The sequence below is a fragment of the Pseudomonas sp. Larv2_ips genome (assembly GCF_963879675.1).
Classification (GTDB): domain Bacteria; phylum Pseudomonadota; class Gammaproteobacteria; order Pseudomonadales; family Pseudomonadaceae; genus Aquipseudomonas.
Genome location: NZ_CAWOAW010000027.1, coordinates 551,435 through 605,282 on the forward strand (window position 1 = coordinate 551,435; position 53,848 = coordinate 605,282).

Here is a 53,848-nt window from a genome sequence, read left to right on the forward strand (position 1 = left end):
CCCATTGCGGCGTGACCTCATGAGTGGCAATGCAGGCCAGGCTCATCAGCGCTTCGTGCATTTCGTCCACGCCATTGGGCGCCGGCCAGGCTTCCTCGCGCACGCCGGCGATGGCCTCGGCATCCAGTGCGCCGAGGTCGTCGGTGCTGTGCGGGTCGCTCCAGCGCCGGTTGAGCACCGCTTGGGTACGGCGTTCTTCCAAGGGTGCGTCGTCGAGAAAGGTGTAGGGGCGCGCGCTGAGAATTTCCGCGGCCATGGGCGAGGGCGCCGGCAGGTCGCGGCTGATCAGCCGCACTTCGCCGCTTTCCATGCGCCGCAGCAGCGCCAGCCAGGCGTTGCTGTCCATGGCGTCGTGCAGGCAGTCGTCGAGGGTCTGTTCCACCAAGGGGTGCTCGGGCACTTCGCGCTCGCCGGCGAGGTTTTCCAGGCAGGCGATCTGGTCGGGAAACACATTGGCGATCAGGTCTTCGCTTTTCATCCGCTGGATCTGCGGCGCCACTTTGCGTCCGCCGGTATAACGCGGCAACGCCAGTGCCACACCGGCGTTCCAGCGCCAGCGCACGCCGAACAGCGGCGCGTCCAGCACGGCCTGGATCAGGACGTGCTCGGCACTGTTGCTGTTCAGATACCGCCACACATCATCCAGCTCGAAACTGTGGCTGGTCGACAGCGACAGCACGATTGCATTTTCACTGGCCGCCGCCTGCAATTCGACATTGAACGTGCGGCAAAAACGCTTGCGCAACGCCAGGCCCCAGGCGCGATTGATACGGCTGCCGAACGGCGTGTGAATGATCAGTTGGGTGCCGCCGGACTCGTCGAAAAACCGCTCCATGATCAACGTGTCCTGGGACGGCAGCGCGCTCAAGGCCAGGCGTGCGCGGGCCAGGTAATCGAGGATCTGCTCGGCGCTGGCGTGGTTCAGGCCAAGGGTGCCGGTGAGCCAGTCGAGGGCCGCTTGCAAGTCGCCGGGCGTGGCGCTGAGCAGCGCGTCGAGCTGGCCTTGGAACCGCGCCACCGCCGCCGACAATTCGTTGCTGCGCCCTGGCGCTTCGCCCAGCCAGAACGGAATGGTCGGCGGCTGGCCATGGGCGTCCTCAACCCGGACCTTGCCGGCTTCGACCCGCAAGATTCTGTAGGACGTATTACCGAGCTGGAAGATATCCCCGGCGATGCTTTCCACCGCGAAGTCTTCGTTGACGCTGCCGATGTTCAGGCTCTGGGGCTCCAGCAGCACACTGTAGTCGGCGTTGTCGGGGATGGTTCCGCCGCTGGTCACGGCCGTCAGCTTGGCGCCACGACGCCCGCGCAGGGTGTGGGTCACGGCGTCGCGGTGCAGGTAGGCGCTACGGATGCCCTGGCGGCCGTTATAGCCCTCGGCGAGCATCTGCAACAGCGCCTGGTAATGGCGCTGATCCAGTGCGGCGTAGGGCGAGGCGCGGCGAATGAGATCGAGCAATGCGGGTTCCGACCATTCCTGGGCGCTCACCTCGGCGATGATCTGCTGGGCCAGTACATCCAGCGGCGCGACCGGGATCTGCAAGGTGTCCAGCTCACCCCGGCGCACGCAGTCGAGCAGGGCGGCGCACTCGATCAGGTCATCGCGGGTGGTGGCGAACAAGCGCCCCTTGGGCGTGCCGCCGACCTGGTGCCCGGAACGGCCGACGCGTTGCAGAAAACCATTGATGGAGCCGGGTGAGCCGATCTGACACACCAGGTCGACGTCACCGATATCAATCCCCAGCTCCAGGGACGCAGTGGCGATCAGCACTTGCAGCTCGCCGGCCTTGAGCCGTTGTTCGGCGTCCAGGCGCAGCTCTTTGGCCAGGCTGCCATGGTGCGCGGCCACGGCGGTTTTGCCCAGGCGCTCGCTCAAGTGCCGCGCCAGGCGTTCGGCCAGGCGCCGGGTGTTGACGAAAATCAGCGTGGTGCGGTGTTCGCGCGCCAGGTCGGCGAGGCGGTTGTAGACCAGTTCCCACACATCGTTGGCCATGACCGCCGAGAGCGGCACCGGCGGCACCTCAATATCCAGGTCACGCGGGCGGGCGTGGCCGATATCGACAATTGCGCAGGGGCGGTCGGTGCCGACCAAAAAGCGCGACACCGCCTCGATGGGCTTTTGCGTGGCAGACAGGCCAATGCGGGTCAGCGGTTCGGCGCACAGGCCTTGCAGGCGTTCCAGGCTCAGGGCCATATGGCTGCCGCGCTTGCTGGCGGCGATGGCATGGATTTCGTCGACGATCACCGTGCGCGTGCTGGCGAGCATGTGCCGGCCAGAGTCGGATCCCAGCAGCACGTAGAGCGATTCCGGGGTGGTCACCAGGATATGCGGCGGGCGCTTGCGCATCTGCGCACGGTCTTTTTGCGGGGTGTCGCCGGTGCGCACGGCGGTGCGGATCACCAAGGGCGGCAAGCCCATCGCCTGCAGCTGCTCGGTGATGCCGGTGAGCGGGTTTTGCAGGTTGATCTGGATGTCGTTGGACAGTGCCTTGAGCGGCGAGACATACACCACCAGCGTCTCATCCGGCAGTTGCCCGCCATTCGCCAGGCCCTGGTGCACCAGGTCATCCAGCACGGCGAGGAACGCCGTCAGGGTCTTGCCCGAACCGGTGGGCGCGGCGATCAGGGTGGAGCGGCGCTGGCGAATCAGCGGCCACGCCTGGGCCTGGGCGCTGGTGACCGAAGGGAAAGAGCTGCGGAACCAGGCGCTGACAGCGGGGTGAAAGCCGTTCAAGACCGTGTCCGTGGTTTCAGGAAGGTTCATACCCCTTATATGCAACCGGCGGTGCCAAGTTGCAACCCCGCACTTTATCCGTGACGGTTGCGCTACAAACCCGCAAAATGCAACGATTCTGGAATAAACCTACGGCCGGCTTCATCCGCCTGCCGACAATAACCATCGTTCCAAACAGACCGGGCCTGCACACTCTATGCGAATGCGCCTTATGTTACTGGGCGGCGGGAATGCCCTCGGGCAAGCGCTGATTCGCCTCGGTGCAGAGGAAGACATCGGTTTCCTCGCACCCAAACCGCCCCAAGACGGCTGGGATGCCGCGAGCCTGACCCAATTGCTCGACGACACCCGTCCCGATGCGTTGATCAACCTCGCCTACTATTTCGACTGGTTTCAGGCCGAAGCGGTCAGCGAAAGCCGTTTGGCCGCTCAGGAATTCGCCATCGAGCGCCTGGCCGAGCTGTGCCAGCACCACAACATCACCTTGCTGCAACCGTCCAGCTACCGCGTGTTCGATGGCTCCCGCGCCACCGCCTACAGCGAGAAGGACGAGCCGGTGCCCCTGGGCCTGCGCGGCCAGGCGTTGTGGCGCATCGAACAAAGCGTGCGCGCCACCTGCCCGCAGCATGTGCTGCTGCGTTTTGGTTGGCTGCTGGATGACAGCGTCGACGGCACGCTCGGGCGCTTTTTGGCGCGGGCCGAGAAGCCGGACGAGTTGCTGATGGCCGATGATCGCCGGGGTAACCCGACGCCCGTGGACGATGCCGCGCGGGTGATCATCTCGGTGCTCAAGCAACTTGATTGCGCGGCACCGCTGTGGGGCACGTATCACTACGCCGGGCACGAGGCGACCACACCGTTGGCGCTGGGCCAGGCGATCCTTACCGAAGCGCGCAATTTCCACCCGCTGGCGATCGAGTCGCCTACCGCCCAGGCTCACGCGGCACGCCCGGATGCGGCAGATGAACCGCAACACGCGGTGCTGGCCTGCAAGAAAATCCTGCACACCTTTGGCATCAAGCCTCGGGCGTGGCGGGCCGGGTTACCGGCGTTGCTGGACCGGTTCTACCGCCACAGCTGACACCACACAAAACCGGAATGTGGGAGCCGGTTTTGTGTGGGAGCGGGCTTGCCTACGATGCCCGACAGGTTCTACCGCCACAGCTGACACGCTATAAAACCAAATGTGGGAGCGGGCTTGCTCGCGAATGCGCAAGGTCAGTCAACACATCAGTCGACTGACCCTGCACTTTCGCGAGCAAGCCCGCTCCCACATGGGTTATGCCGTGTGACTTAGAACTTGTAGCCGATACCCACCATGTAAACCATCGGGTCGACGTCCACATTGACCTTGGCGCGTGTGCCTTGGCCCAGCGCGTTGTTATCGACGGTGGCCTTGGTGCTGATGTCGATGTAGCGCGCCTGGGCGTTGATCATCCACTTGTCATTGATCATGTAGTCGGCGCCGATCTGTGCGGCCCAGCCCCAGGAGTTTTCGGCCTTGAAGTTGCTGAAACCGGCTTGTTCGGCGCGGCTGCCGACGTGCTCGTCGTAGATCCAGGTGTAGTTGATGCCGGCGCCCACGTACGGCTGAAAGGCAGATTTGCTATCCAGCGGGTAGTACACGACGCTCAAGGTTGGCGGCAAGTGCTTGAGGGTGCCGAGCTTGCCATTGGCGGCGCCGAGGGCGGTGTTCTTGATCTTCACATCGTGCTCGAACGGCGTGGCCGCCAGCAGCTCGATACCGACGTGGTTGGTCAGCATGTAGGCGAAGTTCAAACCCAGTTGGGTGTCGCTGCTCATGGTCGCCTTGCCGCCCAGGTTGGTGCCCGCCAATGGGCCCTGATCAACCTTCACATGGCCGCTGTCAGCTTTCGGATTCACGGTAATTGCACCGGCGCGAATCAGAATGTCGCCCGCTTCGTGAGCGTGGACGGCAGGGGCGGCGAGGGCGAGCGCGAAGAGGGACGCGCCGAGCAGAGACTTGTTCATGGGAGCTCCAAAAGGACGTTAAAAGTTGTACGTCCAATGGTAAAGATCGTTCCGTTCGATCCTTTGACTCAGCTCAATGAAAGGGCGATCAGCCCCTATTCCTGCAGCTCGTAGACATAAATCTTGTCGGCATCCATTTGATAACCGGCGTCGGCCAGTTCGCTGGATGACGGCTTGACCTGCATCGCGCCTTCGATCCAGTACGGCTGATACAACTCATCGAGTTTCACCCCGACTTCGCTTTTCACATGCACGATCTGGTTCGAGGGCGGCGGCGGTACGTGGATGCACGCGCCGAAATACGGCACCAGCAAAAACTCGGTGGTGCGGCCTTCTTCGCTGACTTCCAACGGCACGATGTAACCCGGCAAACGGATGTGCTTGCCGTCCAGGCTTTGCACCACCGGCGCATTGGGCAAATCCTGCTTGGCGGCCGGCGCCGACTCGACCGACAGCGCGTCGGCCATGTTCGACAGGTCGTGCAGCGGTTTCATGTTGGGGATTTCCGGCGGCGCGTCCGGGGGGATCATCTCCTGCCATGACAGATCCTTGGGCTGGTCTTCGGCCCAGACGGGCACTGCCACCAACAGCAACATTGCAAACAGGGCGCGACGCATCGAAGCCTTCCTCATAAACGTATGGACAGGCCATCGGCCAGTGATTGTCGATAGGCGCGCCACGCGGGCACGCTGCCCATTAACAGCGCCGCCGCGAGGATGCCGGCGAGCAAGGTCCATTCATATTCGCTCGGCCATGACATCGGCAGGTCCAGGCCGTAATTGGCCTGCAAATACCCGCGCGAGGCGGCGATGCACACGTACAACAAGCCGACGCCAGCGACCACGCCGGACAAGGCCAGGGCGAAGGCTTCAAAGATCAGCAGCGTTGCGATGTGCCACGGCCGCGCGCCCACCGAGCGCAAAATTGCCATTTCACGGCGGCGCTCGTTGAGGCTGGTGAGGATCGCCGTGAGCATGCCGATCAAACCGGTCAGCACCACGAACAGCGAGATCACGAACAGCGCTTTTTCGGCGGTGCCCATCATGCTCCACAACTCTTGCAGGGCCACGCCCGGCAATATCGCCAGCATCGGCTCGCCACGGAATTCATTGATTTCGCGTTGCAGGGCGAAGGTGGAAATCTTGTTGTTCAGGCCGAGCATAAACGCGGTGATGGCCTGTGGCGTGAGGTCCATGTTGCGCGCCTGATCGGCACTGATGCGGCCTTTGCCCTGGGCCGGCACGCCGTTGTGCCAGTCGATGTGAATGGCTTCCATGCCGCCCAGGCTGATGTGCAGCGTGCGGTCCACCGGCGTGCCGGTGCGTTTCAAAATACCGACCACGGTGAACGGTTTGTCATCGTGCTTGACCAGGCTGACCACCGCGACACCGTGGGCCAGCACCAGCTTGTCGCCCAGCGTGTAATGCAGCGCCTCGGCGACTTCGGCACCGAGCACCACTTCAAACGGGTCGGTGGCAAAGGCGCGGCCGCTGGCCAGTTCGAGGTTCTGTTTGCGACCGTATTGGTAATGCTCGAAGTAGGATTGGTTGGTGCCCATCACCCGATAGCCGCGGTGCGAGTCGCCGAGGGAAATCGGGATCGCCCATTTCACCTGCGGGCTGGCGGCGAAGTGCTCGTAGCTGTCCCAACGGATGTTGTTGGTGGCATTGCCGATACGGAACACCGAGTACAGCAGCAAGTTGACCGAGCCCGAACGCGCGCCGACGATCAGGTCGGTGCCGCTGATGGTGCTGGCAAAACTGTTGCGCGCCTCAACCCGCACGCGCTCCACCGCGAGCAACAAACAGACTGACAGCGCGATGGCAAAGGCGGTGAGGATCGCGGTAAAGCGGCGGTTAGCCAGGCTGGCCATGGCTAGACGAAACAAATACATCTCAAACCTCTGCGGGCGTGGCGGCGCGATTGAGTTCGGCCAGCGACAGGTGGCGGTCGAACAGCGGCGCGAGGCTCTGGTCATGGCTGACAAACAGCAGGCTGGCGCCAGCGTCGCGGCATTCGGCGAACAGCAATTGAATGAAAGCCTCGCGGGCGTCGTAGTCCAGCGCCGAGGTGGGTTCGTCGGCGATCACCAGTTCCGGTTGGCCGATCAGCGCGCGGGCGGCGGCGACGCGTTGTTGTTGGCCGATGGACAGTGAGTCGGCGCGGCGTTCCAGCAGGTCTTTGTCCTTCAAGCCCAAATGCGCCAGCAAGGTCGCAGCGGCTTGGTCGACACTGCCGTGGCGCTGAACCGCGCGTTGCGCGCGCAGCTTGGAAAAGTGGCAAGGCAACTCGACGTTCTCGCGCACCGACAGAAACGGCAGCAGGTTGAACTGCTGGAAGATGTAGCCGGTGTGGTCCACGCGAAAGCGGTCGCGGGCGCCGGCCGAGAGTTCGGTCAGCTCCTGGCCGAGCAGGCGGATGCTGCCCCGGCTGGGTTTCTGCACGCCGCCAAGCAGGCCGAGCAACGTGGTTTTGCCGCTGCCGCTCGGGCCTTTGAGAAACAGGGTTTCGCCTGCTTGCAGGCTAAACGCGGGGATGTCCAATAACTGTGGGTGACCGGGCCAGTTGAAGCCCAGGTCAGACAGTTCGATCAGTGCTTGGGTCATGTGAAATCAATATTGCCTGGTTGTGGAGCGTGGCGCCGATCCAATGTGGGAGCTGGCTTGCCTGCGATGGCATCAACGCGGTGCATCTGACTGACCGAGTCGTCTGCATCGCAGGCAAGCCAGCTCCCACAGTGATTGGGTTTTCAAATCAGAACTTCAGGGTGGCTGCGGTGGCCGTCGCTTCAACACCTTGCTGGCCGCTTGGGCCGATCAGTTGTACCTGAATCTTCTGAGTGGCGGGGAAGGTCTTGAACACCTGGGTCAGGTCGAGGTTGCTCAAGGCCGTCGGCGTGGCGCAGGTGAACTGGTAGTGGGCGTGGATTTCGCTGTGGTCATGATGATGTTCGTGGGCGGCTGCGCCTTTGCCGTCGGTGGCATGGTCATCATCGTCGTCGTCGTCATGGTCGGCTTCCGGCTTGTCGCCGAACAGCGGGCTGTTGAGTTCCTGGGTGCTGATCACGCAACCGGCGGCCTTTGGCACATTGAACAGGGCCAGTGGGTTTTCCAGTGACTTGCGGGCTGCGGCAACCTTGGCTTTGTCGGCGGGCGTGCTGGCCTGGTGTTCAAAACCCACGAGGTTCATGGCCGGGCTGTCAAATTCCAGCTCAAGTGCCTGACCGTCGAGTACCGCATTGAGACGCCCAACGCCATGCTCGTGGGCGCCGAGGCTGCCGTGCTCATGTTCGTGATCATCGTGAGCATGGGCAACTGCCAGTGGCAGCAGGGCAAACGGCAAAGCAAGCAGCAGACGGCGCATGAGAAGGCTCCAGAACATGAAAGTTTTGTTATGTGATCTTATAACAATAGTGCCAGAGTTTGACCGCCCGCTTGGCGTTGCGCAAGCCGCGTGGGAGCATGCCCGTCAGAAAAGTGCAGGAGTAAGGACGATGTTGCGAATTCGTGGAACTGTCGGCGACATGCCGGTGGACTTGACCCTGGAGCTGGACGACGGCGATTGGGCGCGATTGGGCGCTCAGTTGCAGGCCGCGCCCACGCCGAGCGCGCCCGCTGTCGCGCCGGTCAAACACACTGATGATCTGTGGCAGAGCGCCCAGGACCTGTTGCGCAAGGCCGGGCAACTCAACGGGCTGGAATTGCTCGATCAGCTGGAAGGCTTGGCCGGTGACGCCGCATCAGGCAAGCGCCTGCTGGTGCGTTTGCGCCATAGCGCCCGCGTGAAAGTGACCAGCGGCGGGGACACGCCGCTGTACAGCTGGATCGGCGATTAGTACAGCGCAGCAAACAATTTGCGGCGGTACGCGGTGACCAGCGGGTGGTCATTGCCGAGCAGTTCGAACACCTGCAGCAAAGTCTTGTGCGGCAAGCCCTCGCTGTAGCTGCGGTTGCGGATAAACAGCTTGAGCAGGCCTTCCAGCGCCGCGTCGTATTGCTGGCGTGCCAATTGCTGAATTGCCAGCTGATAGGCCGCCTCATCATCCTGCGGGTTTTGCGCCAGGCGGCTTTTCAAGTCGGCGGCGTCCGGCAGCTCGGCGGCTTGGCGCAGGAACGTGATTTGCGCCTTGGCGCCGGCGAGGGCGGCCTTGTGGTCGTCGCTTTTCACGGCGTCGAGCACGGCCTGGGCTTCGCTCAGTTCACCGCGCTCGGCCAGGCAGCGCGCGTACAGGATCAGCGCGCCGGCGTTGGTGTTGTCTTCACCCAGCAGCGTCACCAGCACCGCTTCGGCATCGCTGATGCGGCCTTCGGCAAACAGCGCCTGGGCCTGCTCCAGCGGATCAGCCGCCGCTGGTGGTGGCATCTGCACGTGCGGCTCCAGCATCGCGCGCACCGCCGACTCCGGCTGCGCGCCGGCAAACCCGTCCACCGGTTGGCCGTCCTTGAACAGCACCACGGTGGGCAGGCTCTGAATGCCAAAGCGCGCGACGATATCCTGCTCAGCCTCGCAATCGACCTTGGCCAGCAGCAACTCACCCTGATAACTCTCGGCAATTTTCGCCAACATTGGCATTAACGCCTTGCACGGCGCGCACCACTCCGCCCAGAAATCCACCAGCACGGGTTTCTCGAAGGAGTTCTGGATCACTGCCTGGTCGAAGGTGGCGGTGGTGACGTCGAAGATGTACGGCGTGGGCTCACTCATGGGGCGTCTCGAATAAAGCGGGAATGGGGCAACTATAAGGTGATGGAGTCCAGATCGCTATCGCGGGCAAGCCCGCTTCCACACTTGATCGCATTCCCTTGTGGGCGCGGCTTGCCCGCGATGGCCTCAAGCGCGCCGCGAATGGTACAGGCTCACCTTGCGAAACTCCCAAGGCTCGGCCAGGTCTGGCAGGGTCAGGGCATCAAGGACTTCCAGGCGCTGATAAGCCGGGTGCTGGAAGTCGCGCACGCGCGAGTCTGCTACCAGTGCTTCACGGCCGCGCGTCAGGAATTGATCAAGCAGCGGCAGGTTGGCGCGGTCGTAAAGCACGTCGGCCACCAGGATCAGGTCAAAGCGATCGGCTTCGGCGAAAAAGTCGGCTGAATAACGCAGTTCCACGCCGTTGAGTTCGGCATTCGCCCTGCAGGATGCCAACGCCAGCGGGTCTAAATCACACGCGACCACTTCCAGCGCACCCGCCTTGACGGCGGCAATTGCGGCCACGCCAGAGCCTGCGCCAAAATCCAGCACGCGCTTGCCGGCAACCCACTCGGGGTTCGCCGCCAGGTAACGCGCCAGCGCCAGGCCGCTGGCCCAGCAAAAACTCCAGTAGGGCGGTTCATGCAGGATGCGCCGGGTTTCTTCCTGGCTGAAGGCGCGGTCCATATTGTCCGCGTCCAGCAGCCACAACGACAGCGCGGTGCCCGGCAGCGGGCAGGGCACCAGTTGCGCGTCGCCGATCAGCGCGCTCAGGGCGCGTTGCAGGTCCAGCGGTGGCGTCATGGCGCCGGGACGAGCTGCAGCGGGCCAGTGGCCTGGGTAATCGCCTGGGTGATACGCACGGCGGGCAGGTGCAGGATCAACTGGCCGGACTGGCTGGCGCGACCGCGCAATTCAACCCGTGCACCGGCCGGGAACGCTTCCGGGTTAAAGCGCAGGCGGAAGGCCAGGGGCTTGCCGTTACCGGTCAATACGCTGCTGGCGAGCAGTTGTTGCGGGCGGTTGCGCTCGTCAATCACCAGCAGGGCCAGTTCGACTTCGGCGTTGGCCGGCACGCCGTTGAGGGTGCCGTTGATTTCGCGCTGGTAAGCCGGCAGCGGGCCGAGGTCTTCAATGCCGGGCACTTTTTTCTCTTGGGCAGGCGTCGGTTGAGGCACCGAAGGCTTGGGGGCTTCGCTGCTGCAGGCGACCAGAAAACTGAACAGGGTGAGTAAAACAAGTGGTCGTAACTGCATGTACGGCTCCAGAAAGGGCAAAATCCGTGGCTTTAAAATAAAGAAACATATAAGCCTGCCTATATACCGTAAAGGCTATGGCTTGTCTTGCCACAGGGATGCGCTACCATGGCCCTCCCTTTTTTTGTTGCCTGCCACCATGCACTGTCCCTTCTGCGGTGCCAACGACACCAAGGTCATTGACTCGCGTCTGGTCGCCGAGGGCGATCAAGTACGTCGCCGGCGCGAATGCCTGGCCTCTGGCTGCGGTGAACGTTTCACCACCTTCGAAACCGCCGAACTGGTATTGCCACGTCTGATCAAGTCCGACGGCAGCCGCCAGCCTTTCGACGAAGACAAATTGCGCGCCGGTATGCAGCGCGCCCTGGAAAAACGCCCGGTGAGTGTCGAGCGGCTGGAGGCGGCGCTGGTGCACATCAAGCACAAGCTGCGTGCGACCGGCGAGCGCGAGGTCAAGAGCCTGGTGGTTGGAGAGCTGGTGATGGGCGAGCTGCAAAAGCTCGACGAAGTCGCCTATATCCGTTTCGCCTCGGTGTATCGACGCTTCCAGGACCTCAATGAGTTCCGCGAAGAAATCGACCGCCTGGCCCGTGAGCCTGCCAAAAAATGAACCCTCCGTCTGCCGAACAAGCTGTCCTCGACGCCCATTACATGGCCCGCGCCCTCGAATTGGCGCGCAAGGGCGTGTACACCACCCACCCCAACCCGCGTGTGGGCTGCGTGATTGTGCGTGACGGGCAGATTGTCGGCGAAGGCTGGCACGAGCGCACCGGCGAACCGCATGCCGAGCCCAATGCCCTGCGCGCCGCCGGTGCCAAGGCGCGTGGCGCCACGGTGTATGTCACGCTGGAGCCGTGCAGCCACCACGGACGCACGCCGCCGTGTGCCGATGCACTGGTGACTGCCGGTGTAGCGCGCGTGGTGGCCGGGATGCAGGACCCGAACCCGGAAGTGGCCGGGCGTGGCATGCAGCGCTTGGCGCAAGCCGGTATCCAAACCCGCAGCGGCGTGCTGGAAAGCGAAGCGCGCGCGCTGAACCCGGGCTTTCTCAAGCGCATGGAGCACGGTCTGCCGTTTGTGCGGGTCAAGCTGGCGATGAGCCTGGACGGCCGTACCGCGATGGCCAGTGGCGAAAGCCAATGGATCACCGGCCCGGCCGCCCGCGCCGCCGTACAGCGCCTGCGTGCCGAGGCCAGTGTGGTGCTGACCGGCGCTGACACGGTGCTGGCCGACGGCGCGCGTCTGACTGTACGCGCCGCCGAGTTGGGCCTGGACGATGAAACCACCGCACTTGCCATGTCCCGCCCGCCCTTGCGCGTGCTGATCGACGGGCGCCTGCGGGTGCCGCTCAACGCGCCGTTCTTCAAGGCTGGCCCGGCGTTGGTCATCACCTGCGTGACGGCGGAAAACCAGTTCCCCCGTGGCCCCGAATGCCTGGTGGTGCCGGGCGTTGATGGTCAGGTCGACCTGCGCTCGGCCCTGGTGGCCCTGGCCGCCCGTGGCGTCAACGAAGTGCTGGTGGAAGCCGGCCCGAGCCTGGCCGGTGCGTTTGCCCAGCAAGGGCTGGTGGACGAGTACGTGATATTCGTCGCCGGCAAGTTCCTCGGCTCCGCCGCCCGGCCTTTGCTGGACTGGCCGCTTGAGAAACTGGCCGACGCCCCCCAACTCAAGATCACTGACATGCGCGCTGTAGGCGACGACTGGCGAGTCACTGCCATCCCTATGCCAGCAGCGAGCGTATAATTCCCGGCCCGCGCTTGAGCGACAGCCCCCCGTTTTCAGGAGAACGAAATGTTCACCGGCATTATCGAATCCATCGGCAGCATCCGTGCAATGACTCCCAAAGGCGGCGACGTACGCCTGCTGGTTGAAACCGGCAAGCTGGACCTGGGCGACGTCAAGCTGGGCGACAGCATCGCCGTCAGCGGCGTGTGCCTGACCGTCATCGAGCTGCCTGGCAACGGCTTTGCTGCCGATGTCAGCCGGGAAACCCTGGACTGCACCGCGATGAACGACCTCAAGGCCGGCAGCCCGGTCAACCTGGAAAAAGCCCTGACCCCGACCACGCGCCTGGGCGGCCACCTGGTCAGCGGCCATGTTGATGGCGTCGGCGAAGTGGTGTCCCGCAGCGAAAACGCACGGGCCGTGGAATTTCGCATCCGCGCACCCAAAGAGCTGGCCAAGTACATTGCCCACAAAGGCTCGATCACCGTCGATGGCACCAGCCTGACCGTGAACGCCGTCAATGGCGCCGAATTCGAACTGACCATCATTCCCCACACCCTGAGCGAAACCATCATGGCCTCGTACCAGCCAGGTCGCCGGGTGAATCTGGAAGTCGACTTGCTTGCCCGTTACCTGGAGCGCCTGCTGTTGGGCGATAAGGCCGCAGAGCCTACTGCCGGGAACATCACTGAAAGTTTTTTAGCCGCTAACGGCTACCTTAAATCCTGACCAAGGGGGTGCCGCGTGGCGCTCAATAGCATCGAAGAACTGGTTGAAGACATCCGCCAAGGCAAGATGGTCATCCTGATGGATGACGAAGACCGCGAGAACGAAGGCGACATCATCATGGCCGCCGAGGCCTGCAAGGCTGAGCACATCAACTTCATGGCCAAGCACGCTCGCGGGCTGATCTGCATGCCCATGAGCCGCGAACGCTGCGAGCTGCTCAAGCTGCCCTTGATGGCGCCGCGCAATGGGTCGGGTTTTGGCACCAAGTTCACCGTATCGATTGAAGCGACCACCGGCGTGACCACCGGTATTTCTGCGGCCGACCGTGCGCGCACCGTGCAAGCCGCCGCCGCCAAAGACGCCAAGGCCGAAGACATCGTCAGCCCCGGCCATATCTTCCCGCTGATGGCCCAGCCGGGCGGCACCCTCGCGCGTGCCGGCCACACCGAAGCCGCCTGCGACCTGGCTCGCATGGCCGGTTTCGAGCCGAGCGGGGTGATCTGCGAAGTGATGAACGACGACGGCACCATGGCCCGTCGCACTGAACTTGAAGCGTTTGCCGCCGAACACGGCATCAAGATCGGCACCATTGCCGACCTGATTCATTACCGCATGATCCACGAACGTACCGTTCAGCGGATTGCCGAGCAGCCGCTGGACAGCGAACTGGGCCAATTCAATTTGGTGACCTACCGTGATTCAGTGGAGGGCGACGTGCACATGGCCCTGACCCTGGGCAAAATCTGTGCTGAAGAACCGACCCTGGTGCGTGTGCACAACATGGACCCGTTGCGCGACCTGTTGATGGTCAAGCAGCCTGGCCGCTGGAGCCTGCGCGCCGCCATGGCTGCGGTCTCCGAGGCAGGCAGCGGTGTGGTGCTGTTGCTCGGTCACCCGTTGGACGGCGATGTATTGCTGGCGCATATCCGCGAAACCGCCGACCACGTGCCGGTGAAAAAACCGACCACCTACAGCATCGTCGGTGCCGGTTCGCAGATCCTGCGTGACTTGGGCGTACGCAAAATGCGCCTGATGAGCGCGCCAATGAAATTTAATGCGATATCCGGTTTCGACCTGGAAGTTGTAGAATACGTGCCCTCCGAATAAAGGCTGGCGATTTTTGCCCCTTGTTCGCGGTTAAATCATCACTGAGGGACGCACTTTTCGCGTCCCGGCTCTTTAAGAGATTTGTCGAATGACCCTGAAGACCATCGAAGGTACCTTCATCGCCCCCAAAGGCCGCTATGCCCTGGTGGTTGGCCGCTTCAACAGCTTCGTGGTTGAAAGCCTGGTAAGCGGTGCCGTTGACGCCCTGGTTCGCCACGGTGTGAGCGAGAGCGACATCACTCTCATCCGTGCCCCTGGCGCCTTCGAAATTCCACTGGTTGCGCAAAAAGTTGCTCAGCAGGGTGAATACGCGGCGATCATCGCCCTGGGCGCGGTCATTCGTGGCGGCACTCCGCACTTCGAATACGTGGCCGGCGAATGCACCAAGGGCCTGGCCCAAGTGTCCATGGAGTTCGGCGTGCCCGTCGCTTTCGGCGTGCTGACCGTAGATTCCATCGAGCAAGCCATCGAGCGTTCCGGCACCAAGGCCGGTAACAAAGGCGCTGAAGCTGCCCTGTCCGCGCTGGAAATGGTCAGCCTGCTGTCGCAGTTGGAGGCCAAGTGATTTCCGACGAGAGCGATCAGTTCAACCCTCAAGACCCGCGCCCTGCGGATGCCGGCAAGCCGTCCAAAAGCGAGAAGCGCCGTAAAGCGCGTCAACTCGCGACTCAGGCGCTGTACCAGCGTTTGATGGCCGGCGCTTCGTTGAACGAAATCGAAGCGCAGTTCCGCGTCGACAACGACTTCACGTTTGCCGACCAGAGCTACTTCCACGACATCCTGCACGGTGTGCATGCCAACCTGACCGAGATCGACACGGCGCTGGCGCCTTGCCTGGACCTGACGATCGAAGAGCTGGACCCGGTTGAACTGTGCGTTATGCGCCTGTCCACCTGGGAACTGCTCAAGCGCGTTGACGTGCCGTACCGCGTGGTGATCAACGAAGGGATCGAGCTGGCCAAAGTCTACGGTTCGACCGACGGCCACAAGTTCGTCAACGGCGTGCTCGACAAGCTGGCCCCGCGCCTGCGTGAAGCCGAAGTGAAGGAACACAAGCGCTAAGTCGCGCTTACCTTCCCAATGGGTGAGTTCGAGCTGATCCGCAACTACTTCGCCGCCGCGCCCTGTGCGCAGGGCGGCGAAGGCATTGCTCTTGGGATCGGCGACGACTGCGCCTTGCTGGCGCTCCCCGCTGGGGAGCAGTTGGCAATCTCCACCGATACCCTGGTGGCCGGCGTGCATTTTGCCGACCCGTGTGACCCGTTCCTGCTCGGCCAGCGCTCGCTGGCCGTGGCAGTGAGCGACTTGGCCGCCATGGGCGCCCATCCCCTTGCCTTTACCCTTGCCCTGACAACTCCGACGGTCGATGCCGATTGGCTGCAACGCTATGCCCAGGGTTTGAACGTCATGGCGCAAAGCTGCGGCGTGGGCCTGGTGGGCGGCGATACCACGCGCGGGCCGCTGAGCCTGACCCTGACCGTGTTTGGCCGTGTGCCGGCCGGGCAGGCGTTGACGCGCAGCGGTGCGCAACCGGGCGATTTGCTGTGTGTAGGCGGTGAGCTGGGCAATGCTGCAGGTGCCTTGCCGCTGGTGCTGGGCCAACGCACGGCCGACGCTGCTATCGCCGAGCCGCTGCTGGCGCACTACTGGTCGCCACAACCGCAACTGGCGTTGGGCCTGGCGCTGCGGGCAAAGGCTACATCGGCCATGGATATCTCCGACGGGCTGTTGGCTGATTGCGGGCATATCGCCAAGGCGTCGGCTGTGAGCCTGGTGATTGAGCGTCAGCACTTGCCGTTGTCCGCGGCCTTGCTGGCGTTTCTGGGTGATGACCAGGCGCGCGTGGCAGCCCTGAGCGGTGGCGACGACTACGTATTGGCGTTCACGTTGCCGCCGGCCGAGCTGGCGCCGTTGCAGGCTGCTGGTTGGCCGATCCACGTGATCGGTCGGGTCGAGGCGGGGCAGGGCGTCACCTTGCTCGACGCCACTGGGCAAGACATCACCCCGGCCGTGCGCGGCTATCAGCATTTTCGCGAGACGCCGTAAGCCGGCCACCTACGCTACCCTCTATACGGTTCTCACCGTGTAGGAAGCTGCCACCATGGATGTGCGCCTAGGGTTGCTGGGTATGCTGTGCGCCGTTGCATTGCTGGTGCAAGCGGATCAAGCCCCGGTGCCTGGCAAAATCACGCTGGCCAGTGAGGAATGGAACGACTACACCAACAAAGATGGCAGCGGTCTGGCCTGGGATGTATTGCGCCAAGTCTTCGAACCCGCCGGCATCACGCTGCAAACCCGCAGCGAGCCCTATACCCGCTCGGTCGGCCTGGCCCAGCGCGGCGAGGTGGATGGCTGGGTCGGTTCCTATCGCGATGAGGCCAGCGGCGTGTTGTACCCGTACTGGCATTTCGATTCAGACCACATCTACGCCCTCGGGCTGGCAACGACGCCGACGCCAAGCCTTGCCACGCTGGGCAATTACCGCCTGGCCTGGGTACGCGGCTACAAGTACGAGGAGTACTTGCCCAACCTGCACCACTTCAACCAGATCGAACGCCGAGATGGCATCCTGCCGATGCTGCAGCACGCCCGCGCCGACTTCTACATCGACGCCCTCACCGAAGCCAGGTACGTGCTGGGCCAGGCACACGATCCTTCGTAGTTCAGGCTCACGCCTATCGCCGAGCTGCCGCTTTACATAGGCTTTGCCGACACTGAGCGCGGCCGGGCCTTGATGGCGGTGTATGACCAGCGCATGACGGCTTTGGTCAAGAGTGGCGAACTGAAGCCGATTTTCGAACACTGGAAACAGCCTTATCCGTTCTGACCTGCATAGAACCGGGACGAAGGCCAATCGAACCTATTGATCTTTATCAGCGATAATTCAGCTTAAGCGTCTGTAGGAACCTGCTGTTACAATGGCGCCCTCTGTGAAATCTGAAATCAGGAGCACACGGTGCCCGTCGTTTTCGTCGCTGCTTCCAAGCTGCCTACCCCTTTTGCCACGTTCACCATGAACGGCTTTCTTGAAGAGGCCACCGGCCGCGAGCACGTTGTGCTCAGTCTGGGTGACATCGCCGACGGCGCGCCGGTGCTCGGCCGCGTACACTCCGAGTGCCTGACCGGCGACGCATTGTTCAGCCAACGCTGTGACTGCGGTTCGCAACTGGAAGCCGCCATGCGCGCCATCGCCCGCGAAGGCCGTGGCGTGCTGCTGTACCTGCGCCAGGAAGGCCGTGGCATCGGCCTGATGAACAAGATCCGCGCCTACGAGCTGCAAGACGGCGGCGCCGATACCGTCGAGGCCAACGAGCGCCTGGGCTTTGCCGCCGACCAGCGCGACTATGCGATCTGCCTGCCAATGCTGCAGCACCTGGGCGTGAAATCCCTGCGCCTGATGACCAACAACCCGCGCAAGGTCAAAGCCTTGACCGAGATGGGCATCACCGTGGCCGAGCGCGTGCCGCTGCACACCGGGCAAAACCCGCACAACAAGCTCTACCTGGCCACCAAAGCCAGCAAGCTCGACCACATGATGGGCAACGAGCATCAGGGCGAGGTCGACCGCGCGTGACCCGTGGCCAGGTGAAACGGCGACTGTCCTTTAACTGGTGGCAGTACCTGGCCCTGGCATTGCTGCCGCTATTTGTGATCAACCTGGTGTTCGGCCAGGCCCAATCCCTGCTTCCCGTCTTGGCCATGCCACTGTTTATCGCCGGCGTGGCCTCGATGTTTCTGAGCCTGCGTTATTTTCACGGCTATAAACACGCACTGATCGCCACCGCCAAAGCCCTTGATACGCCCGAAGAACCGGCGGCTTGGATCACCCTCGCGGCTCGTCGGCGTACGGCGCTGTTGGTGGCGGCCCTGCCAGCCTGGATCGGCGCGCTGGCGGTGTTTGTCGGTCTGGAAGCGGTGCCGCTGTTTCTGCTGGCATTGTCGACATTGGTGCTGTTTTACCTCTATCGCATCCCGCGTCAGTTGGGATGATAAGTCGCTGGCTGACGCTTCTGCTGCTGGTATTGAGTGCCCAGGCGATGGCGGTCGAGCGCGTGGTCAGTCTGGCGCCTTCACTCTCTGAGATCGTGGTGGAACTGGGCGCCGCCGACCTGCTGGTGGGTGTGCTCGACGGTGGTGAGCGGCCAGCTGCATTGGCGAACGTGCCGTCAGTGGGGCATTACGGCCAATTGAACATGGAGCGTCTGCTCAGCCTCAAGCCCGACCTCATTCTGCTGTGGCCCGGCAGTGTCGGCCCTGCCCAGCGCGAGCAGTTACAGCACCTGAATATTCCCGTCTACGTAGCTGAACCTCATAGCCTTGAACAGCTGGCGGCCCAGGTCCAAGCCATTGCCCAACAAGTGGGTCGCGAAGACGCCGGTCGACACTTAGCCGCGCAGTTACGTCAGCGCCTGGCCGAACTGCGCCAGCGCTATCAGCGCGCCGAGCCGCTGCGGGTGTTTTACCAGGTATGGAACCAGCCGCTGTACACCGTAGGCGGCGGGCAGATCATCAGCGATGCGCTGAGCGTGTGCGGCGCACGCAATGTGTTCGCCGATTTGAAGCTGCCTGCGCCGCAGGTGAGCATCGAGTCCGTGTTGCAGCGCAATCCCGAAGTGATTCTGGCTGGGGATCAGCCGCAGCTGGAGGCCTGGAAAGCCTGGCCGCAGATCGCCGCCGTGGCGCAGGGACGCTTGCTGTTGGTGCCGGACAAAGGCCTGGAGCGGCCCAGCGGCCAGATGTTCGAGGCGGTGGCCAAGCTCTGCGCGTTGATTGCCCCGCAACGCTAGCGTGCGAGAGGCGTGTTGTCCTACCGATTAATAAGATTCTTCCGTTGAGTGACTCGGCCAGCAGCGGATTACTCTATCGCCCGCGATGCGTGCCGCATGGCGATATTCCACTACAGGAGGTGGCCATGCGTCGTTTGATCATCGGTGTTTCTACTGCCCTTTTGCTGACCGGCTGCACGACGCTGGAAGGTGTCTCAACGTTGATGAATTTCTGGGCTGATCCGCTGGTAGAGAAGGCTGGCCGAGGCGAAAGAACCTCCAAGCAGGACATTCTCGCTATCCAGCAGCCCAAGCGCATCACCCCGATTCGTAGTGGCAGCTCACAGTGTTTTGACTATGAACTGGAAAACCAAGGCAAAAAAAAGGACTTCTACGTCGGCTTTACCGAGGCCGGCCGTGTTAACGCCTATGGGTTTATAGACTGCGCCGAGGCCATCAAGGCCGGGTATCTGAGCACGAATGAACCCATGCGCGAGCGTCGTTGAGGCGCCAAGGGGAGCGGCGCACATGACCCTGCCGCTTCAATGCTCGTTCCGGCAACGAGCCATTGCCTGAAAGGTCAATCGATAGGTCGAGGCGCCGGGGCGTTACAGCGTCGGGGTCCAAGTCAGCCCGAGCATCCAGGTCTGTCCCGCTTCGCGGTAGTCCTGATTGTTGGAAAAGTCCGACGCGTTATAGCTGTAGCGGGCGCGGGCGTATTGGCGGTCCAGCAGGTTGTCGACCTTTAGTGAAATTTGGATTTCACGGCTCACCGCCCAACTGCTGCGCAACCCCAGCAGTGCGTATCCACCCAGGCGGTTGCGGTTTTTTTCGTCGTCGTAGCTGCTGCTGATGACCTGCCAACTGGCCCCCAGTCCCACCTTGTCAAATTGTCGATCCAGGTCCAGGTTCAACGTGCGGCGCGCACGACGGGCCAGGGTGTGGCCCGTGTTACGGTCGCGCGGGTTGATGAAAGCGGCGCCCAGATTACTCTGCCAACCAAACAGCTCCTGCTTGAGTGCCGCTTCAAACCCATCGACACGCGCCGACGCCACGTTTTGTGGCTTGCTGGTGCTGTCGAGGATGATCGCGTTGCTTAACTGGGTGCGATACAGCGAGGCTTCCAGGCGCGTGCTGTCACTCAGTTGGCTGCGCCATTGCAGCTCGTAGCTCTTTGACGTTTCGGGCTGCAAGTTGGGGTTGCTGTACTTTGTGTCAGGGTAATAGAGGTCGTTGAAAGTCGGCGCGCGGAAGCCTTCGCTGTAGCTGAGCAGCACGTCATTGTCAGGGTTGATCGGCACGGTGAGGGTGCCGCTCCAGCTGTTTTGCCCACCAAATTGTTGGTTCTGGTCGCGGCGTAGGCCCAGTTCCGTGGAGAACCACTCGCCATGGAAGCGATGCTGCACAAAGGCGGCGCGGTTCCAGCGGCTGTTTTCGGTAAAGGTAGTGCTGCCGTGGAAGCGGTCTTCGTACCAGTCGCCGCCCAGAATCAGGCTGTTCTGGTCGTTAAGCGTCAGGTCGTTCTGCCAATTGACCGAGTCGCGGTAGGTGTTGAACACGCTGAAATCATCACTGAGCTTATCGCGCTTGGTGTCGAGATTTTCGCTGTGGCCCACTTCCAGGCGCGATTGCCAGCGCTCATTGAGTTGGGCGTCCACATAACCGCTGGCGCTGCTCACGGTGTAATCGGTGTAGGGTTTCTGCCCGACCGTTTGCCCGGAAGCGGCGTCGTAGCGGCCAAAGCTGTTGTCGTACGCTGACTTGCCACGGTTATCCAACAGATTGAAACCAACCTCCAGTTCATCGCTGAATGCATGACTGAGGTTGAGGCTGATGGACTGATTGCGATAGGCATCATGGTCGCCATCGCTTTGAAACGACTCATGCGTGGCGTTGATCCCCGCCGTGTCATCCAGGCTCGCCCCAAGGTTGAAGCGCGTGTGCTCATCGCCGCCGGAAAGACCGACGCTGCGCTCCCAGGTCTGGTGGCTGCCAAACCCCAGTTTCAAGCGTGGCTGCAGGCCTTGCTCGGCATTACGCCGAGTGAATATCTGGATCACGCCGCCAATCGCATCACTGCCGTAGATCACCGAGCGCGAGCCGCGCAGTACTTCCACACGTTCAATCTGGTCGATGTTCAGGTATTGCAGCCCGCTGTCGCCAGAGGTGGTATTGGCGATGCGCTGGCCGTCGACCAACACCAGGCTTTGCGCGGATTTGGTGCCACGAATATAGATGCCCGGCAAACTGCCACGGCCGCCGGTGGGTGCCACTTGTACGCCGGGTACGCGGCTGAGCAGGTCCGTCACGCTGGTGGGTTGCAGGCGGTCGATGTCGTCGCGGGTGAATACGGTATTGGCGGCGCTGCTGTCGTTGCGCGCCTGGACCTGGCGGTTGGCGCTGATCACCACGTCGGGAAGTTTCAGTGCGTCGTCGCGCTCGAAGCTGTCGGCCAGCAGGTCAGTGGCGGGGAGCAGCAGCAAGGGCAGGGCAAAGCGAAGGTGGTTCATGGGCTGTCCATAGCATTTATCAGCAATACAAAACCAATGTGGGAGCTGGCTTGCCTGCGATGCAGGCACATCGGTTTGTCAGTAAGACCGAGGTGATGCTATCGCAGGCAAGCCAGCTCCCACATTTTTTGAACCGGTTTCTACAGGCCGAGCAGCGCCATGCGCGCGCGCACCGACGCTTCGATACCCGCCTCGTCCAGCCCACACTCTGCCAGCATCTGCGCCGGCTTGGCGTGTTCGACGTACACATCCGGCAAGCCCAGGTGCAGCACCGACTTGAGGATGTTCTCCCGCGCCAGGAACTCGCTGACCGCCGCACCGGCACCGCCCATGATGGCGTTTTCTTCGACGGTCACCAGCAGCTCATGGCTCCCAGCGATGTCGCGTACGAGGGCTTCGTCCAGCGGTTTGACGAACCGCATGTCGACCACGGTGGCGTCGATCTTCTCAGCGACTTTCAGCGCTTCGGCCAATTGCACGCCGAACACCAGGAACGCGGTTTTGCTGCCCTGGCGTCGCACGATCCCTTTACCGATCTCGATCGGCTCCAGGTCTTTCTCGATCACAGCGTTCGGGCCGTTACCACGCGGGTAACGCACGGCCGCCGGGCCGTTGTACAGGTGGCCAGTGCTGAGCATCTTGCGCAGTTCGTTCTCATCACTCGGCGTCATCACCAGCATGCCGGGGATGCAGCGCAAGTAGGACAAATCGAAACTGCCGGCGTGGGTCGGGCCGTCTTCGCCAACCAGGCCGGCGCGGTCGATGGCAAACAGCACGTCGAGGTTCTGCACCGCCACGTCGTGAACCAGTTGGTCATAACCGCGCTGCAGGAAAGTGGAATAGATCGCGACCACCGGCTTGGCGCCTTCACAGGCCATGCCGGCCGCGAACGTCACCGCGTGCTGCTCGGCAATCGCCACGTCGAAGTAGCGCAGCGGGAAGCGCTCGCTGAACGCCACCAGGTCGGAGCCTTCCTTCATCGCCGGGGTAATACCCACCAGGCGCGAGTCGGCGGCGGCCATGTCGCACAGCCATTCGCCAAACACACCGGAATACTTCGGCCCGCTGGCCTTTTTCGGCGCGGCGGCGGGGGCGTTGAGCGGTTCGAGTTTGGTGATCGCGTGATAGCCGATCGGGTCAACTTCAGCCGGGGCGAAGCCTTTGCCTTTCTTGGTGACGATGTGCAGGAACTGCGGGCCCTTGAGGTCACGCATGTTGCGCAGCGTGGCGATCAGGGTTGGCAGGTCATGGCCGTCGATCGGGCCGATATAGTTCCAGCCCAGTTCTTCGAACAGGGTGCCGGGTACCAGCATGCCCTTGGCGTATTCTTCGGTGCGGCGGGCAATTTCCCACGCGCCGGGCAGACGCGAGAGCACCTTTTTGCTGCCTTCGCGCATGCTGGCATAGGTGCGGCTGGAAAGAATTTTTGCCAGGTAATTCGACAGGCCACCGACATTGCGCGAAATCGACATGTCGTTGTCGTTGAGGATCACCAACATGTTGGCGTTCACTTCCGGCGCGTGGTTCAGGGCTTCGAAAGCCATGCCGGCGGTCAACGCGCCATCACCAATCACTGCGATCGCCTTGCGATCACTGCCTTGCAGGCGGGCGGCAATCGCCATGCCCAGCGCTGCGCTGATAGAGGTGCTGGAGTGGCCGACGCCAAAGGTGTCGTACTCGCTTTCGGCACGACGCGGGAAGGCGGCCAGACCGTCCTTCTGGCGCAGGGTGCCCATGCGCTCGCGACGGCCGGTAAGGATTTTATGCGGATACGCCTGGTGGCCCACGTCCCACACCAACCGGTCATCCGGGGTATCGAACACATAATGCAGGGCGATGGTCAGCTCGATGACGCCCAGGCCGGCACCAAAATGCCCACCGGTCTGACCGACCGTGTAGAGCAATTCCAGGCGCAACTCATCGGCCAGGGTTTCCAGCTCGGCTTCACCCAGTCGACGCAGGCCGTCCGGCGTGGCAGCACGGTCGAGCAGTGGCGTGGACGGGCGTTTGCGGGGAATCTCTTGAAACGTCGTGGGCATCAGGCGAATCGTTATAGGTATAGAAGAGGCGGCAGTTTACCTCAAGCGGTGCAAACTGCCCACGCAGAGCGCCGAACTTGGCCGATATGCGGCTGCAATGGCCGCCATTATCAGTGGCGGCGTTCGACGATATACCGCGCCAGGTCGCGCAGAGGCTCGGCCGCCGCGTCGAAAGGTCGCAGGGCATCCAGGGCTTGGTCGCGCAGTTCCAGGGCATACGCCTTGGCCGCTTCAAGGCCAAGCAAGGCCGGATAGGTCGGTTTATCGCGTGCGGCATCCGCGCCTTGGCGTTTGCCCAGGGTCGCGGTGTCACTTTCGACGTCGAGAATGTCGTCCTGCACCTGAAACGCCAGGCCGACAGCCCGGGAATAGGTCTGCAGGGCGGCCAATTGCGCAGCTTCGGCACGGCCACTGGCCAACGCACCCAGGTGCACGGCGGCTTCGATCAGCGCGCCGGTCTTGTGGCGATGCATATGTTCCAGGGCCTGTTGATCCAGCTTGAGGCTGACCGAACCCATGTCGATCGCTTGCCCGCCGACCATACCGGCCGGGCCTGCGGCCAGGGCGAGGGCGGTCACCATGCGCAGGCTGTTTTCTGCGTTCACGCTATTTAAGCGTGGGTCCAGCAGGGCGCTGAACGCCAGGCTCTGCAGGCCATCGCCGGCCAAAATGGCGTAGGCTTCATCAAAGGCTTTGTGGGTGGTCGGCTGGCCGCGACGCAAATCGTCGTCGTCCATCGCCGGCAAATCGTCATGCACCAGGGAATAGGCGTGAATCAGCTCCACCGCACACGCCGCACCATTGGCCTGCTCGGCCGGCGCGCCCAGCGCTTCACACGCCGCATAGGCCAGCAACGGGCGCACACGCTTGCCGCCATTCATGACGCTGTAGCGCATGGCTTCGTAGAGACGCTTCATTTCCGGGCTTGGCGCAACAAACAAGGGCTCGAGCGCCGCGTTGACCCGGGCTTGGCTACTGGCCTGATACGCGTCGATCATTCCGGCTGTTCCGCATCGAAAGGTTCTTCGGCCAACTCCCCGTCCCGTTCCAGCAGCACTTGCACTTTCTGCTCAGCCTGCGCCAACGCGCTCTGGCAGTCGCGCGTCAGGCCGATGCCTTGCTCGAACGCCGTCAACGAATCTTCCAGCGACAACTCGCCGTTCTCCAGACGCTCGACCAGAGTTTGCAGGTCGGCGAGGGATTGTTCGAAATCGAGTGCAACTTTTTTGCGGGCCATGGCGGCTATTCCGGTAGACGGTAAACCGGCGCGACACTAGCAGACATGGGGATTGTGGGCAAATGAGCGGGTGGCTTCAGTCGCTTCAGCCATTGATTTGATAGCGCGTACTACGGCCTCCACCAGGCAAACGGACCAGGCAGTTTTTTTCCAGCAGATCAGTAAGATGCCGAGTTGCGGTGGCCTTGGACACCTTCGCCACCGCCTGCTACTGCGCGGCGTTGATACCGTGTTCGAAGCCCTTTTTCACCGCCGTCGAGCAGGGCCGTTGAGTACCTTGATCTGTTCGGCAGATAACGAGAGGTCGCGGTGCTGCTGCCAAAACCGGGTCTTGGCCAGAACTCAGTCAATTCGCGCCATCGCCTGCTCCAGGCTGAGCAGCAAGGTTTTCAGGAACCATTCCAGCCAATCGGTGATACCCAGTGTGGCCTTCTGGCTGGATTCCAATGCGTTGTAGTAACCGGCGCGCGCTGATGGCCTACCCGAGTCCTTTTCACCGCCGGTGACTCCGGCATGCACCGACGTTGGCCGGCGCTGACCGATTATGCTGCTTTCAAACTATTCGAGAGAGTCATTGACCGCTTGCTCCAAGCCTCGGCGTGGATATGCTTCAAAATCTAGAGCTTTGCGCTGGACGCCTTTTTGTGAATACAGGAAGGCGATGGGGGCTGATCTCACTGTCAGGCTCAGCGGAAGCTAGCGTCAATTCTTTGAACTTTCAATTTAATAAAGTGCTCGTTACATTCGGGGTGTTCGTAGTGGATATCTTCATCGCTCAGCGAAGTGAAAGTAAGAAAAGTCTCATTGAGTAGCTCTCCGTAGAGGAAGTAGCAATAACCATAATTCGCCTTTTCAACCAGTATTTTCCTCGGTTCAACCCGTTCAATCTCGTAGTCGTCGGAAAGGTTTAGGGTGAGTTCTATGTCCTAGGTTTCTCCAATTCGATAGTGTAGGGTCAGTAGCTGACAAAACAGTTTATAGCTGTTCCCTCAATGAGCAATATCACATCATCATTTGCATGCTTATTGAGTGCTATTACTTTCCCTTTTTTATAGTGGTTTGTTATACGGTCTGATGACTTTTTCAGTAGAGTAATCATTTGTCGTCCTTCAGAAGTCTTTTAGGCATACGGAGGGGGATACGGTCGGTTTTATTTCTCGCCGGTTCTCATATGAGCCCTGCGCTGGAGGGCCGCGCGATAGGAGTGGTGATGTTTGCCTGAGCGAACAGCGATTCGGTGCTGGTGAGGTGTTTAAAAAACTGGGCAGGTGGAGGTTGGTGCGGTTGGATACGTGTTTTCATTAGCCGTTTTGCTCGTTGCCAGGTTTGTTGATGGCCGCGTGAGCGAAGTTGTTTTTCAGGGATAAGCCCAACTAAAGCAATTATGGTCGTCCATATAGATCAAAAATCTAAAGCTCATGTCCGTCACCCAGAATGGGTATCCAGTGGTATCAGATAAAATACGCTCAAGGTGTTGGGGAGAGGCGATTTCCCATGCTCTATAGGACGTGTCGAACACAACGAAAATCAACTGATCACTTTCAATGTATTTTGATACCTCTTGCCAGAAATCAGGGTTGTACTCCGTGCGGTTAACCCGTAATTGAATTGGATCAAGAGGGTTGGCACTCTCGCAGAAAAACACGTTGCCAAGAGATGCGATTAATATATCTAGGTCTTCGGGGGCAAGTTTTCTACTCTGAATACCCAGGTTTTCTAAGCTTTCGTCGATCTCTGCTTCTAGGTAACTCATTGTGCAATACCAATCCTGGAGCGGTTGACGGAGGCTGTGGTGTGCCCAAGTGGTCGAGTGGGTAGTGGAACGGCTGAATGTCTTTTGGACCAAAGGCATCCAGCAGTGCTAACGGACGAAATCTGTCCGGTTCGTAGAGGTAACTGCGATGACGATCCGCGTGATGCTCCGCAACCAGCTTGTCGCCTTGCCAGAAAAACTCCGTGGTTAGGTCGTCGACGGTTTTGCTGATACGCCGACCGAACGGGTCATAGCGATAGCTGGCTGTTTGCCCGTTGGGTTGGGTGATGTTAATTAGCCGGCGCTGACAGTCGTAGCGATATCGGTGATGAGTTGATTGGGGCGCCGGGTTCACTCATTTTTTCGAGGGTGAACCTTGGTATCTGGTGAGTAGGTTTGTTGTGATGAGCAGGCTTATTGTGGCGAACAGGCTTGCCTTTGGTTTGGCTGCGCAGCAGCCTCAAAACTGGCGATGCGGGTTTTGCTTGGGAAACGCGTAGGGTTTATTGGGGCTGCTTCGCAGCCCAACGCGAGCAACGTTACGGTTTATGCGTTGGCTTCTAAGTTGTAACGTATAAGGCACTCAAGTAATACTTTCATGAACTGTCTTTTATCAATGATTTCGTCATTGAAGTAAGTGTCGAAAAGGCAAAAAACAGCTTCGAATGTTTCCTCAGTATTTAGAAAGTGTTCTAGGGTCTGGATGTGTCGCTGTCTTTCTTCATGTTTATATCTGATAAATTCTGGTCTGGTCAGCTTGTCAAACAGGTCTTTAAGCTCTTTCGAGTTGTTAACATCTGTGAGAGCAATAAGCTCCTCTCTGTCAGGGTTTCTTGTATTTTCGATGCAATATGTAAAAAGCAGACCTTGGATTGTTGAGAGGCTTGGTTTAATTTTCATTCGAAATCCGTAAAGGCTGTTATGGGGTTTCCGTCTTCATTCAAAAAAACTCTGGCTTTTTTCTGTTTTCCATATTCGTAGCCGTCCCGTTTGTATCCTTCTCCGATTATCTTTCCCATGTTCATTGGTGCTGTCCGCTGCATGGCTGACCGTATCCAGCGCCCGCGCATACCAGGCGCCCATCTGCTGGCGATACTCCGCCAGGCTCTGATGGAAGCCATTGAGCTCATGTTCGATAAAGGCAATGTGGGCGGCGTGGGTCATCCGTGACGTCTCGGCAAAATAGCAAGGCGTCGGAGCATGCCGCAGGAAAAAGCGCCTGGATGAACGGCTGGAAAAATCAGAAAGGGACGGCGTAGAGAACGAAAAAATCGGTGTCAATTCGAGGCTGAAGGCTACCTCAACTGGCGAAAATGCTTATTGACGGGCACTGCCCCTGCGCGTCCTTGAGCTGCGCTTCAAACGCCATCAACTCCGCCTGCATCTGCTGCAACCCGGCAATTTTGCAGGCCAGTTCGCGCTTCTTGCTGGCGATGGCCTGGTCTGCACGCTCCCAAGGCAAGGCATCGCCCTCGTGCCCGTGCAGAATTCCCTGCAACTCCTTGAGCTTGAACCCCAACTGCTGGGCGCACTTGATCAATGCCAGCAGCTCGACACTTTGCGCCGAATAGACCCGGTAACGCCCTTCCCGCTGCGGCGCAGGCAACAGGCCTATCGCCTCATAGTGACGAATCGCCTTGATGGTCGTGCCCGACAGTTGCGCGGCTTTGCCGATGTACATGAAAACTCCCTTTTTTCATTAGTCCGCCAGCCTGAGTCAGCCACTTTGCCCGCTGCGCTGGCGTAGAGGCCAACACCGGCCCGAACATCAACGTCTTGGTCGGCTTGATGCCGCAAAACGCCAGTGTGGTGCTGCGTAACTGATGAATACCGGGCATGCGGTAGAACCAGCGGTAATACCACGGCGGCGTGTCCAGGGTCACCAACACGTGCGCGGTTCGGCCGAGCAGCAGCTTGTCAGGAAATGACTTGCCTTCGCGGTATTTAAAGGCAAAGCCGGGTAGGAAAATACGGTCGATGAACCCTTTCAATAACGCCGGGATGCCACCCCACCAGATCGGGAAAACGAATGCCAGATGGGTGGCCCAGAGGATGTCGGACTGGGCGCTGAGCAAGTCAGGTTCCAATGCTTGGATCTGTGTGTAGCCGTGGTGAAGCACGGGGTCGAAAGAGAGGTCGCGCAAGGGTAGGACGCGTACTTGTTGGCCGGCGACTTTTGCACTGTGGATGTAGGCATCGGCCAAGGCTGAGCAGAAGCTCGTGCCGCAAGGGTGGCCGAGGATGACCAGGATGCGCTGTGGCATGGGATGAGGTCCTGAAAAGGGGGCTTTCAGGGTAGGGTGTGCCGTATAGGGGAGAGTCAAGCGCCGGACCATGCCGCGCCTCAAGGCCGCTCAGTTAAGCGAACGCAATACGCCACGCAGCGAAGATCAACTGTGGGAGCGAGCTTGTCCGCGAAGACGTCAGCCCAGCAAACATTGATGTTGACTGAACCACCGCTTTCGCGGGCAAGCCCGCTTCCACAGGGATTTACGCTTGACTGAACGGCATGGGCTCGTCTGATAAATGCCTACGCAACATCAAGCCGTGTGCTTGCTCCCCGTCTCCATGTCCGTGCTGCCCCAAGGCCGCCAATCGTCGGTGTGCCGTTCACTGCCATGCGGCCCGCTGGAGCTGGTGCCGCCTGCGAGGAATTTTTCCCACAGGTTTTTGCTGTCCGGGTCGCTGTCTTTGTGCAGGTAGGGCGCCAGTCGCGCGAGCGAGCTGCCTTTTTTGTCTGCGGTTTCCTGGAAGTGTTTCCACTCATCCGACTGATACTCGAACATCGACTTGTCGTCCGGCGTGTCGCGGCCGCCGTACATGTAGGTGGCATAGCGCGCGTATTCGAGCTTGTCGCCCCAGTCGTCCTTGGTCACGCCGGCGTCGGCGAGGTCTTTGAAGAACTTGCCTTGGGAATCGGTGAGTTTTTGCATTTTGGCATGCTCGACCGCCTCGGCAATCAGGGTGCCTGCGACCCCGAAGATCACACCCGCCACGGCGAAAATCGGACCCGCCACGCGCGCGCCGATGGCGAGCCCGCGTATGACCGTCGCGGCAACATCACCGGCCAGTTTGCCTGCCAGGTGAGCACCTTTGGGGGCGAACATCGAGATGGTATTGGCGATCGCCATGCCGGTACCGGACGCACCCCCGCCCAGCGTGAAGGCCGCGTCAGTTTTTTCCAGTGCGGTCTTGGCGTTTTTCAGTTTGCGCGCGCCGGAAACGATGTCCATCACGCCGCCGGTCAAGTCCAGGCCGGAGCCGCCCATAAACCGCAGGAACGAACGCCCCGAGGCGATCGCAATTTCGGATTTGGACGCTGGCGTACCTTTGCCGGGAAGGTCCTTGACGCCCATGTGCTCGCCGAGGGTTTTGGCGGCGCTGTCGTACTCCTTCACCTCATCGGCCGACAGGTTGCCCACGTCGAGTTTCTTGAGGGTGTCGGAAGCTTCCTTGACGCGGGTGCTGATGGATGCGGCCAGCGCGTCAGATTTTTCTGTGGTTTTCTTGCCCCAGATGTCCGGGAGGTTCTCATCGATCAAGCCGAGCCATTCAGTGGCTTTGATTTTTGCCGGGCCTTTACCGTCTTTGTCCACGTCAGGTTCATAGGGTTTAGTGCCACCCAGGGTTTCCACAATGTTCGAACCGAACTTGAGGAAGTCGTTGGTGAAGCTCAAGCCGGCGACCAGGTCTTTCGCGGCGGCGATCTTCTGGTCGTCGGTCATGTTGCCGCCGCCATTGGCGAGCTGCAGCGCGCCGCTGACCAGGTTCATGGTGCCCGCCATGGCACTGAGCCCGCCGGTGGAGCTGGCGGTGTGCAGCACTGTCTTCAAGGAACCGGCGGCCGCTTCGCGATTGGCGCCCAGGCCCTTCAATTGGGTGTCGACCACCTTGTCGATGGCTTTCGGGTCGCCGCTGGCAGCCGCGAGACGAATGGCCGCTGCGATCTGTTTGTTCTCTGCCGGCGTCAGCCCTTTGATATGGCCGTCGAGGATGTCGATCTCATCCTTCATCTTTTTGTACATGTCGTAGGCTTTGTCGCCCTTGTCCAGGCCACCCAGGGCGGCGTTGATACCGCCCTTGATCATCGTGAACGAGGCCTTCAGCCCACTTTCGGTATTTTCCGGCGAGACCTTGTCGGGGTTTTCCATGTACGTGTTGAGCTGGTGCGTCATCATGTTCTGGTCGAACGTCTGTTTGCGCGCGGTGTAGCTGTCCGGTTCAAGAATGCGCAGCGACTCGAAATAGCGGTCTACGTCCAACTCGGCCATTTCCGATTTCTTCGGATCACCCGAGTCATTCATCGCGATCACATATTCTTCGAAGTTCAAGTTGGCATCACGGGTGCCGTCTTTGAAGAGGGCCGGGAATACTTGTTCGCGAACTTCATTCAACCGATCTTCCGACAAACTACCGACACTTTTCTTTAGTTCTGCATCGTAGCGTTCCTTAATCCCTTCCTTGCCCATCAACGTGGAAATTTCTTTGGCAAGTTTGTCCTCGTCGACCATCTCTTTGACGTCTTTGCCGTTCAACTGGGTCGGGGTCTTATCCGTCTCACGGTATGTGCCGCTGCCCAGGTTGATGCTCTCCGCGTAGCCGTACAGGTCGTAGCCGTTGTCCAGCGCGGCCTGGGCGTCCATCAGCTTGACGATCTTGGCTTCATCCGAGTCTTCGGCCAGCTTGCCGCTCTTGATGTCATCGCGAATGCCCTGCACAAAGTTCTCGGCCGTCTGGCCGCCCACGGTCTTGTCGTTGGGCAACTCCATGTCCATCAGCCCTTCGGCACCGAAGGTCGGGATGTTGTATTTGTCGCGCAGGGCCTGCACGTCTTCGGGCTCATCGGGCGGCGCGGCCTTGTCGGTGTGCGTCGCGTCTTTGACGTGCATCAGGTCGCCTTTGAGGCTCGAATAGCCGTACTTGCCGAAATCCTGCAAGCGCCCGGCCTCGGTGCCATGGCGGGCTTCCTTGTCTTTGGTGAAACCGTCGATGCTGTTGTTGTCTTTATTCCTGGCGTCGATGCCAGTGAGCAAATTGCCGTTTTCATCGATGCTCACCACATGTTCCAGCACCTGGGTGGCGCGGTACGCGGCGTCGGCGTCGTTCTCGAAATCGCCCACTTGCTTCTTGAGGTTGTCCTTCACGTCGCTCTGGTTGCCGAGGTTTTTCAGCAGCGGTGTGGCGTCGATAATCTCCTTGGCCGAGCGCGTGTCACCGTCGGGGCGCTTCTGCTGGTCACCCAAGTCCGACTTCACCACCTCGCCGCGCAGGCTGGAATAGCCATACTTGCCGAAATCCTGCAGCCGGCCCGCCTCAGTGCCATGCCGCGCCTCGCCATCCTTGGTGAAGCCGTCGATGCTGCTATTGCCCACATCTTTGCCATCGGTCAGCTTGCCGTTTTCGTCGATGTATTCGACATGCTCCAGCACTTTCGAGGCGCGATAGGCTGCGTCCGCGTCTTTCTCAAAATCGCCGACCTGCTTTTTAAGGTTGTCTTTCACGCCACTTTGATTACCGAGCTGGGCGAGCAGCGGCGTGTCATCAATAATTTGCTGGGCTGAGCGGGTATCACCTTCGGGGCGTTTCTGCCCTTTACCCAATTCGTCTTTGGGTGCAGACGCTTTTTCGACGGATTTTTCCCAGGCAGCGACGGAGCTTTTTTGAGTGACCGCTGCGTCCTTTGGGGTCGTTTCTACCTTCGCTACCATGGTACTTCTCCTGATCTAATTATTACGCCTGCCCCTTTTAAAACGCGCAGGGCCGCACAACTTCCTAGGTAACTTACCCGAGGCGGTTTATTGAATAACGAGAGGGCGGCCTTAGTTGGTTGGCCGCTGGGCGTTGCTGCTGTGAAAGATGACGTGACGGAACTTAGCACGGACTTTTAGTCAATTCGCAAAGCCTTCACAACAATTCACAACGGCGAGGTTATTTCGGAACATTTATGGAGTAGGGCGCGTATAGGCAAAATAGCCTGACGTTCAACGCGGGCTTATCGTAGAGCGCGTCGAGCTGGGTGGTGGTACACCGCTCCCGTCGAAGAACCGTTCATCAGATTTCAATGCCGGCAGAGGCATTCTTGAGCGGAGGGTGCTTTTTGACAGGTGCGACGAACCAGAAAAAATCTCACGCGTGAGCTATTGAGCATCGCCAACATTGCCTGTAGATTTTCTCACGCGTGAGTTTTTCACAACGAGGTCAGCACCATGAAAAGCAGCTCTCCATCGAGCCCGCCAGCAGGGCCCGATCCTGATTCAGCAAGCCGCAAGGGAGAGCGCTTGAAGTCGCCCGCGAAAAAACCATCGAGCTTTTACATGAAGCAGATGCGCGCGGGCCTGGCGGCCGCCGGTTATGTGAAACACGAGACTTGGGTGCTTCCCGAAAACCGAAGCCTGCTCAAGCAAATGGAGAAACAGCTTCGCCAACCGATTCTGGCTGGCTCATTCATGTCGGAGAATTTCATGAGCGCAGGTACTAACTGGAATATCGATCGCCTCTTCACAGCGCTTCAGGCTCTGGATGAAGTGGTTTCCAACGACATTACGCTTTCTCTCGTTCAAGGCGCCGAGTCCAGCATCAAGCTGGAAATGAACGACTTCGGGGGCTTGCCGATTTACATCGCGGTGGTCGGCGAACAGATCATCGTGGACACCGTGCTGGTCGACGTCGAGTCCATCAATGACGTAACGGCTTTCAATGATGCGGTGCTGCGCAGCCGGGAGATGTTCCCGCTTTCTTCGATCGGCATCGAGTCCATGCCTAACGGCCAAGTTGTTTACAACATGTTCGGTGCGTTGAGCTCCGACTCCAGCCTGACCAACATCGTGACTGAGGTGAAAACCCTGGTCGACAACGTGCAGCGCGCCAGCGAAGCCTTCGAACGTTTCTTCAATTAAGTATTCGGGAGTATCCAATGACTCAGTCCATCTGGAGCAAATTGTTCACCGCGCTGCGTGGCGGTGCCAGCGAAGTCGGCGAATCGATCGTCGACCAACAAGCCCTGCGCATCCTCGACCAGGAAATTCGCGACGCCGACACGGCGCTGGCCAACGCCAAGCGTGAGCTGGTGAGCATCATGGCCAAGCACAAACTGGCGGCTGATCGCGTCGGTGAGTACGACGCCAAGATCAAGGACCTGGAGTCCAAGGCCATGGCCGCTATCCAGGCCAATCGTGAAGACCTGGCCATGGAAGTGGCCGAAGCCATTTCGACCCTGACCAACGAACGTGACGTCGAGCAAAAGCAGGCCACGGAGTTTGGCGGGTACGCCGACGGCATGCGCAAGGACATTACCAAAGCCGAAAGCCGGATCAAAAGCCTGCGCCAGCAAGTGGACATGGCCAAGGCGCGCGAAAGCGTACAGAAGGCCCAGGTCAGCGCGTCCATCGCCAGTGGTGGCGCCAACGGCAAGCTGGAAACCGCCGTCGGTACCCTGAATCGCTTGCAGGCCAAACAGCAGCAACGTGCCGCTGAGCTGCAAGCCCAGGATGAACTGGCTGAGGCATCCACGGGCACCGACCTGGAGCGCAAGCTGCGCGACGCCGGCATCACGCCGGACACAGGCAGCGCCAATGCGATTCTGGAACGCCTGAAGCAAAAGTCGGCCGAGTAAGCCGCGCCGAAGCAAGAAGGGCAGGCTCTGCCCTTCTTTTTTTACATCGAGGTCAGGATGGATGCCCTGAAGGGTTTCAAGACAATCGCAGGCCTTGCCCTGTTGATGGTTGCGCTGCAACTGGTCAATGTGGCGACCGGTTACAGCCTCATGGCATTCGGCCTGATCCCGAGAACGGTGCAGGGGCTGCTCGGCATCCTCACCTCACCGTTTTTGCACGCGTCGTTTGCTCATCTGAGCGCAAACCTGATCGCCTTTTTGGCCCTGGGCACCTTGGTCATTGTCGATGGAGTCCATCGGTTCATTGCCGTCAGTGCGATCATTATTCTGCTGGGCGGTTCGCTGGTCTGGCTGTTCGGTTTCAGCGGCGTACACATCGGTGCCAGCGGCTGGGTATTCGGGCTCTGGGCCTACCTGCTGTCTCGCGCCTGGTTTCACAGAAGCTGGAGCAACCTGATAACGGCCGGTGTTGTAGCGGTGCTGTATGGTGGCCTGGTCGTGGGTTTCCTGCCTCGTCAGGGGATCTCGTTCGAGGGGCACTTCTTTGGCGCGTTCGCCGGGTTTATTGCAGCCAAGGTACTTCTATCCTCGCCGCGCAGCAGGTTTAATGCCGGGTGACCGCGCTTGAGCCTCCACACGCCGAGGCGATCTTGTCATTCGCAATCAAATACCCAGGGAGTCAGGGGCCAAATGTCGATGTTTCTTTTGTTGCGCCTGCGCGCCGCCTCCCTCTTTCCCCGCTTCTGCATCGCCTCCGCTCGCCTCAAGGAAATCTCCAATGGGATGGTTTAAACAATTGATGGGGCTTGAGGCCCCGAAAGCGAATACTGCGCCGCAATGGACAGCCGGCAACACCCAGCCGGCCACCGGGCCACTAGGCCTGGCACCCGGCAAAGGCGTGATGTTCGACGCGAGCCTGAAATTGTTGCTCGATGAAAAAACCACGGTGGTGATCCCTGGCTCCCAGGAAATCTGGGCCAACGGCACCGTAGACCTCGGCCAGTCGACCTGGCTGTCGCGCTATTACATGAACGACGAAGATTACTGGCTGCAGGTGCACACCACCGGCGAGATCGCCGGGCAGGTCGAGTCGGTGATCCTGTTCAACTACCTCAGTGTCGTCACCATCAGCAGTGAAGCGGAACTGCGTCGACTGGCGGGGCCACAGAGTCTGATCGGGCTGCCAACCTACACCCACAACGGCGTCGAATACGCCCGTGTGTGGGGCAGCGAGGCTGGCCAGACAGAGCTGGTGGCGATGACCGAACAGGTTGTAAACCCCGAGGACGCCTACAGCGTCGAGCACCGTTCGATGCTGTACGCCCGCGACACGGGTCTGACTGATCGTCGCGAGTTTCTGCTGTTTTCCGTCGAAGAAGACGCAGAGGGCGCCGTCAGCCTGAGTACGTCGCTGGGCATTTCGCTGTACACAACCGACCTGACTACGCTTTAAAAAAAGGAAAACCCCATGCTGGAAGCGCTCTCTATCTCTCTGAACAAAGCCGCTGTGTTTGGCTTTGTCACCTACATCCTCGGTGCGGCCGTGCTGTTCGCACTGTTCCAGTTCATCTACACCCGCATCACGCCGCACAAGGAGTTCGAACTGATCCGTGCGGGCAACGTGTCGGCTGCGGTCGCGCTGGGCGGTGCCATCATCGGCTTCGCCATTCCGGCCAGCAACGTGATTGCCTACTCGATCAGCCTCCTCGACTTCGTCGTCTGGGCGGTGATCGCCGCCGTCGTCCAACTGTTGGCGTTTCTGCTGACCAGCCTGGTGCTCAAAGGCACGTCCGAGCGCATCAAGAATGGCGAACTCGCCGCCGGTATCTACGTGGCCGCCGTGTCCATCAGCGTCGGCATGTTGAATGCCGCGTGCATGACGCCTACCCAGAACTGATCGCGCACGGAGCTCCCGATGAAACGAAGCAAGTACGTCCAGTTGTCGCTGGCAGCGTCGGTCGCGATGGCGATATCCGGCTGCGGGCCGACCGAAAAAACCTACGATTTGCAAAAGAAGTACAACTTCCAGTCGGTTCAGCAATGCGCCGATGAAAAGCTGCCGGTGGACGTGTGCTCGGACGCCTACATGACGGCCATGGCCGAACATCGGCGCATTGCTCCGGTGTACGACAGCCAGGCCGATTGCGATGCCGACTTTGTCGCCAACTGGTGTCAGCAGGACTCCAACGGCAAGTTCATCCCCAAACTGGGCGGTTTCGAACTGACCGCCGCCGGCCAGGTGACGCAATCCCAGGTCGATGCGGCCAACGCTCAAGCCGGCGGCGCCCAAGCGAACAGTGGCGGCTCAGGGTTCTCCACCAGCAGCCTGCTGACGGGCCTGCTGATCGGCAACATGCTCAGCAACAATCGCAACAGCTACCGCTCCGAGCCGGTCTACCGCTACCGCGATGATCGCGGCGATTACGGCTCTTCGACCCTCAACCAGCGGGTCTCGAATGGGGCGACGTTTGGCCGGTCCAACCAGGCCAGGTACGGCAGCAGCAACTACACGAACACGCTGCGCTCCTCCAGCAAGCCGGTGTCCGTGGCGTCCTCGACCTCCCGTGGCGGCTTTGGCAGCAAAGCCAGCGCCCGCAGCGGCTGGGGCGGCGGCGGGTCGAGCAGTTAAGGAAACCGGGCCATGAAAAAGATCCACTGCGCAGAGCGTCATGACTGGAAACAGACCGCCGACAGCCTCGGCTTCCTGTTCCACACCATCGACGACGAACCCTACTGGGACGAAAGCGCCTACTACCAGTTCACGCTCAAGCAAATCGAGCGCGACCTCGAAGACCCGACCGCCGAGATCCATGACATGTGCATGGACCTCGTGGCCCGCGTGGTGCAGAGCGAAGAGTTGCTTGAGCGGCTGAGCATTCCCGCGCCATTCTTCGACATGATCCGAACCTCATGGCTCGAAGGCCACCCGCACCTGTACGGGCGCATGGACTTCTCCTACAACGGCACCGGGCCCGCCAAGCTGCTGGAGCTCAACTACGACACACCGACCAGCCTCTACGAGGCGGCGGCGTTTCAATGGGGCTGGCTGGAACAATGCATCGAACGCGGCCTGCTGCCCAAGCATGCCGACCAGTTCAACAGCATCGACACCAAACTGCACCAGGCCTTCGCCCAATTGCAGGTCAACCAGCCGTTCTACTTCGCCTCGATGAAAGACTCGGTCGAAGACAAAGGCACCACGGACTACCTGCGCCTGGTCGCGGAAAAAGTCGGCATCGAATCACGCCACATCGACATTGAAGACATTGGCCTCACCAGCGAAGGCCGTTTCGTCGACCTCGAAGATCGCTGGATTGCGCACCTGTTCAAACTGCACGCCTGGGAATTCATCTTCCACGAGCCCTTCGGCGCCGCGATTGCCGAGTGCGATACCCAGTTCTTCGAGCCCGCCTGGAAATCCATCCTCTCCAACAAAGGCGTCCTGCCGCTGCTGTGGGAATTCAACCAAGGCCACCCCAACCTGCTCGCGTCCCACCTGGATACCGACCCCGGCAAAGCCGTGCCAAAGGGCTGGGTGCGCAAACCGTTCTTCTCCCGCGAAGGCGCCAACATCGAACTGCAAACCGCCGACGGCCTGATCGTAAAAGAAGACGGCCCCTACACCGACGCGCCGTTCATCCTCCAGGAATTCGCGCCGCTGCCGCGCTTTGGCGACAGCTACACGCTGATCGGGTCGTGGGTGATTGGCGATCAAGCCGCCGGCATCGGCGTGCGCGAAGACAATAGCTTGATCACCAAAGACTCAAGCCGGTTCTTGCCGCACCTGATCCTCGACTGAGTAAGGGCAAACAGCGCCTCTGTGGTGAGCGGGTCTGCACCAATACTCCAAGGCAGCGAAGATCAAATGTGGGAGCGGGCTTGCCCGCGAAGATGGTGCATCAGTCACCGAATATATCGACTGATTCACCGCCATCGCGGGCAAGCCCGCTCCCACAGGTTTTTGGGGAAATCCCGTCAACCTCAGCCCTGACGCGCCGTCACCGCCGCATACCCATTCATCAAATTCCGATAGTTAGGAATCCGCTGGGACAACAAATTCCCCAACCCTTCCATGTCATTGCGCCAGTCGCCCTGCAACTCACACGCCACCGAAAACCAATTCATCAACTGCGCACCCGCCTGCGTCATCCGGCTCCACGCCGCCTGCTGCACCGTGGTATTGAACGTGCCCGACGCATCCGTCACCACAAACACCTCAAAACCCTCCGCCAGCGCCGACAACGTCGGGAACGCCACACACACATCCGTCACCACACCCGCAATGATGATCTGCTTGCGCCCAGTCGCCTTGACCGCCTTAACGAAATCCTCGTTATCCCACGCATTAATCTGACCCGGGCGAGCGATATAGGGCGCCTCCGGGAACATCTCCTTCAGTTCCGGCACCAACGGGCCGTTAGGACCTTGCTCGAAACTGGTGGTGAGGATCGTCGGCAGGTTGAAGAACTTCGCCAGGTCGGCCAGGGCCAGCACGTTGTTCTTGAACTCGTTGGGGGAGAAGTCCTGGACCAGCGAGATCAGGCCGGTTTGGTGGTCGACCAGCAGAACTACGGCGTCGTCTTTGTTCAAGCGGCTGAGGGTTGGAGTGCTCATGGTTGAAATCCTTTTTTTAGTTGGGTTGGTTTGGCGTTGCGTTCAACATGGGCACAGATTAATGGGTGGGGCGTGGGGGATAAATCAGGTGGGAGGGGTAATACTGTCAACTCAAAGATGACAATGGTTGAAGGGCCAGCAGTACCGGTCCCTTTCATTTGCAGGACGTTTCCTAGAGAATCCCAGCGGCTTGCGCCAGCAAAATCCCGCGACTAGGCTGCGGACCGTCACTGCATTTTCAGTGATCGGGTTTAGTCGCCCGGATTCGATTGGCGCATAGCAATTCATGAGTCAGGCACCCCTTCGCCTGCATCTTATGGTGGCTGTGCGCAGGGCACCTCCGGGTGCGCCGGGTTTCCAATCGACCGGTCGACTAACCTGCGTACAGCTGCCGCCTTTCGTTTAGTCGCGGGTAGCGGCAGCTCCAAATTATCGATTGGAGTTTTGCTATGGATGATGTTGTTTCGGATTTCCCTTCATCGGCTGCGACTGAGCCATTCACTGTTAATGAAGAGCTGAGCTTTGAGGATGCCTGGGTACGAGTGGCTGAGCTGCTGCAGTGTGCGGTGGCTACGTCGCAGGCGCTTGGTGAACCGCTTGGGGCGCCGCATCGGGCGGTGATGCATTTGGTGGAGATGGCGAAGATGGTGGCGGATCGGGCTGTGGCGTGTTTACAGCCTAGTTGATGTGACCTCTGCATTTGGTCGGCAAGGTGCTGACCAAATGCCATACGAGCTTGCTTGTTAGCTTACTGTCCTCATGTCGCAATTTATCGTTTTTGCGACACGTATTACCTTCATGTCGCTATTGGCGACATTTCAACTCATCCGTTTCCATTTTGTGCAGTAGCCTGCTGCCCAATTGGGGTCATGGCATCCGTGCTCGGTGAGCTGCGCCAGGCACTGCGCTCTCTCGGTTGTCACAACTCAGACTAAACAGGTGGCGACCCGTTATCATACGGGCGATCTTCGCCCGAACCTCTGTGGTCGGGTTTTCAATTTTTATCACGCGATTCATCTGCGTCGAATGTAGGAAGTAGTCCATGACGGATCAAAAGGGTGCCGAACAGACCGCCAGCAGTCTTGCTGAAGAAGCGCTCAATCAGGCACGTGCTCGTTTTTTGTCGAGCGAAAGTCCTGTCACCCCAGAGCTTGAGTCGGTAAAGAAGAAGCCTGGGCGCAAGCCCACAGGTCTGCAAACCAGTAATACCCTGCAGGATCTGCAAAAAACGCTGTGGGCTACTGCGGATAAGATGCGCGCCAACATGGATGCTGCTGAGTACAAGCACATCGTCCTTGGCCTGATCTTCCTCAAATACATCTCTGACAGCTTTGCTGGACGCCGCGCGGAGCTGGTGCGACGCTTTGCGGATGCCAGTGACGATTATTATCTGGACAGCGACGATGCTGAACTACTGGCTCAAGAGCTGGAGGAGCGCGACTACTACAAAGAAGTGAATGTGTTCTGGGTGCCCGAAGTGGCGCGCTGGGAATCGATACGTGCTGCTGCGAAGCGGGTAGATATCGGCAAGCACATTGATGATGCCTTAAGTGCTATCGAGGTGGAAAACCCCAAGCTAAAAAACATGCTGGACAAGCGCTTTGCCCGCGTTGAGTTGCCGGACGGAAAATTGGGTGAACTGGTCGACCTAATCTCAACTATTGGTTTCGGCTCGGAGATTGGCAAGGCGCGTGATTTACTGGGGCAGGTGTATGAATATTTTCTTGGGCAGTTTGCTCGTGCTGAGGGCAAGAACGCTGGTCAATTCTATACCCCGGCCAGCATCGTCAAGACCCTGGTGGCTGCGCTAAACCCGCATCATGGCAAGGTCTATGACCCGTGTTGCGGGTCTGGCGGTATGTTTGTGCAGTCGGAGAAATTCATCAAGGCCCATGGCGGTAAGCTTGGGGATGTTTCTATCTATGGTCAGGAGTCCAACCCAACGACTTGGCGTTTGGCAGCGATGAATATTGCGATCCACGGTTTCGAGGGCAATCTTGGCAAGGAGCCAGCTGATAGCTTTGTGCGTGATCAGCATCCAGAACTGCGCGCTGACTTTGTAATGGCCAATCCCCCATTCAATATTAGTGATTGGTGGCACGGTAGCCTGGAAGGCGATCCCCGTTGGGTTTATGGCACGCCACCTCAAGGTAACGCTAATTATGCGTGGCTGCAGCACATGCTTTATCACCTCAAGTTAAGTGGTCGGGCAGGAATTGTTTTGGCAAATGGTTCGATGAGTTCCAGTCAGAACACAGAAGGCGATATCCGTCGGGCAATGGTTGTGGCTGATGTAGTGGAAGTGATGGTTGCGTTGCCGGGGCAACTATTTCTAAATACACAGATTCCTGCGTGTTTATGGTTCCTCGCCAAGCAGAAGCCCAAGCGTTCGGGTGAGGTGCTGTTTATTGATGCACGAAAGCTTGGGACGAGTATTAGCCGAGTACAAATTGAGCTGCTCGACAGTGAGATCGAACACATCGCTCAAATTGTCGCTAACTGGCGTGGTGAACCATTGAATGTGGGGGGAGAGATAGCTGAGTACGTTGACGTACCTGGTTTCTGTCGGAGTGTCAGCCTCGCCGAAATCGCCGAACACGGTTACGTTCTGACCCCAGGCCGTTATGTTGGGGCTGAAGCGGTGGAAAACGACGACGATGCCTTTGCCGATAAAATGCAGCATCTTACGGTTCTGTTAGGGGAGCAGATGGCTAAGGGGGTTGAGCTTGATCATTTGATCAGCGAGCAATTGTCGAGGCTCGGTTATGACGTCTGAGAGTTCACGAACACTCCGCGATTTTGTCAGCTTGCAGCGGGGAACGACATATAAAGGTGCCTTAGTAGGAATTTCAGGTCCAGTATTACTGGGTTTGGCCTCTATTGAGCCTAATGGCGGATTTCGTTACAGAGGTTTCAAGACGTATGGGGGGGAATGTCCTGAAAAGATCTCACTCAAACCAGGTGATATTTACGTTTCATTAAAAGACGTTACTCAATCAGCAGATTTGCTAGGAGCGGTCGCACGCGTTCCTATTGATATCCCATCAGGTCGCTTAACGCAAGATACCGTTAAGCTTATTTTCAATAGTGAGTCAATTTCAAAAGATTACGTCTACTGGCTTTTAAGAACGCCATCTTATCGAAGCTATTGTCGGGAGCGTGCGACTGGTACAACTACCCTTGGACTATCCCGTGACGATTTTCTAGATTTTCCGGTTCCATCCCTTACTACTGCTGGAACGCTTCTTGTAGAGTTGCTCGATGGCATTGAAAAGAGAGTAGCGCTGCTGCGTGAGACCAACGCTACCCTGGAAGCTATTGCCCAAGCGCTTTTCGAGTCGTGGTTCATCAATTTTGACCCCGTGATCGCTAAGGTAGAAGGAGTTGATCCGGGGGGCATTGATTCCGCTACTGCTTCTTTGTTTCCCGATAGTTTTGAACTATCGGAGTTGGGGCTAGTGCCTAAGGGGTGGCAGATACTGGCGCTTGCCGATGCTTATGAAATTAATCCATCACGTAAGCTCAAGAAGGGGGAATTGGCGCCGTATCTAGATATGGCAAACGTCGGTACACGAGGCCATGTAGTCAGCAACGTCGCTCAGCGAGAGATGGGGTCGGGCACCAAGTTCATCAACGGTGACACTCTGCTTGCCCGTATCACACCGTGCCTCGAAAATGGAAAGTGTGCTTTTGTCGATTTTCTTTCGGGTGATCAAGTAGGTTGGGGTTCGACTGAGTTTGTAGTACTTCGTCCCAAAGCACCACTACCTGCTTATCATGGCTACTTACTGGCGCGCCACTCTGCGTTTCGCGAGCACGCAATGCAAAGTATGTCTGGTACTAGTGGTCGGCAGCGTGTCCAGAATGATGTCCTAGGGCGGTACCCCGTAGTTGTTCCGTCGGAAGAGGTGGCGGAGGTGTTTGAATATATTACTGACAGTATTCAGCAGAAAATTGCGGTGAACCAAGAGCAATCCAAATCTCTCATTCAGCTCCGAGACACCCTGCTCCCACGACTTTTTTTGGGCGAAATGCGTTTGCCGGCAATGGATAGCTCTATCGAAAATATATCATCGGAAACTGTCTAACTATGGCTCTGAACCTTCGCCAGCGGGTGATCGACCGCCTACAAAGCCTGTCAGACACCCAGCAAACTGCCCGTGAACTTGCTCAATGGATCTTCGAGCAGTTCCCCGCCGAATGTGCGGTCAAAAAAGCAGGTAGTGCCGGCTACATCCAGACTGACAGTGATTTGGTACAGCAACTGGTAGCAGAGATTTCTGGTTCACGCCCTCGCTGGCAGCAGATGCATCCTCAGTTGAAAACGACCGAAGGCCGGCCTCGTCATTATTACTGGTCGGAAATGGACGCCAACTCTGAGGTGGCGGCGGCTGAAGGGGTAGCCCTCGCCACGTCAGACCTACCTGAGCCATCGCCGTTGCGTGAACACGCACTTTACCCATTGCTGGCCGAATACCTGCTGACGGACGATCAGCGGGTATACGCCATGCGGATCAACGAAAAACGTTCGTCTAACCGTGCTGGCAGCGGTGGCAACGAATGGCTGCATCCCGATTTGGTAGGTTTGGAAAATCTGACAGCTGACTGGACGCTAGGCCTGCGTGACTGCGTTCGTGTACTAGGCGAACGTCGTGCCCGGCTATGGTCCTTCGAAGTCAAACTGCTGCTCAATCGTTCGAACGCCCGTAAGAGCTTTTTCCAGGCAGTATCCAACTCCTCCTGGGCGCATTTCGGCTACTTGGTAGCGGGCACCGTTGAGGGTGACGGCACGCTCAAAGAATTACGTATGCTCGCTTCAGCCCATGGCATTGGTGTGATACAGCTAGACGTACAGAATCCCGCGGAAAGCCAAATTTTGATTCCTGCTCGCGAACGCAGTGAAGTCGACTGGGATATGTGCAATCGACTGACTGAAGAGAATACTGACTTCGCCGAGTTCATCGGACGTATACGTCGTTTTCACCAGACTGGTGAGGTGTCGGCCAAGGAGTGGGAGATCAGTGAGTGACTAAAGAAACTATTTCCGCACTGCCCGAAGGCTACGCCGACTGGTTGACTCAGCTTAAAGTCGATATTGCTCAATCCCGGCAACGTGCTGCACTGGCCGTCAACGCAGAGTTGGTGCAGTTGTATCACCGGATCGGTGCGGAAATCAGGCAACGTCAGCAGGTTAACGCTTGGGGCGCGAAAGTCATTGAGCGATTGGCGCGCGACCTTTCCGATGCCTTTCCCGATATCCGTGGTTTTTCCAGCCGTAACCTCAAGTACATGGCGTTTTTTGCTCAGCATTGCCCTAATGCTCTATTTGGGCAGCAGCCTGCTGCCCAATTGCCCTGGTTCCATGTGGTGACCCTGCTGACCAAGCTGGCCAGCCCTGCCGAGCGTGAGTGGTACGCGCAGCAAACTGTCTTGCTCGGTTGGTCACGCAGCACGCTGGAGCAGAATATCAAGAACCGCTTGCAGCAACGCCAGGGCGCGGCAGTCACTAACTTTGTTGCACGTTTACCGGCTGCTGAGTCGGCGTTGGCTCACGAAACCCTGAAAGATCCCTACTTGTTCGACTTTCTCGGCTTGGGCGACGATGCTCACGAGCGCGATATTGAAGATGGGCTGATCCGTCATATCACTCGTTTCTTGCTGGAGCTAGGCGCAGGCTTTGCTTTCGTCGGCCGCCAGTTTCGACTGGATGTGGGCGGTGATGAGTTCTTCATTGATTTGCTGTTCTACCACACCCGCCTCAAGTGTTATGTGGTGGTAGAGCTCAAAGCAACGGCTTTCAAACCCGAACACGCTGGCCAGTTGAATTTCTATCTGGCGGCCGTGGATGCGCAGATTAAAGCTGAGGATGACAAACCCACCATCGGCCTGCTGCTATGCAAACAGCAAAACCGCTTGGTGGCCGAATACGCTTTGTCGGGAATCGACAAACCCATAGGAGTTGCTGAATACCAATTGCTGCGCGACTTGCCCGAAACCCTGGGCCGAAATCTGCCGAGCATTGCCGAGATTGAGGCCGAATTGGCCGGTGATCTGAACACAGGAAGTGAGTTGGAATGACCGAAGACCAATTGGAGCAGGATACCCTCGGCTGGCTGGCAGAGGTGGGTTATACCCATTTGTATGGGCCGAATATCGCTCATGATGGTGAGCAAACCGAGCGCGAAAGCTATCGCCAGGTGGTTCTGGCTGAGCGCCTGCGCAGTGTCATGGTGAGGCTCAATCCAGAGGTCCCAGTTGCTGCGCGTGAGGATGCGTTGAAGCAGGTACTAGAGTTGGGGCTGCCGGTGCAGTTGTCGGCTAACCGCTTGTTCCATCGCCTGCTGGTCGGCGGCGTACCCGTGCAGTATCAAAAAGACGGAGAGACAAGAGGCGACTTCGTTCGCCTGATCGATTGGACGGATGTGAAGGCCAATGACTGGGTGGCGGTCAATCAGTTCAGTATCCAGGGGCCGAAACATACTCGGCGTCCGGACATCATCTTGTTTGTTAACGGGCTACCGTTGGTATTGCTCGAACTGAAAAATCCTGCAGATGTGAAGGCTGATCTGGGTAAAGCCTTTGATCAAATCCAGACCTATAAAGAGCAGATTCCGGACCTGTTCCAATACAACGAAGTCCTGGTGATTTCCGACGGTAGTGAGGCCCGTATGGGGTCGTTGTCGGCTGATCTTGAGCGCTTCATGAATTGGAGGACCATCGACGGCCAGGATCTCGACCCATTGGGGCAATTCAACGAGCTGGAGACATTGGTACGCGGTGCTCTGGTACCAGAGATGTTGCTCGACTACTTGCGTTACTTCGTGTTGTTCGAGGACGACGGCCGGTTGGTAAAGAAGATTGCTGGCTATCACCAATTCCATGCAGTTCGCGCAGCCATTCAGCAGGTAGTGACAGCCTCGCGTCCCGGCGGCAGTCATAAGGGCGGGGTGGTCTGGCATACGCAAGGTTCGGGTAAGAGCATCACCATGACGTGTTTTGCTGCTCGGGTGATGCAGGAAGCTGCGATGGAAAACCCAACCATTGTGGTGATCACTGACCGCAACGATTTGGATGGTCAGTTATTCGGGGTGTTCTCGTTGTCCCAGGATTTGCTGCGTGAGCAACCCGTCCAGGTGGAATCGCGTGGGGACTTGCGTGCCAAACTGGCCAACCGTCCTAGTGGCGGTATCGTGTTCGCGACCATCCAGAAGTTTATGCCTGGAGTCGATGAAGACAGCTTCCCGGTATTGTCCTTGCGGCCAAACATTGTTGTTATCGCCGATGAGGCTCATCGCACTCAATATGGTTTTAACGCTGAGCTGAAAGTACCCACGGGGCTTCAGGTTGCTGAGAGCAAAGCGCGTTATCAGGTTGGTTTTGCTCATCACTTGCGCAATGCGCTGCCGAACGCCACTTTTGTCGCTTTCACTGGTACTCCAGTATCCGGTGAGGACCGCGACACGCGCTCGGTTTTTGGTGAGTACATTCACGTCTATGACATGCAGCAGGCCACTGAAGATGGGGCGACCGTCGCCATCTATTATGAGTCGCGCTTGGCCAAACTGTCGCTGAAAGAGAGCGAGCTACCTACGATCGACGATCAGGTCGACGAGTTGGCAGAAGACGAAGAAGACGACCAGCAGTCGCGACTGAAAAGCCGTTGGGCCGCGTTGGAAAAGGTCGTCGGGGCAGAACCACGGATTCGGAGCATTGCGTCGGATCTGATCACGCACTTTGAGGCGCGTAATCTGGGTCTGGTCAGTATGGAGCAGATGCCCGGCAAGGCCATGGTGGTCGCCATGAGTCGCGAGATCTGTGTGCACCTATACAACGAGATCATCGCCCGGCGTCCAGAGTGGCACGACGAGGATCCTGAGAAAGGTGCAATCAAAATCGTAATGACGGGCAGCGCATCGGATAAGGCTTTGCTGCGACCGCATATCTATTCTGGCCAGGTCAAAAAGCGCTTGGAGAAACGTTTCAAAGACCCACTGGATCCCCTCAAACTCGTGATTGTCCGCGATATGTGGCTGACCGGGTTTGACGCACCGTGCGTCCATACCTTGTACGTGGACAAACCCATGAAGGGCCACAACCTGATGCAGGCCATTGCCCGGGTTAACCGTGTCTTCAAGGACAAGCAGGGTGGCCTGGTGGTGGACTACATTGGCATTGCCAACGAACTGAAAGCCGCGCTGAAGGAGTACACCGGCAGCAAAGGTAAAGGCCGGCCGACGGTGGATGCGTACGAAGCCTATTCGGTATTAGAGGAGAAACTCGACGTTCTGCGCAGCCTACTACATGGCTTCGATTACGGTGACTTTCTCACGGGTGGACACAAACTACTGGCCGGCGCAGCTAACCATATTCTGGGAATGGAGGATGGCAAAAAGCGGTTTGCCGATAACGCGTTGGCCATGGGTAAGGCATTTACATTGTGCTGCACACTGGATGAGGCCAAAGCTGTTCGCGAAGAGGTGGCGTTCTTTCAGGCTATTAAAGTCATTCTGATCAAACGCGAAGTCAGTCAGCAGAAAAAAACCGACGAAGAGCGCGAGTTAGCCATTCGACAGATCATCGGCAATGCCGTGGTCTCTGGCGATGTTGTTGATATTTTCGAGGCGGTGGGCCTTGAAAAACCTAATATCGGCTTGCTCGATGACGCGTTTCTTGCAGAGGTGCGCAACCTTCCAGAAAGAAACCTGGCAGTGGAGCTTCTGGAGCGATTGCTCGAAGGCGAAATCAAAAGCCGTTACAGCTCTAACCTGACTCAAGAGAAGAAATTCTCTGAGTTGTTGGGCAACGTCATCAAACGCTACCAGAACCGCTCCATCGAAACGGCGCAGGTCATTGAAGAGCTGATTGAAATGGCCAAAAAGTTCGCCCAGGCCAGCAAGCGTGGTGACGTGCTTGGGCTGAACGATGATGAGTTAGCGTTTTACGATGCTTTGGCGACAAACGAAGCTTCTGTGCGGGAGTTGGGCGATGAAATCCTGGCGAAAATCGCCCATGAGCTGACTGCCAGTCTGCGGGCCAATGTGAGTGTCGACTGGAGTAGCCGTGAAAGTGTTAGGGCTAAGCTACGAATCCTGGTGCGGCGGATTTTGCGTAAATACAAGTATCCGCCGGATAAGGCTGAGGATGCAGCGCAGATGATTCTCGACCAAGCGTCGAAACTTTGTGAGGGATGGCTCTAACTGAAGCGGAGTTCACCACAAGGAATGGTGTGTCCACGCCCGTTCGCGTGTAAAAACCATAGCTAGGTGTAGAGCGTGCGAATGTGTTTAGGGAAAATAATTTGCAGTACGACATATACTGTTGACATGGGCGTGGAGTATGCCTACAGTGGTATCACTAGGGCAGTACGTTTCGTACTGCTTGTGACGTTCGGAGGCTACTATGAAAAAAATGAAGCTTTATGCAGTGATTTTACCTTGGTTGTGTTTTCAGAATTTTAGCTTCTATTATGAGCACACGATGCCAAGTAGCGGTGCGGACTCCTCAACGTACATTAGGGTAAACTCTAATTTTGAACAGCCTCTGAAAGTAGGTAGGCGCCATTGAAAATTGAAAAGCTATCCGACGTGATGGCAGTCCGTGCAGGTCATACCTTTAGAGGCAAGGCTGAAGATGAAAATCGGAGCGATGGATATAGAGTCGTTCAAATTAAAGATATCCGCGAAGAAGGCGTTGACTTTGCTGCTCTTCCGTTTGCAGCGGTAGAGTCGGGTAAAGCAAAAAACATACTAAAATCTGGTGATATTCTGATCCCCCTCCGAGGGAATAGGATAGAAGCGAGCCTTCTTACATTGCCTGATGTGCCATCTATTATAACCACGAATCAAGTAGCGATTTTAAGCGCCCCAAGAACAGACGTTAATCCGGCTTACATATGCTGGTATCTTAATTCTGTCGAAGGCCGATCACAAATATCGCGCCTCAAGGCTGGTAGTGTCGTGGCTAACATAGGTCTAAAGGAGCTGTCAAGTCTTCCTGTACCTATGCCAGTTCCAAATATCCAAATAAAAATAGCGGAGGCTTATAAGAACTGGGTATCCCAAAAACAGATTCTCAATTTGTTAATTGAAAATGGCGAGGAACTTCTTGATGTCTTTTGTGCTGAACTTTTGAGAGAAGATTTGTGAATAATAATGTTCAAATATCTATCGCTGCGATAATAGCGGAGCTTCGTTCAAGTACAAATCTGGATAGTCAAGAGTATAAGGATTTTTTTGTTAGTGTTTTTTTTGTTTTATTTATTCTAATTCATCGGCGCGAATTGCTAAAGCAAGACAGTTTGTTTGTTTCGGAGTTGGTCCAAACGCTAGGTGACGAGGTTTTTTTTTCTAAGCTTCTGAAAGCTGCAACACACGTTGATGAACTTTATGATGATGCTCTGGGCCTAAGCGAAACTATCGAGCATTTAATAACGCGCGGAAGGGAAATAAATTCTGCTGCCTTTAGGCGCGCGTGTATATCATTATATGGTGTGGTTTCAGATAGTGAGCTCTACTGTGGCGACACCTTTGAAGCGATAATTCAATTTTTTTCAGAGATGCAAGGAAGGAGGGCCAGCGAGGCTTATACTCCACGTGATCTTGTAGAAATGATGGTGGAAATCGTTGAGCCTAGAGGCGGAGAAATTATATACGATCCGGTTTGCGGCTCTGGTGGATTTTTAGTTTCAGCCAATATTAAAGCGTCGAATATTGATGCTGACTCAAAACTTAAAACTTATGGGAGAGAAATAAATTTATCAGCGGCGCGAATCGCAAAAATAAATTGTATTGTTCATGATATTTTCGGTAGTGATATTCGCATATCAGATTCTCTTCAAGATTTAGAAGTTTCTGCCTACGATATAATACTTGCTAACCCTCCCTTTTCACTTGCTACTGAGAGCTATGGAAGACGTGTAAGTGACTCATATTTTGATTTTGGAATCCCCCCTCAAAATAACGCCGACTTCGCCTTTCTGCAAATGATCATAAAGTCACTTAAGCCAGAGGGCCGTGCTGCCGTGCTTGTTTCCAATGGTGTGCTTTTTCGGGGTGGGATTGAGGGGGTAATCAGAGAAAAAATTATACAGTCCGGAATAGTTGAGGCGGTAATTGCTTTGCCTGGCGGGGCGCTAAAAAATACGATGATTCCGACAGCGATCTTGGTTTTGCGAAAGTCGCGATTACCTAAAAGTCCAATTTTATTAATCGACTCGGCCGAAGCAGAGCGACATGTTAATACTGGTCTAGCCTCTTCTCTAGGTCTTCCGTTTAGCTCGACTCTTGAAAAGTACAAAAAACTCATAGAAGTAGACGGCGTTTCCAGATTCGTAACGGCTGATGAGCTGGAGAGCAATAGTTATAGCTTGAATGTCTCAAGGTACATCATAGCTCGGCAGGCACATAAAAAATCGCTTTCAGATTTGACGAAAACTCAGAGAGAGCTTGAGGTCCGCTTGGCAACGCTGCAAAGAGACTTCAGCCATTTATTGAGTGAGCACAAAATTGGCACTCAGTAACTGTTGGACATCACCGGAACGGCGGAAATTAAAAAGCCGGCTTGTGGCCGGCTTCTCGGGGACTGCCTCAGCTTGTTTTTGACAAACCTCACCAGCCTTCAAATCGCTCAGCCCACATCACGTCGGGCTGAATAGTAGGGGCATCCGCGGGAACTCCTCCGCATCGCCAGGCAGGATGGATAGCGCAAAGCCACCCCCTGCCAAATGTGCGGCGGATGATACCCACATTCACTTCAAATGCCTACCTCCGGGTCCGATTTAGAGCCTTCCCAACCCAGCAGGTGTTCGTCCAGCGGCACCGGTCGGCGGTTGTTGAGGGTGGACCACCAGAACACCCAGCCCACGATCTGAAAGTTCTGTTCAAAGCGCTGCTCGTGGGTGAGGTATTCGTCCGGGTGTTCGCTGGCGTTGTGGCTACGCATGCGTAGGCCGCCGCCGGGGCGGTTGTAGAGGTATTTGATGCGCAGCATGCCGTCGTGTTCGACGGCGTAGATTTCGCCGTCGGTGATTTGGCTGCGGCCACGGTCGATGGCGAGGGTGGCGCCTTGCTGGATGATGTCGATCATGCTGTTGTCGACCATGTAGGCGCCTATGGCGCGGTCGGGGTTTACGTTGAGGGTTTCCAGAGTGTGCAGGGAGACGCGGATGCGCTCGGTGGAGGTGAAGGTGGGGTGGAGGGCAATCTCCACGTCGATTTTTTCCGGGAGGCGGGTGGGGCCGGTGAGGTACTTGCCGCTGTCTTCGCGGGTAGGCAGTCCTTTGGTGGTACCGGGGCCTTCCAGCAGGAAGTTTGCCGGTGGGTGTTTGAGGCCTTCGCCGGTGCGCAGCCAACGGCTGGAGACGCAAAGCAGTTCTGCGATCTCGTTGAGTCGGCCCATGGGCACGCCGCGTTTGAACCAGTTGTTCACGTGTTGAGGCGTGACGCCGCGGTTCTTGGCGAAGTCGGAGGCGGAAAGATGAACTTCCCGTAATAACGCTTTTAGTCGATCACCTGATGTATTCATAAACGCAGAGTTTACTGGCCGAAAAAAGACATCAAATAAACTATGCGTTGAATTGCGCGTGTAGGGATTTACTTAGTTGTAGGTCGATATGTCAGTGTCTTAATGCTGTTAAACATGGCGCATTAAACATTGCACTTGGAGTTTAATTTTTCCCACAAAAAAAGCCCCGAATAGTCGGGGCTTTTTTGATTGCCGAGGCAATGAGGAGCGGGTATCAGCCTTTGTAGGCAGCCACCGACTTCATGATCTCGGCGCGGGCGGCGTCTGCGTTGCCCCAACCGTCGATCTTCACCCATTTGCCTTTTTCGAGGTCTTTGTAGTTCTCGAAGAAGTGCTTGATCTGTTCCAGCAGCAGTGGCGGCAGGTCGGTGTATTCCTTCACGTCCACGTACAGCTGGGACAGCTTGTCGTGGGGTACCGCGATAACTTTGGCATCGCCGCCGCCGTCGTCGGTCATGTTCAGGATGCCGACTGGGCGCGCGCGGATAACCGAGCCTGGGGTAACCGGGTAAGGGGTTACGACCAGCACGTCGAGGGGGTCACCGTCGTCAGCCAGGGTGTTGGGGATGAAACCGTAGTTGGCCGGGTAAAACATTGGGGTGGCCATGAAACGGTCAACGAACAGGCAGTCGCTGTCTTTGTCGATTTCGTATTTGATCGGCGCGTGGTTGGCCGGAATTTCGATGGCGACGTAGATGTCGTTCGGCAGGTCTTTGCCAGCCGGAATCTTGCTGTAGCTCATTGGGCGTTGCCCCCGTAGTTGGCCATGGAACATGGCCGGATTGGCCTAAAAGTGGCGGCGATTATAGGCATATTCTGACGCTGATGCCATGCGTCAGACGTCGTACGGCGCGTGGCGTTCCGTCTGATAGCGCGCATCGCTGGCCTGCAGTTGATGCAGGCGGGCCAGGGGATCCTGGCGATAAAAGCGGCTCAGTTGCGCGTACACCTGTGGATAAGTGCTGACCAGTAAATCCGGGGCGCTGAAAAAATATTCGCTGGTGACGGCAAAGAACTCCGCCGGGTTTTCGGCGGCGTAGGGGTCGATCTCGGTGTCTGCGTCCGGGTGGGCGTCCAACTGGCGATTGAGGTCATCAAAGGCGCTTTGCATCACGCTGGCCCATTCCTGCACACGCATGTCGTGGTGCAGCGGCGGCAGGCCGTTGGCGTCGCCGTTGAGCATGTCGAGTTTGTGCGCCAGCTCGTGGATCACCAGGTTGTAGCCTTCCCACTGGCCGCTGGCCAGGACGCCGGGCCAGGCGAGAATCACCGGGCCTTGCTGCCAGGCTTCGCCGCTGTGTTCGCCGTCCCACTCATGCTCCACGCCGCTGGCGTCGCGATGGCGTTGCGGGCTGACGAAGTCGTCGGGGTACAGCACGATTTCGTGGAAGCCCTGGTACCAATCGAGGTCGCCCAGGTTCATCAACGGCAATTGCGCCTGGGCGGCAAGCAGCAGGCGCTGTTCCTGATGCAGCTCGACGCCGGGCAGGGCGGTGAGGTGTTTTTCGGCGAGGAAGACTACGCAGGCTTCGCGCAGCCACTGGTCTTGCTCGGCGCTGATGCCGTCGAGAAAGCTCAGGTGGTGGCGCACCCGTTGCCAGGTGTCGTCGGCAATCGGGTGCTTGGCCAGCAGGCGCCGGCGACGCCAGGCGCTGAGGGACCACATCGCCGGTTACTGCGGTTTGGCTTCGGAGGAAGAGCGGCCAAAGCGACTGCGGAACACACCGATGATCATCGGGATCAGCGACAGCAGGATGATAAAGACCACCAGCAGCGACAGGTTCTTCTTGATGAACGGCACATTGCCGAAGAAGTAACCCAGGGTCACCAGGCCGCCGACCCACAGCACGGTGCCGAACACGCTGAACCCGAAGAAGCGCGGGTAAGGCATTTTGGCGATGCCGGCGACGAAGGGCGCGAAGGTACGCAGAATCGGCAGGAAGCGCGCCAGGGTCACGGTTTTACCGCCGTGCTTGTCGTAGAACTCGTGGGTTTTTTGCAGGTAGTCGCGGCGGAAGATTTTCGAGTTCGGGTTGCTGAACAAGCGCTCTCCCACTGTTCGCCCGATCACGTAGTTGGTGCTGTCACCCAGGATGGCCGCCAGCATCAGCAAGCCGCCCAACAGGATCGGGTCCATGCCGCCGCCTGCCGCGATAGCGCCAGCGATGAACAGCAAGGAATCGCCGGGCAGGAATGGCATGACCACCAAGCCGGTTTCGCAAAAGATAACCAGGAACAGAATGGCGTAGATCCACACTCCGTAGTTTCTCACCAGCATGTCGAGGTAAACGTCGAGATGCAGGATAAGGTCGAGCGGGTTGAAATCCATGGATGGCACCTGTGTGAATGGCCCGGCTCAGCAGGCCAGTGCGGGGTCTACGGGTAAGTAAGGCTACAAGTGTATGCCGTATTTCTTACAACCCTGAAAGGTCCGCATTATACGTATTGAGAGGTGAAAAGCGTGTGGGTTTTGTAGCGGGGCATGTCGCAGGTACTTCCGATCTACATCGATCCAAATGTGGGAGCGGTCGTCTGCGGCAGCGGGCTTACCGTGGCGAGCGGGCTTGCC

At 58.4% G+C, this 53,848-nt stretch carries 52 protein-coding genes and 3 pseudogenes (1 of these 55 only partly in view); 29 read left to right on the top strand and 26 right to left on the bottom strand.

Going from position 1 to position 53,848, the window contains the following annotated elements; all coding sequences use genetic code 11:
• Positions 1–2,764 carry the 5' portion of a DEAD/DEAH box helicase gene (locus AACV02_RS19530; protein WP_119741386.1) on the bottom strand. 1,484 nt of this gene lie to the left of the window's left edge, so the window shows 2,764 of its 4,248 coding nt (coding positions 1–2,764); the start codon lies at positions 2,762–2,764; the stop codon falls past the left edge of the window.
• A 166-nt stretch (positions 2,765–2,930) separates the two neighbouring features.
• Here AACV02_RS19530 and AACV02_RS19535 point away from each other — a divergent pair, with 166 nt between their 5' ends.
• A complete protein-coding gene (locus tag AACV02_RS19535; RefSeq protein ID WP_119741388.1) occupies positions 2,931–3,815 on the top strand; it encodes a sugar nucleotide-binding protein in 885 nt (294 codons plus the stop codon).
• Positions 3,816–4,027: 212 nt separating this feature from the next.
• On the opposite strand, the gene AACV02_RS19540 is transcribed toward AACV02_RS19535, so the two are convergent.
• From AACV02_RS19540 to AACV02_RS19560, 5 genes are all read right to left on the bottom strand, one after another.
• On the bottom strand, positions 4,028–4,726 hold the full coding sequence (locus AACV02_RS19540) for an OmpW/AlkL family protein (protein WP_106580231.1): 699 nt from the start codon (positions 4,724–4,726) through the stop codon (positions 4,028–4,030).
• A 95-nt stretch (positions 4,727–4,821) separates the two neighbouring features.
• Positions 4,822–5,343 carry a DUF3299 domain-containing protein gene (locus AACV02_RS19545; protein WP_106580232.1) on the bottom strand — a complete coding sequence of 174 codons (522 nt, stop codon included), beginning with the start codon at positions 5,341–5,343 and terminating at the stop codon, positions 4,822–4,824.
• Between the two features lie 11 nt (positions 5,344–5,354).
• On the bottom strand, positions 5,355–6,620 hold the full coding sequence (locus AACV02_RS19550; RefSeq protein ID WP_106580233.1) for an ABC transporter permease: 1,266 nt from the start codon (positions 6,618–6,620) through the stop codon (positions 5,355–5,357).
• Position 6,621: 1 nt separating this feature from the next.
• The gene (locus tag AACV02_RS19555; protein WP_119741391.1) at positions 6,622–7,332 is read right to left on the bottom strand and encodes an ABC transporter ATP-binding protein; all 711 of its coding nucleotides are present in this window, start codon (positions 7,330–7,332) and stop codon (positions 6,622–6,624) included.
• Between the two features lie 148 nt (positions 7,333–7,480).
• The gene (locus tag AACV02_RS19560) at positions 7,481–8,089 is read right to left on the bottom strand and encodes a DUF2796 domain-containing protein (protein ID WP_119741393.1); all 609 of its coding nucleotides are present in this window, start codon (positions 8,087–8,089) and stop codon (positions 7,481–7,483) included.
• 130 nt (positions 8,090–8,219) lie between these two features.
• Between AACV02_RS19560 and AACV02_RS19565 the strand changes: the two genes are divergently transcribed.
• On the top strand, positions 8,220–8,561 hold the full coding sequence (locus tag AACV02_RS19565) for a hypothetical protein (RefSeq protein WP_119741395.1): 342 nt from the start codon (positions 8,220–8,222) through the stop codon (positions 8,559–8,561).
• On the opposite strand, the gene trxA is transcribed toward AACV02_RS19565, so the two are convergent.
• The 3 genes from trxA to AACV02_RS19580 form a co-directional block, all read right to left on the bottom strand.
• Positions 8,558–9,430 carry a thioredoxin gene (trxA, locus tag AACV02_RS19570; protein WP_106580237.1) on the bottom strand — a complete coding sequence of 291 codons (873 nt, stop codon included), beginning with the start codon at positions 9,428–9,430 and terminating at the stop codon, positions 8,558–8,560. The genes AACV02_RS19565 and trxA overlap by 4 nt on opposite strands.
• Before the next feature lie 126 nt (positions 9,431–9,556).
• Positions 9,557–10,213 carry a class I SAM-dependent methyltransferase gene (locus AACV02_RS19575; RefSeq protein WP_119741397.1) on the bottom strand — a complete coding sequence of 219 codons (657 nt, stop codon included), beginning with the start codon at positions 10,211–10,213 and terminating at the stop codon, positions 9,557–9,559.
• Positions 10,210–10,665 (bottom strand): YbaY family lipoprotein, encoded by a 456-nt coding sequence (locus AACV02_RS19580; RefSeq protein WP_106580239.1) that lies wholly within the window; start codon positions 10,663–10,665, stop codon positions 10,210–10,212. The genes AACV02_RS19575 and AACV02_RS19580 overlap by 4 nt, the downstream gene beginning before the upstream one ends.
• 139 nt (positions 10,666–10,804) lie before the next feature.
• On the opposite strand from AACV02_RS19580, the gene nrdR reads away from it, so the two are divergent.
• From nrdR to AACV02_RS19640, 12 genes and pseudogenes are all read left to right on the top strand, one after another.
• Positions 10,805–11,275, top strand: a complete 471-nt coding sequence (gene nrdR / locus AACV02_RS19585; RefSeq protein ID WP_164487963.1) for a transcriptional regulator NrdR — start codon at positions 10,805–10,807, stop codon at positions 11,273–11,275.
• Positions 11,272–12,408, top strand: a complete 1,137-nt coding sequence (ribD, locus tag AACV02_RS19590; protein ID WP_106580240.1) for a bifunctional diaminohydroxyphosphoribosylaminopyrimidine deaminase/5-amino-6-(5-phosphoribosylamino)uracil reductase RibD — start codon at positions 11,272–11,274, stop codon at positions 12,406–12,408. The genes nrdR and ribD overlap by 4 nt, the downstream gene beginning before the upstream one ends.
• Before the next feature lie 48 nt (positions 12,409–12,456).
• Positions 12,457–13,119 (top strand): riboflavin synthase, encoded by a 663-nt coding sequence (locus tag AACV02_RS19595; protein ID WP_119741399.1) that lies wholly within the window; start codon positions 12,457–12,459, stop codon positions 13,117–13,119.
• Between the two features lie 15 nt (positions 13,120–13,134).
• Positions 13,135–14,226, top strand: a complete 1,092-nt coding sequence (gene ribBA, locus AACV02_RS19600; RefSeq protein ID WP_119741401.1) for a bifunctional 3,4-dihydroxy-2-butanone-4-phosphate synthase/GTP cyclohydrolase II — start codon at positions 13,135–13,137, stop codon at positions 14,224–14,226.
• An 88-nt stretch (positions 14,227–14,314) separates the two neighbouring features.
• Entirely contained in the window at positions 14,315–14,791 is a 477-nt protein-coding gene (gene ribH, locus AACV02_RS19605) for a 6,7-dimethyl-8-ribityllumazine synthase (RefSeq protein ID WP_003194576.1), read from the top strand.
• Entirely contained in the window at positions 14,788–15,288 is a 501-nt protein-coding gene (gene nusB / locus AACV02_RS19610; RefSeq protein ID WP_017135996.1) for a transcription antitermination factor NusB, read from the top strand. Before ribH ends, nusB begins: the two co-directional genes overlap by 4 nt.
• A gap of 18 nt (positions 15,289–15,306) precedes the next feature.
• Positions 15,307–16,272: a thiamine-phosphate kinase gene (gene thiL / locus AACV02_RS19615; protein ID WP_119741403.1), complete on the top strand. Its 966-nt coding sequence runs from the start codon at positions 15,307–15,309 to the stop codon at positions 16,270–16,272.
• A gap of 55 nt (positions 16,273–16,327) precedes the next feature.
• Positions 16,328–17,053 (top strand): annotated as a pseudogene (locus tag AACV02_RS19620) (substrate-binding periplasmic protein).
• A gap of 129 nt (positions 17,054–17,182) precedes the next feature.
• Entirely contained in the window at positions 17,183–17,800 is a 618-nt protein-coding gene (ribA, locus tag AACV02_RS19625) for a GTP cyclohydrolase II (protein WP_106580245.1), read from the top strand.
• Positions 17,797–18,216 (top strand): nuclear FMR1 interacting 1 family protein, encoded by a 420-nt coding sequence (locus tag AACV02_RS19630; protein ID WP_106580246.1) that lies wholly within the window; start codon positions 17,797–17,799, stop codon positions 18,214–18,216. The genes ribA and AACV02_RS19630 overlap by 4 nt, the downstream gene beginning before the upstream one ends.
• Complete coding sequence (locus AACV02_RS19635; RefSeq protein ID WP_119741405.1) at positions 18,213–19,013, top strand: cobalamin-binding protein; 801 nt, start codon at positions 18,213–18,215, stop codon at positions 19,011–19,013. The genes AACV02_RS19630 and AACV02_RS19635 overlap by 4 nt, the downstream gene beginning before the upstream one ends.
• 125 nt (positions 19,014–19,138) lie before the next feature.
• Positions 19,139–19,498 (top strand): transcriptional regulator, encoded by a 360-nt coding sequence (locus AACV02_RS19640; RefSeq protein WP_119741407.1) that lies wholly within the window; start codon positions 19,139–19,141, stop codon positions 19,496–19,498.
• 102 nt (positions 19,499–19,600) lie between these two features.
• On the opposite strand, the gene AACV02_RS19645 is transcribed toward AACV02_RS19640, so the two are convergent.
• From AACV02_RS19645 to AACV02_RS19700, 12 genes and pseudogenes are all read right to left on the bottom strand, one after another.
• A complete protein-coding gene (locus tag AACV02_RS19645; protein WP_119741409.1) occupies positions 19,601–21,502 on the bottom strand; it encodes a TonB-dependent receptor domain-containing protein in 1,902 nt (633 codons plus the stop codon).
• A gap of 140 nt (positions 21,503–21,642) precedes the next feature.
• Positions 21,643–23,541 carry a 1-deoxy-D-xylulose-5-phosphate synthase gene (gene dxs / locus AACV02_RS19650; protein WP_106580250.1) on the bottom strand — a complete coding sequence of 633 codons (1,899 nt, stop codon included), beginning with the start codon at positions 23,539–23,541 and terminating at the stop codon, positions 21,643–21,645.
• Positions 23,542–23,651: 110 nt separating this feature from the next.
• Positions 23,652–24,539: a (2E,6E)-farnesyl diphosphate synthase gene (gene ispA, locus AACV02_RS19655; RefSeq protein ID WP_106580251.1), complete on the bottom strand. Its 888-nt coding sequence runs from the start codon at positions 24,537–24,539 to the stop codon at positions 23,652–23,654.
• Positions 24,536–24,778 carry an exodeoxyribonuclease VII small subunit gene (locus tag AACV02_RS19660; RefSeq protein WP_003176346.1) on the bottom strand — a complete coding sequence of 81 codons (243 nt, stop codon included), beginning with the start codon at positions 24,776–24,778 and terminating at the stop codon, positions 24,536–24,538. The genes ispA and AACV02_RS19660 overlap by 4 nt, the downstream gene beginning before the upstream one ends.
• 85 nt (positions 24,779–24,863) lie before the next feature.
• Positions 24,864–25,246, bottom strand: a pseudogene (locus AACV02_RS19665) (DUF4172 domain-containing protein); the annotation flags it as partial.
• 889 nt (positions 25,247–26,135) lie between these two features.
• Positions 26,136–26,531, bottom strand: coding sequence for a hypothetical protein (locus tag AACV02_RS19670; protein ID WP_119741412.1), 396 nt, complete (start codon positions 26,529–26,531; stop codon positions 26,136–26,138).
• A gap of 4 nt (positions 26,532–26,535) precedes the next feature.
• Positions 26,536–26,853, bottom strand: a pseudogene (locus AACV02_RS19675) (RHS repeat domain-containing protein); the annotation flags it as partial.
• Positions 26,854–27,077: 224 nt separating this feature from the next.
• Positions 27,078–27,431, bottom strand: coding sequence for a hypothetical protein (locus AACV02_RS19680; RefSeq protein ID WP_119741414.1), 354 nt, complete (start codon positions 27,429–27,431; stop codon positions 27,078–27,080).
• 36 nt (positions 27,432–27,467) lie between these two features.
• Positions 27,468–27,695 (bottom strand): hypothetical protein, encoded by a 228-nt coding sequence (locus AACV02_RS19685; protein WP_157986854.1) that lies wholly within the window; start codon positions 27,693–27,695, stop codon positions 27,468–27,470.
• Positions 27,696–27,831: 136 nt separating this feature from the next.
• Positions 27,832–28,212: a MerR family transcriptional regulator gene (locus AACV02_RS19690; RefSeq protein WP_119741416.1), complete on the bottom strand. Its 381-nt coding sequence runs from the start codon at positions 28,210–28,212 to the stop codon at positions 27,832–27,834.
• Complete coding sequence (locus AACV02_RS19695) at positions 28,151–28,795, bottom strand: NAD(P)H-dependent oxidoreductase (RefSeq protein WP_119741418.1); 645 nt, start codon at positions 28,793–28,795, stop codon at positions 28,151–28,153. Before AACV02_RS19695 ends, AACV02_RS19690 begins: the two co-directional genes overlap by 62 nt.
• A gap of 276 nt (positions 28,796–29,071) precedes the next feature.
• The gene (locus AACV02_RS19700) at positions 29,072–32,239 is read right to left on the bottom strand and encodes a hypothetical protein (RefSeq protein ID WP_119741420.1); all 3,168 of its coding nucleotides are present in this window, start codon (positions 32,237–32,239) and stop codon (positions 29,072–29,074) included.
• Positions 32,240–32,845: 606 nt separating this feature from the next.
• Between AACV02_RS19700 and AACV02_RS19705 the strand changes: the two genes are divergently transcribed.
• The 7 genes from AACV02_RS19705 to AACV02_RS19735 all read left to right on the top strand — a co-directional run bounded on the left by AACV02_RS19705 (position 32,846) and on the right by AACV02_RS19735 (position 37,942).
• Positions 32,846–33,427, top strand: a complete 582-nt coding sequence (locus AACV02_RS19705) for a YjfI family protein (protein WP_119741422.1) — start codon at positions 32,846–32,848, stop codon at positions 33,425–33,427.
• Positions 33,428–33,444: 17 nt separating this feature from the next.
• On the top strand, positions 33,445–34,143 hold the full coding sequence (locus AACV02_RS19710; protein ID WP_106580262.1) for a PspA/IM30 family protein: 699 nt from the start codon (positions 33,445–33,447) through the stop codon (positions 34,141–34,143).
• A gap of 57 nt (positions 34,144–34,200) precedes the next feature.
• Positions 34,201–34,761 (top strand): rhomboid family intramembrane serine protease, encoded by a 561-nt coding sequence (locus tag AACV02_RS19715; protein ID WP_119741424.1) that lies wholly within the window; start codon positions 34,201–34,203, stop codon positions 34,759–34,761.
• Between the two features lie 160 nt (positions 34,762–34,921).
• Complete coding sequence (locus AACV02_RS19720; protein WP_119741427.1) at positions 34,922–35,596, top strand: DUF2491 family protein; 675 nt, start codon at positions 34,922–34,924, stop codon at positions 35,594–35,596.
• A 15-nt stretch (positions 35,597–35,611) separates the two neighbouring features.
• Positions 35,612–36,040, top strand: a complete 429-nt coding sequence (locus AACV02_RS19725) for a DUF350 domain-containing protein (protein WP_106580265.1) — start codon at positions 35,612–35,614, stop codon at positions 36,038–36,040.
• 18 nt (positions 36,041–36,058) lie between these two features.
• A complete protein-coding gene (locus AACV02_RS19730) occupies positions 36,059–36,772 on the top strand; it encodes a DUF1190 domain-containing protein (protein ID WP_119741429.1) in 714 nt (237 codons plus the stop codon).
• Positions 36,773–36,784: 12 nt separating this feature from the next.
• Entirely contained in the window at positions 36,785–37,942 is a 1,158-nt protein-coding gene (locus tag AACV02_RS19735) for a glutathionylspermidine synthase family protein (RefSeq protein ID WP_119741431.1), read from the top strand.
• Between the two features lie 182 nt (positions 37,943–38,124).
• Here AACV02_RS19735 and ycaC read toward each other — a convergent pair whose 3' ends face one another.
• Positions 38,125–38,757 (bottom strand): isochorismate family cysteine hydrolase YcaC, encoded by a 633-nt coding sequence (ycaC, locus tag AACV02_RS19740; protein WP_064454308.1) that lies wholly within the window; start codon positions 38,755–38,757, stop codon positions 38,125–38,127.
• Positions 38,758–39,206: 449 nt separating this feature from the next.
• Between ycaC and AACV02_RS19745 the strand changes: the two genes are divergently transcribed.
• From AACV02_RS19745 to AACV02_RS19780, 8 genes are all read left to right on the top strand, one after another.
• On the top strand, positions 39,207–39,443 hold the full coding sequence (locus tag AACV02_RS19745; RefSeq protein WP_119741433.1) for a DUF6124 family protein: 237 nt from the start codon (positions 39,207–39,209) through the stop codon (positions 39,441–39,443).
• Positions 39,444–39,799: 356 nt separating this feature from the next.
• A complete protein-coding gene (locus tag AACV02_RS19750) occupies positions 39,800–41,533 on the top strand; it encodes a type I restriction-modification system subunit M (protein ID WP_119741435.1) in 1,734 nt (577 codons plus the stop codon).
• The gene (locus AACV02_RS19755; protein WP_218568303.1) at positions 41,523–42,845 is read left to right on the top strand and encodes a hypothetical protein; all 1,323 of its coding nucleotides are present in this window, start codon (positions 41,523–41,525) and stop codon (positions 42,843–42,845) included. The genes AACV02_RS19750 and AACV02_RS19755 overlap by 11 nt, the downstream gene beginning before the upstream one ends.
• Positions 42,846–42,847: 2 nt before the next feature.
• Positions 42,848–43,786, top strand: a complete 939-nt coding sequence (locus AACV02_RS19760; RefSeq protein ID WP_119741437.1) for a COG2958 family protein — start codon at positions 42,848–42,850, stop codon at positions 43,784–43,786.
• Complete coding sequence (locus tag AACV02_RS19765; RefSeq protein WP_119741439.1) at positions 43,783–44,835, top strand: PDDEXK nuclease domain-containing protein; 1,053 nt, start codon at positions 43,783–43,785, stop codon at positions 44,833–44,835. Before AACV02_RS19760 ends, AACV02_RS19765 begins: the two co-directional genes overlap by 4 nt.
• Positions 44,832–47,954: a type I restriction endonuclease subunit R gene (locus AACV02_RS19770; protein ID WP_119741442.1), complete on the top strand. Its 3,123-nt coding sequence runs from the start codon at positions 44,832–44,834 to the stop codon at positions 47,952–47,954. Before AACV02_RS19765 ends, AACV02_RS19770 begins: the two co-directional genes overlap by 4 nt.
• Before the next feature lie 363 nt (positions 47,955–48,317).
• Positions 48,318–48,902: a restriction endonuclease subunit S gene (locus AACV02_RS19775; protein ID WP_157986855.1), complete on the top strand. Its 585-nt coding sequence runs from the start codon at positions 48,318–48,320 to the stop codon at positions 48,900–48,902.
• Positions 48,899–50,275, top strand: coding sequence for an HsdM family class I SAM-dependent methyltransferase (locus AACV02_RS19780; protein WP_119741446.1), 1,377 nt, complete (start codon positions 48,899–48,901; stop codon positions 50,273–50,275). Before AACV02_RS19775 ends, AACV02_RS19780 begins: the two co-directional genes overlap by 4 nt.
• 233 nt (positions 50,276–50,508) lie before the next feature.
• Here AACV02_RS19780 and AACV02_RS19785 read toward each other — a convergent pair whose 3' ends face one another.
• The 4 genes from AACV02_RS19785 to AACV02_RS19800 all read right to left on the bottom strand — a co-directional run bounded on the left by AACV02_RS19785 (position 50,509) and on the right by AACV02_RS19800 (position 53,608).
• A complete protein-coding gene (locus tag AACV02_RS19785; RefSeq protein WP_119741448.1) occupies positions 50,509–51,279 on the bottom strand; it encodes a LexA family transcriptional regulator in 771 nt (256 codons plus the stop codon).
• Positions 51,280–51,493: 214 nt separating this feature from the next.
• A complete protein-coding gene (gene ppa / locus AACV02_RS19790) occupies positions 51,494–52,021 on the bottom strand; it encodes an inorganic diphosphatase (protein WP_003176323.1) in 528 nt (175 codons plus the stop codon).
• A gap of 93 nt (positions 52,022–52,114) precedes the next feature.
• Positions 52,115–52,945 (bottom strand): M90 family metallopeptidase, encoded by an 831-nt coding sequence (locus AACV02_RS19795; RefSeq protein WP_119741450.1) that lies wholly within the window; start codon positions 52,943–52,945, stop codon positions 52,115–52,117.
• 6 nt (positions 52,946–52,951) lie between these two features.
• Entirely contained in the window at positions 52,952–53,608 is a 657-nt protein-coding gene (locus AACV02_RS19800; RefSeq protein WP_106579396.1) for a DedA family protein, read from the bottom strand.
• Positions 53,609–53,848: the final 240 nt, after the last annotated feature.

Bases quoted from the DNA above. Each gene is read 5' to 3' on its own strand.
- AACV02_RS19550 (WP_106580233.1), bottom strand. From the start codon at position 6,620: ATGTATTTGTTTCGTCTAGCCATGGCCAGCCTGGCTAACCGCCGCTTT.
- AACV02_RS19680 (WP_119741414.1), bottom strand. From the start codon at position 27,431: ATGAAAATTAAACCAAGCCTCTCAACAATCCAAGGTCTGCTTTTTACA.
- AACV02_RS19555 (WP_119741391.1), bottom strand. From the start codon at position 7,332: ATGACCCAAGCACTGATCGAACTGTCTGACCTGGGCTTCAACTGGCCC.
- AACV02_RS19705 (WP_119741422.1), top strand. From the start codon at position 32,846: ATGAAGCAGATGCGCGCGGGCCTGGCGGCCGCCGGTTATGTGAAACAC.
- ppa (WP_003176323.1), bottom strand. From the start codon at position 52,021: ATGAGCTACAGCAAGATTCCGGCTGGCAAAGACCTGCCGAACGACATC.
- AACV02_RS19755 (WP_218568303.1), top strand. From the start codon at position 41,523: ATGACGTCTGAGAGTTCACGAACACTCCGCGATTTTGTCAGCTTGCAG.
- AACV02_RS19770 (WP_119741442.1), top strand. From the start codon at position 44,832: ATGACCGAAGACCAATTGGAGCAGGATACCCTCGGCTGGCTGGCAGAG.
- ycaC (WP_064454308.1), bottom strand. From the start codon at position 38,757: ATGAGCACTCCAACCCTCAGCCGCTTGAACAAAGACGACGCCGTAGTT.
- AACV02_RS19645 (WP_119741409.1), bottom strand. From the start codon at position 21,502: ATGAACCACCTTCGCTTTGCCCTGCCCTTGCTGCTGCTCCCCGCCACT.
- AACV02_RS19685 (WP_157986854.1), bottom strand. From the start codon at position 27,695: ATGACCCACGCCGCCCACATTGCCTTTATCGAACATGAGCTCAATGGC.
- AACV02_RS19595 (WP_119741399.1), top strand. From the start codon at position 12,457: ATGTTCACCGGCATTATCGAATCCATCGGCAGCATCCGTGCAATGACT.
- AACV02_RS19785 (WP_119741448.1), bottom strand. From the start codon at position 51,279: ATGAATACATCAGGTGATCGACTAAAAGCGTTATTACGGGAAGTTCAT.
- AACV02_RS19565 (WP_119741395.1), top strand. From the start codon at position 8,220: ATGTTGCGAATTCGTGGAACTGTCGGCGACATGCCGGTGGACTTGACC.
- AACV02_RS19695 (WP_119741418.1), bottom strand. From the start codon at position 28,795: ATGCCACAGCGCATCCTGGTCATCCTCGGCCACCCTTGCGGCACGAGC.
- AACV02_RS19750 (WP_119741435.1), top strand. From the start codon at position 39,800: ATGACGGATCAAAAGGGTGCCGAACAGACCGCCAGCAGTCTTGCTGAA.
- AACV02_RS19800 (WP_106579396.1), bottom strand. From the start codon at position 53,608: ATGGATTTCAACCCGCTCGACCTTATCCTGCATCTCGACGTTTACCTC.
- AACV02_RS19735 (WP_119741431.1), top strand. From the start codon at position 36,785: ATGAAAAAGATCCACTGCGCAGAGCGTCATGACTGGAAACAGACCGCC.
- thiL (WP_119741403.1), top strand. From the start codon at position 15,307: ATGGGTGAGTTCGAGCTGATCCGCAACTACTTCGCCGCCGCGCCCTGT.
- AACV02_RS19635 (WP_119741405.1), top strand. From the start codon at position 18,213: ATGATAAGTCGCTGGCTGACGCTTCTGCTGCTGGTATTGAGTGCCCAG.
- AACV02_RS19670 (WP_119741412.1), bottom strand. From the start codon at position 26,531: ATGAGTTACCTAGAAGCAGAGATCGACGAAAGCTTAGAAAACCTGGGT.
- trxA (WP_106580237.1), bottom strand. From the start codon at position 9,430: ATGAGTGAGCCCACGCCGTACATCTTCGACGTCACCACCGCCACCTTC.
- AACV02_RS19540 (WP_106580231.1), bottom strand. From the start codon at position 4,726: ATGAACAAGTCTCTGCTCGGCGCGTCCCTCTTCGCGCTCGCCCTCGCC.
- AACV02_RS19640 (WP_119741407.1), top strand. From the start codon at position 19,139: ATGCGTCGTTTGATCATCGGTGTTTCTACTGCCCTTTTGCTGACCGGC.
- ispA (WP_106580251.1), bottom strand. From the start codon at position 24,539: ATGATCGACGCGTATCAGGCCAGTAGCCAAGCCCGGGTCAACGCGGCG.
- AACV02_RS19690 (WP_119741416.1), bottom strand. From the start codon at position 28,212: ATGTACATCGGCAAAGCCGCGCAACTGTCGGGCACGACCATCAAGGCG.
- AACV02_RS19760 (WP_119741437.1), top strand. From the start codon at position 42,848: ATGGCTCTGAACCTTCGCCAGCGGGTGATCGACCGCCTACAAAGCCTG.
- AACV02_RS19545 (WP_106580232.1), bottom strand. From the start codon at position 5,343: ATGCGTCGCGCCCTGTTTGCAATGTTGCTGTTGGTGGCAGTGCCCGTC.
- AACV02_RS19725 (WP_106580265.1), top strand. From the start codon at position 35,612: ATGCTGGAAGCGCTCTCTATCTCTCTGAACAAAGCCGCTGTGTTTGGC.
- AACV02_RS19730 (WP_119741429.1), top strand. From the start codon at position 36,059: ATGAAACGAAGCAAGTACGTCCAGTTGTCGCTGGCAGCGTCGGTCGCG.
- dxs (WP_106580250.1), bottom strand. From the start codon at position 23,541: ATGCCCACGACGTTTCAAGAGATTCCCCGCAAACGCCCGTCCACGCCA.
- nrdR (WP_164487963.1), top strand. From the start codon at position 10,805: ATGCACTGTCCCTTCTGCGGTGCCAACGACACCAAGGTCATTGACTCG.
- AACV02_RS19535 (WP_119741388.1), top strand. From the start codon at position 2,931: ATGCGAATGCGCCTTATGTTACTGGGCGGCGGGAATGCCCTCGGGCAA.
- AACV02_RS19700 (WP_119741420.1), bottom strand. From the start codon at position 32,239: ATGGTAGCGAAGGTAGAAACGACCCCAAAGGACGCAGCGGTCACTCAA.
- AACV02_RS19795 (WP_119741450.1), bottom strand. From the start codon at position 52,945: ATGTGGTCCCTCAGCGCCTGGCGTCGCCGGCGCCTGCTGGCCAAGCAC.
- AACV02_RS19720 (WP_119741427.1), top strand. From the start codon at position 34,922: ATGGGATGGTTTAAACAATTGATGGGGCTTGAGGCCCCGAAAGCGAAT.
- AACV02_RS19660 (WP_003176346.1), bottom strand. From the start codon at position 24,778: ATGGCCCGCAAAAAAGTTGCACTCGATTTCGAACAATCCCTCGCCGAC.
- AACV02_RS19575 (WP_119741397.1), bottom strand. From the start codon at position 10,213: ATGACGCCACCGCTGGACCTGCAACGCGCCCTGAGCGCGCTGATCGGC.
- AACV02_RS19745 (WP_119741433.1), top strand. From the start codon at position 39,207: ATGGATGATGTTGTTTCGGATTTCCCTTCATCGGCTGCGACTGAGCCA.
- AACV02_RS19715 (WP_119741424.1), top strand. From the start codon at position 34,201: ATGGATGCCCTGAAGGGTTTCAAGACAATCGCAGGCCTTGCCCTGTTG.
- AACV02_RS19580 (WP_106580239.1), bottom strand. From the start codon at position 10,665: ATGCAGTTACGACCACTTGTTTTACTCACCCTGTTCAGTTTTCTGGTC.
- ribH (WP_003194576.1), top strand. From the start codon at position 14,315: ATGACCCTGAAGACCATCGAAGGTACCTTCATCGCCCCCAAAGGCCGC.
- AACV02_RS19710 (WP_106580262.1), top strand. From the start codon at position 33,445: ATGACTCAGTCCATCTGGAGCAAATTGTTCACCGCGCTGCGTGGCGGT.
- ribD (WP_106580240.1), top strand. From the start codon at position 11,272: ATGAACCCTCCGTCTGCCGAACAAGCTGTCCTCGACGCCCATTACATG.
- AACV02_RS19560 (WP_119741393.1), bottom strand. From the start codon at position 8,089: ATGCGCCGTCTGCTGCTTGCTTTGCCGTTTGCCCTGCTGCCACTGGCA.